This window comes from Allobosea sp. TND4EK4 (genome assembly GCF_900156025.1).
GTDB lineage: Bacteria > Pseudomonadota > Alphaproteobacteria > Rhizobiales > Beijerinckiaceae > Allobosea.
In genome coordinates this window covers 1-57,671 of sequence record NZ_FTMO01000006.1, presented here as the reverse complement: position 1 = coordinate 57,671, position 57,671 = coordinate 1, and the positions used below count along the sequence as shown (strand labels likewise).

47 protein-coding genes and 1 tRNA gene are annotated in these 57,671 nt (G+C 66.7%); 33 read left to right on the top strand and 15 right to left on the bottom strand.

Translation table 11 applies throughout. The features are described from left to right. Window positions 1–73: 73 nt before the first annotated feature. The 7 genes from BW981_RS12575 (at window position 74) to BW981_RS12545 (ending at window position 7,302) form a co-directional block, all read left to right on the top strand. Entirely contained in the window at window positions 74–1,957 is a 1,884-nt protein-coding gene (locus BW981_RS12575; protein WP_076439641.1) for a TRAP transporter large permease, read from the top strand. Window positions 1,958–2,110: 153 nt separating this feature from the next. Next, window positions 2,111–2,854 carry a protocatechuate 3,4-dioxygenase subunit beta gene (gene pcaH / locus BW981_RS12570; protein ID WP_076439639.1) on the top strand — a complete coding sequence of 248 codons (744 nt, stop codon included), beginning with the start codon at window positions 2,111–2,113 and terminating at the stop codon, window positions 2,852–2,854. After that, window positions 2,854–3,480 carry a protocatechuate 3,4-dioxygenase subunit alpha gene (pcaG, locus tag BW981_RS12565; RefSeq protein ID WP_076439637.1) on the top strand — a complete coding sequence of 209 codons (627 nt, stop codon included), beginning with the start codon at window positions 2,854–2,856 and terminating at the stop codon, window positions 3,478–3,480. The genes pcaH and pcaG overlap by 1 nt, the downstream gene beginning before the upstream one ends. Before the next feature lie 49 nt (window positions 3,481–3,529). Continuing rightward, a complete protein-coding gene (pcaF, locus tag BW981_RS12560; protein WP_076439635.1) occupies window positions 3,530–4,738 on the top strand; it encodes a 3-oxoadipyl-CoA thiolase in 1,209 nt (402 codons plus the stop codon). A 52-nt stretch (window positions 4,739–4,790) separates the two neighbouring features. Further along, window positions 4,791–5,501: a CoA transferase subunit A gene (locus BW981_RS12555; protein ID WP_076439633.1), complete on the top strand. Its 711-nt coding sequence runs from the start codon at window positions 4,791–4,793 to the stop codon at window positions 5,499–5,501. Further along, a complete protein-coding gene (locus tag BW981_RS12550; RefSeq protein WP_076439631.1) occupies window positions 5,501–6,163 on the top strand; it encodes a 3-oxoacid CoA-transferase subunit B in 663 nt (220 codons plus the stop codon). Before BW981_RS12555 ends, BW981_RS12550 begins: the two co-directional genes overlap by 1 nt. After that, on the top strand, window positions 6,160–7,302 hold the full coding sequence (locus BW981_RS12545) for a lyase family protein (protein ID WP_076439628.1): 1,143 nt from the start codon (window positions 6,160–6,162) through the stop codon (window positions 7,300–7,302). Before BW981_RS12550 ends, BW981_RS12545 begins: the two co-directional genes overlap by 4 nt. 139 nt (window positions 7,303–7,441) lie before the next feature. Here the strand turns inward: BW981_RS12545 and BW981_RS12540 are convergent, their stop codons facing one another. After that, on the bottom strand, window positions 7,442–8,317 hold the full coding sequence (locus tag BW981_RS12540) for a helix-turn-helix domain-containing protein (protein WP_076439626.1): 876 nt from the start codon (window positions 8,315–8,317) through the stop codon (window positions 7,442–7,444). A gap of 126 nt (window positions 8,318–8,443) precedes the next feature. Here BW981_RS12540 and pobA point away from each other — a divergent pair, with 126 nt between their 5' ends. The 6 genes from pobA to BW981_RS12510 all read left to right on the top strand — a co-directional run bounded on the left by pobA (window position 8,444) and on the right by BW981_RS12510 (window position 14,406). Further along, window positions 8,444–9,616, top strand: coding sequence for a 4-hydroxybenzoate 3-monooxygenase (gene pobA, locus BW981_RS12535; protein WP_076439624.1), 1,173 nt, complete (start codon window positions 8,444–8,446; stop codon window positions 9,614–9,616). A 117-nt stretch (window positions 9,617–9,733) separates the two neighbouring features. Continuing rightward, complete coding sequence (locus BW981_RS12530; RefSeq protein WP_175624116.1) at window positions 9,734–10,930, top strand: ABC transporter substrate-binding protein; 1,197 nt, start codon at window positions 9,734–9,736, stop codon at window positions 10,928–10,930. A gap of 159 nt (window positions 10,931–11,089) precedes the next feature. Next, window positions 11,090–11,956, top strand: a complete 867-nt coding sequence (locus BW981_RS12525; RefSeq protein WP_076439899.1) for a branched-chain amino acid ABC transporter permease — start codon at window positions 11,090–11,092, stop codon at window positions 11,954–11,956. Next, window positions 11,953–12,948: a branched-chain amino acid ABC transporter permease gene (locus tag BW981_RS12520; protein ID WP_076439622.1), complete on the top strand. Its 996-nt coding sequence runs from the start codon at window positions 11,953–11,955 to the stop codon at window positions 12,946–12,948. The genes BW981_RS12525 and BW981_RS12520 overlap by 4 nt, the downstream gene beginning before the upstream one ends. Then, window positions 12,945–13,703 (top strand): ABC transporter ATP-binding protein, encoded by a 759-nt coding sequence (locus BW981_RS12515; protein ID WP_076439620.1) that lies wholly within the window; start codon window positions 12,945–12,947, stop codon window positions 13,701–13,703. The genes BW981_RS12520 and BW981_RS12515 overlap by 4 nt, the downstream gene beginning before the upstream one ends. Next, entirely contained in the window at window positions 13,690–14,406 is a 717-nt protein-coding gene (locus tag BW981_RS12510) for an ABC transporter ATP-binding protein (RefSeq protein WP_076439896.1), read from the top strand. The genes BW981_RS12515 and BW981_RS12510 overlap by 14 nt, the downstream gene beginning before the upstream one ends. Window positions 14,407–14,479: 73 nt before the next feature. Here BW981_RS12510 and ggt read toward each other — a convergent pair whose 3' ends face one another. Next, window positions 14,480–16,156, bottom strand: a complete 1,677-nt coding sequence (ggt, locus tag BW981_RS12505; RefSeq protein WP_244560308.1) for a gamma-glutamyltransferase — start codon at window positions 16,154–16,156, stop codon at window positions 14,480–14,482. A 422-nt stretch (window positions 16,157–16,578) separates the two neighbouring features. Between ggt and BW981_RS12500 the strand changes: the two genes are divergently transcribed. The 8 genes from BW981_RS12500 to BW981_RS12465 all read left to right on the top strand — a co-directional run bounded on the left by BW981_RS12500 (window position 16,579) and on the right by BW981_RS12465 (window position 29,920). Continuing rightward, entirely contained in the window at window positions 16,579–17,910 is a 1,332-nt protein-coding gene (locus BW981_RS12500; RefSeq protein WP_076439618.1) for a FecR domain-containing protein, read from the top strand. Window positions 17,911–17,984: 74 nt separating this feature from the next. Beyond that, on the top strand, window positions 17,985–20,663 hold the full coding sequence (locus BW981_RS12495; RefSeq protein WP_175624115.1) for an EAL domain-containing protein: 2,679 nt from the start codon (window positions 17,985–17,987) through the stop codon (window positions 20,661–20,663). Window positions 20,664–20,824: 161 nt separating this feature from the next. Then, complete coding sequence (locus BW981_RS12490) at window positions 20,825–22,834, top strand: 3-hydroxyacyl-CoA dehydrogenase NAD-binding domain-containing protein (protein WP_076439614.1); 2,010 nt, start codon at window positions 20,825–20,827, stop codon at window positions 22,832–22,834. 354 nt (window positions 22,835–23,188) lie between these two features. Continuing rightward, window positions 23,189–24,697, top strand: a complete 1,509-nt coding sequence (locus BW981_RS12485) for an ABC transporter substrate-binding protein (protein WP_076439893.1) — start codon at window positions 23,189–23,191, stop codon at window positions 24,695–24,697. A 143-nt stretch (window positions 24,698–24,840) separates the two neighbouring features. Then, a complete protein-coding gene (locus BW981_RS12480) occupies window positions 24,841–25,818 on the top strand; it encodes an ABC transporter permease (protein ID WP_076439612.1) in 978 nt (325 codons plus the stop codon). A gap of 223 nt (window positions 25,819–26,041) precedes the next feature. Continuing rightward, a complete protein-coding gene (locus BW981_RS12475) occupies window positions 26,042–26,878 on the top strand; it encodes an ABC transporter permease (RefSeq protein ID WP_076439610.1) in 837 nt (278 codons plus the stop codon). Next, window positions 26,875–28,515: an ABC transporter ATP-binding protein gene (locus BW981_RS12470; protein WP_076439608.1), complete on the top strand. Its 1,641-nt coding sequence runs from the start codon at window positions 26,875–26,877 to the stop codon at window positions 28,513–28,515. Before BW981_RS12475 ends, BW981_RS12470 begins: the two co-directional genes overlap by 4 nt. 115 nt (window positions 28,516–28,630) lie before the next feature. Next, entirely contained in the window at window positions 28,631–29,920 is a 1,290-nt protein-coding gene (locus tag BW981_RS12465) for an ArgE/DapE family deacylase (protein ID WP_076439606.1), read from the top strand. A gap of 1 nt (window position 29,921) precedes the next feature. Here BW981_RS12465 and BW981_RS12460 read toward each other — a convergent pair whose 3' ends face one another. Beyond that, a complete protein-coding gene (locus BW981_RS12460; RefSeq protein WP_076439604.1) occupies window positions 29,922–30,443 on the bottom strand; it encodes a hypothetical protein in 522 nt (173 codons plus the stop codon). A gap of 624 nt (window positions 30,444–31,067) precedes the next feature. On the opposite strand from BW981_RS12460, the gene BW981_RS12455 reads away from it, so the two are divergent. Then, window positions 31,068–31,144 (top strand) — tRNA-Arg (locus BW981_RS12455). On the opposite strand, the gene BW981_RS12450 is transcribed toward BW981_RS12455, so the two are convergent. The 4 genes from BW981_RS12450 to BW981_RS12435 all read right to left on the bottom strand — a co-directional run bounded on the left by BW981_RS12450 (window position 31,115) and on the right by BW981_RS12435 (window position 36,865). Beyond that, window positions 31,115–32,782: a recombinase family protein gene (locus tag BW981_RS12450; RefSeq protein ID WP_076439603.1), complete on the bottom strand. Its 1,668-nt coding sequence runs from the start codon at window positions 32,780–32,782 to the stop codon at window positions 31,115–31,117. The genes BW981_RS12455 and BW981_RS12450 overlap by 30 nt on opposite strands. A gap of 226 nt (window positions 32,783–33,008) precedes the next feature. Then, window positions 33,009–33,326 carry a hypothetical protein gene (locus BW981_RS12445; RefSeq protein ID WP_076439601.1) on the bottom strand — a complete coding sequence of 106 codons (318 nt, stop codon included), beginning with the start codon at window positions 33,324–33,326 and terminating at the stop codon, window positions 33,009–33,011. A gap of 197 nt (window positions 33,327–33,523) precedes the next feature. Beyond that, on the bottom strand, window positions 33,524–36,160 hold the full coding sequence (gene mobF, locus BW981_RS12440; RefSeq protein ID WP_076439599.1) for a MobF family relaxase: 2,637 nt from the start codon (window positions 36,158–36,160) through the stop codon (window positions 33,524–33,526). Between the two features lie 48 nt (window positions 36,161–36,208). After that, on the bottom strand, window positions 36,209–36,865 hold the full coding sequence (locus BW981_RS12435) for a helix-turn-helix domain-containing protein (RefSeq protein ID WP_076439598.1): 657 nt from the start codon (window positions 36,863–36,865) through the stop codon (window positions 36,209–36,211). Window positions 36,866–36,972: 107 nt separating this feature from the next. On the opposite strand from BW981_RS12435, the gene BW981_RS12430 reads away from it, so the two are divergent. Both BW981_RS12430 and BW981_RS12425 read left to right on the top strand, forming a co-directional pair. Beyond that, window positions 36,973–38,112, top strand: coding sequence for an ImmA/IrrE family metallo-endopeptidase (locus BW981_RS12430; RefSeq protein WP_076439596.1), 1,140 nt, complete (start codon window positions 36,973–36,975; stop codon window positions 38,110–38,112). Between the two features lie 8 nt (window positions 38,113–38,120). Continuing rightward, a complete protein-coding gene (locus BW981_RS12425; protein WP_076439594.1) occupies window positions 38,121–38,600 on the top strand; it encodes a hypothetical protein in 480 nt (159 codons plus the stop codon). A gap of 217 nt (window positions 38,601–38,817) precedes the next feature. On the opposite strand, the gene BW981_RS22605 is transcribed toward BW981_RS12425, so the two are convergent. The 6 genes from BW981_RS22605 to BW981_RS12395 all read right to left on the bottom strand — a co-directional run bounded on the left by BW981_RS22605 (window position 38,818) and on the right by BW981_RS12395 (window position 44,347). Further along, window positions 38,818–39,069 (bottom strand): hypothetical protein, encoded by a 252-nt coding sequence (locus BW981_RS22605; protein WP_139333748.1) that lies wholly within the window; start codon window positions 39,067–39,069, stop codon window positions 38,818–38,820. 180 nt (window positions 39,070–39,249) lie between these two features. After that, complete coding sequence (locus tag BW981_RS12415; protein WP_076439590.1) at window positions 39,250–41,016, bottom strand: type IV secretion system DNA-binding domain-containing protein; 1,767 nt, start codon at window positions 41,014–41,016, stop codon at window positions 39,250–39,252. A gap of 27 nt (window positions 41,017–41,043) precedes the next feature. Further along, window positions 41,044–41,427 carry a hypothetical protein gene (locus BW981_RS12410; RefSeq protein ID WP_076439588.1) on the bottom strand — a complete coding sequence of 128 codons (384 nt, stop codon included), beginning with the start codon at window positions 41,425–41,427 and terminating at the stop codon, window positions 41,044–41,046. Further along, window positions 41,420–42,262 carry a P-loop NTPase family protein gene (locus BW981_RS12405; RefSeq protein WP_083712323.1) on the bottom strand — a complete coding sequence of 281 codons (843 nt, stop codon included), beginning with the start codon at window positions 42,260–42,262 and terminating at the stop codon, window positions 41,420–41,422. The genes BW981_RS12410 and BW981_RS12405 overlap by 8 nt, the downstream gene beginning before the upstream one ends. 80 nt (window positions 42,263–42,342) lie before the next feature. After that, complete coding sequence (locus tag BW981_RS12400) at window positions 42,343–43,554, bottom strand: hypothetical protein (RefSeq protein WP_076439587.1); 1,212 nt, start codon at window positions 43,552–43,554, stop codon at window positions 42,343–42,345. Between the two features lie 13 nt (window positions 43,555–43,567). Then, complete coding sequence (locus BW981_RS12395; protein WP_244560307.1) at window positions 43,568–44,347, bottom strand: SprT-like domain-containing protein; 780 nt, start codon at window positions 44,345–44,347, stop codon at window positions 43,568–43,570. 253 nt (window positions 44,348–44,600) lie between these two features. Here BW981_RS12395 and BW981_RS12390 point away from each other — a divergent pair, with 253 nt between their 5' ends. The 6 genes from BW981_RS12390 (at window position 44,601) to BW981_RS12370 (ending at window position 51,817) form a co-directional block, all read left to right on the top strand. After that, a complete protein-coding gene (locus BW981_RS12390) occupies window positions 44,601–45,794 on the top strand; it encodes a DUF932 domain-containing protein (RefSeq protein WP_076439585.1) in 1,194 nt (397 codons plus the stop codon). Window positions 45,795–45,937: 143 nt separating this feature from the next. Beyond that, entirely contained in the window at window positions 45,938–47,980 is a 2,043-nt protein-coding gene (locus BW981_RS12385) for a ParB/RepB/Spo0J family partition protein (RefSeq protein WP_244560316.1), read from the top strand. A gap of 63 nt (window positions 47,981–48,043) precedes the next feature. Further along, window positions 48,044–49,075 (top strand): DUF7146 domain-containing protein, encoded by a 1,032-nt coding sequence (locus tag BW981_RS12380; RefSeq protein WP_076439584.1) that lies wholly within the window; start codon window positions 48,044–48,046, stop codon window positions 49,073–49,075. Between the two features lie 306 nt (window positions 49,076–49,381). Further along, the gene (locus tag BW981_RS12375; RefSeq protein ID WP_076439885.1) at window positions 49,382–50,308 is read left to right on the top strand and encodes a DUF2493 domain-containing protein; all 927 of its coding nucleotides are present in this window, start codon (window positions 49,382–49,384) and stop codon (window positions 50,306–50,308) included. Window positions 50,309–50,628: 320 nt separating this feature from the next. Further along, window positions 50,629–50,784, top strand: a complete 156-nt coding sequence (locus tag BW981_RS23070; RefSeq protein ID WP_175624114.1) for a hypothetical protein — start codon at window positions 50,629–50,631, stop codon at window positions 50,782–50,784. 706 nt (window positions 50,785–51,490) lie between these two features. Continuing rightward, entirely contained in the window at window positions 51,491–51,817 is a 327-nt protein-coding gene (locus BW981_RS12370; RefSeq protein ID WP_076439582.1) for a DUF736 domain-containing protein, read from the top strand. A gap of 94 nt (window positions 51,818–51,911) precedes the next feature. On the opposite strand, the gene BW981_RS12365 is transcribed toward BW981_RS12370, so the two are convergent. After that, window positions 51,912–52,451: a hypothetical protein gene (locus BW981_RS12365; protein ID WP_076439580.1), complete on the bottom strand. Its 540-nt coding sequence runs from the start codon at window positions 52,449–52,451 to the stop codon at window positions 51,912–51,914. A gap of 481 nt (window positions 52,452–52,932) precedes the next feature. On the opposite strand from BW981_RS12365, the gene BW981_RS12360 reads away from it, so the two are divergent. The 3 genes from BW981_RS12360 (at window position 52,933) to BW981_RS12350 (ending at window position 56,860) form a co-directional block, all read left to right on the top strand. Then, window positions 52,933–54,489, top strand: coding sequence for an ISL3 family transposase (locus tag BW981_RS12360; protein ID WP_076439883.1), 1,557 nt, complete (start codon window positions 52,933–52,935; stop codon window positions 54,487–54,489). Between the two features lie 1,128 nt (window positions 54,490–55,617). Continuing rightward, window positions 55,618–56,166 (top strand): biotin transporter BioY, encoded by a 549-nt coding sequence (locus tag BW981_RS12355; protein ID WP_076439578.1) that lies wholly within the window; start codon window positions 55,618–55,620, stop codon window positions 56,164–56,166. A gap of 25 nt (window positions 56,167–56,191) precedes the next feature. Then, complete coding sequence (locus BW981_RS12350; RefSeq protein ID WP_076439576.1) at window positions 56,192–56,860, top strand: energy-coupling factor ABC transporter ATP-binding protein; 669 nt, start codon at window positions 56,192–56,194, stop codon at window positions 56,858–56,860. A gap of 17 nt (window positions 56,861–56,877) precedes the next feature. On the opposite strand, the gene BW981_RS12345 is transcribed toward BW981_RS12350, so the two are convergent. Then, window positions 56,878–57,477 (bottom strand): energy-coupling factor transporter transmembrane component T family protein, encoded by a 600-nt coding sequence (locus BW981_RS12345; protein ID WP_083712322.1) that lies wholly within the window; start codon window positions 57,475–57,477, stop codon window positions 56,878–56,880. Window positions 57,478–57,671: the final 194 nt, after the last annotated feature.

Below are 57,671 nucleotides of genomic sequence, written 5' to 3'. Positions count from 1 at the left end.
CGCTCGTTCCCGGACTGGCTTGTCCCCAGCGCGCAGGCCTATAAGGCCGCAAAACAATCGCGGGAAACGACTCATGGAACTGCACGGAGCGAGCCTGGCCGCGCCGCCCGTCCTGCCTACGACGGCGACGGGCCGGCTCTCGGCGACGATCGAGCGCGTTCTGGCGCGGCTTGTCGAAGTCGTCGCGGCGACGCTGGTGCTGACGGAGATCGTGATCCTCGGCGCAGGCGTGATGGCACGCTATGTCTTCCATGCCCCGCTGATCTGGTCGGACGAACTCGCCTCGATCCTGTTCCTGTGGCTCTCGATGCTCGGCGCGGTGCTGGCGCTGCATCGCGGCGAACACATGCGCATGACAGGGCTGGTGACGCGGGTGCCGGCGCATCTGCGCCCGCTGCTCGAGGCGCTGGCGCTGACGGCCTCGATCGCCTTCCTGCTGATGATCATCCCGCATGCGATCGACTATGCGGAAGAGGAGAACTTCATCGTCACCCCCGCGCTCGGCATCTCCAATGCCTGGCGTGCCGCCGCGCTGCCGGTCGGCATCGCGCTGATGCTGGCGGCGGCGGGGTTCCGGCTGGCGCGCTTCCGCGACTGGAAGCCCGTCCTGGCGGCAGTGGCGATCACGGCTCTGCTGGTGGGTCTGTTCTGGCTGGCGGGGCCGGCGCTGAAGCCGCTGGGCAAGCTCAACCTGATCGTCTTCTTCGTCGGGGTGGTGGCGCTCAACGTCTTCTCCGGCGTGCCGATCGCGTTTTCCTTCGCGCTCGCCACCTTCGGCTATCTTGCCTGCACCACCTCCACGCCGATGCTGGTGATGGTCGGCCGGCTCGACGAGGGCATGAGCCATCTCATCCTGCTCGCCGTGCCGCTGTTCATCTTCCTCGGCGCGCTGATCGAGATGACCGGCATGGCGCGGGCGATGATCCAGTTCCTCGCCTCGCTGCTCGGCCATGTCCGCGGCGGGCTCTCCTATGTGCTGATCGGCGCGATGTACCTGGTCTCCGGGATTTCCGGCTCGAAGATCGCCGACATGGCCGCCATCGCCCCCGTGCTCTTCCCCGAGATGCAGAAGCGCGGCGCCAAGCCCGGCGATCTCGTCGCGCTGCTCTCGGCCACCGGGGCGCAGACCGAGACGATCCCGCCCTCGATCGTATTGATTACCATCGGCTCGGTCACCGGCGTCTCGATCGCGGCGCTGTTTACCGGCGGCATGCTGCCGGCGCTGGTGCTCGGCGTCGCGCTCTGCTTCGTCGTCTGGCGGCGCTACCGCGACGAGGACCTCAGCCATGTGGTGCGCGAAAAGAAGGGGGTCATTGCCCGGCTCGCCCTGATCGCGCTCCCGGCCATCGCCTTGCCCTTCGTCATCCGCGCCGCGGTGGTCGAAGGCGTCGCAACCGCGACCGAGGTCTCGACCATCGGCATCGCCTATGCCGTTCTCGCCGGCCTGCTGCTCTATCGCCAGTTCGACTGGCGCCGGCTGCCGCGCATGCTGATCGAGACCGCCTCGCTCACCGGCGCGATCATCTTCATCATCGGCACGGCGACCGCCATGGCCTGGGGGCTGACCCAGTCCGGCTTCTCGCGCGACCTGGCGCAGGCGATGGCGGCGGTGCCGGGCGGCCATTGGGGCTTCCTCGGCATCTCGATCGCCGCCTTCATCGTGCTGGGCTCGGTGCTGGAAGGCATCCCGGCGATGGTGCTGTTCGGGCCGCTGGTCTTCCCGATCGCGCGCACTGTGGGCATCCATGAGGTGCACTACGCGATGGTGGTGATCTTCGCGATGGGCATCGGCCTCTTCGCCCCACCCTTCGGCGTCGGCTATTACGGCGCCTGCGCCATCTCCAAGGTCAATCCCGACGAGGGCATGAAGCATATCTGGGGCTATATGGCAGCGCTGGTGGTCGGCCTCCTCGTCGTCGCCGCCTTCCCCTGGATCTCGACCGGCTTCCTGCGCTGAGACCTCGCGGACATGGTGCAGGCGAGGCATCGTGCGCTCTGGCGAAACACGTCCGATTGTGATGTCTTCGCCTCCTGACGAACCGGGCAGAGCGCGGGCGGTGAAACGCCTCAAAGCGCCACGGGACCCGCGCGAGACCGAGGAGGCGCCGCGATGCGCAATGATCCCACGAGCCAGCAGGGCGGCTCGTTCTACCAGCGCGACCGCAGCTGGCATCCGCCGGCCTTCACGCCGGACTACAAGACCTCGGTGCTGCGCTCGCCGAAATACGCGCTGCTCTCGCTCGGCAACACCGTCTCGGAAATGACGGGGCCGGTCTTCGGCCACGACATGCTCGGGCCGCTCGACAACGACCTGATCCGCAACCACGCGCAGACGGGCGACCCGATCGGCCCGCGCATCATCGTCCATGGCCGGGTGCTGGACGAGGATGCGCGGCCGGTGCGCGGGGCTCTCCTGGAGTTCTGGCAGGCGAATGCCGGCGGGCGCTACCGCCACAAGAAGGAAAGTTACCTCGCCGCGATCGATCCGAATTTCGGCGGCTGCGGGCGCACCATCACCGATGACGAGGGCCGCTACTGGTTCCGGACGATCAAGCCCGGCCCCTATCCCTGGCCGAACGGCGTCAACGACTGGCGCCCGGCCCATATCCATTTCTCGGTCTTCGGCCACGCCTTCGCGCAAAGGCTGATCACGCAGATGTATTTCGAGGGCGACCCGATGATCTGGCAGTGCCCGATCGTGATGGGCATCCCCAGCCGCGAGGCGGTGGAACAGCTGGTCGCGGCGCTCGACCGCGAGAACACGCTGCCGATGGACACCATGGCCTACAAGTTCGATATCGTGCTGCGTGGCCGGCGCTCGACCCTGTTCGAGAACCGGATGGAGGGCAATTGATGGTCCAGCCCCTGCGCCGCCTCAAGGAAAGCCCGTCCCAGACGGCGGGTCCCTATGTTCATATCGGCGCGACGCCGAATTTCGCCGACATCGCCGGCGTCTTCCCGCATGATCTCGGCTCGCAGCCGCTTGACGCCGCGGTCAAGGGCGAACGCATCGTCGTGACCGGCCGCGTCTTCGACGGCAGCGGCACGCCGGTGAAGGACGCTCTGATCGAGATCTGGCAGGCCGACGCCGAGGGGCTCTATCCCGGGCAGGGCGAAAAGCGCGGCGAGGCCGATCCGCATTTCCCGGGCTGGTTCCGCCAGCCCGTCGACGGTGCCACCGGAGTCTATCGCTTCGAGACGATCAAGCCCGGCAGCGCGCCCTATTTCGACGGGCGGCCGATGGCTCCGCACATCACGTTCTGGATCGTGGCGCGCGGCATCAATATCGGCCTGCACACGCGGCTCTATTTCGGCGACGAGGACGAGGCCAATGCGGCCGACCCCGTGCTCGCGCGCATCGAGCATCGCGTGCGCGTGCCGACGCTGATCGCCGAGCGCAGCGAGGAGAACGGGCAATCCGTCTACACCTTCGACATCCGCCTGCAGGGCGAGAACGAGACGGTGTTCTTCGACATCTGAGGCTGCCACGAGCCGCCTCCTTCCGACACAGCAACCAGCAGAGCACTCCATGAGCGAAGCCTATATCTGCGCCTATCTGCGCACCCCGATCGGCCGTTTCGGCGGATCGCTCTCCTCGGTGCGGACCGACGATCTCGGTGCCGTGCCGCTGAAGGCGCTGATGGAGCGCCATGGAAGCGTCGATTTCGGAGCGGTCGACGACGTGATCTTCGGCTGCGCCAACCAGGCGGGCGAGGACAACCGCAACGTCGCGCGCATGTCGCTGCTGCTGGCCGGCCTGCCCAAGGAGGTGCCCGGCACGACGATGAACCGGCTCTGCGGGTCCGGCATGGACGCGGTGATCGCCGCGGCACGCGCGATCAAGGCGGGTGAAGCCGAGCTGATGATCGCCGGCGGCGTCGAGAGCATGAGCCGGGCGCCCTTCGTGCTGCCCAAGGCCGAGAGCGCCTTTTCGCGCCATGCCGAGATCCACGACACCACCATCGGCTGGCGCTTCGTCAACCCGCTGATGAAGAAGCAGTACGGCGTCGATTCGATGCCGGAGACCGGCGAGAATGTCGCCGCCGACTGCAATATCAGCCGGCAGGACCAGGACGCCTTCGCGGTGCGTTCGCAGCAGAAGGCCGTCGCGGCTCAGGGCAATGGCCGCCTCGCCAGGGAGATCGTGCCGGTCGAGATCCCGCAGCGGAAGGGCGATCCGATTCTCGTCGAGAGCGACGAGCATCCGCGCGGCGACACCACGGTCGAGAAGCTCGCCAAGCTGCCGACGCCCTTCAGGAAGGAAGGCGGCACCGTCACCGCCGGCAATGCGTCCGGCGTCAATGACGGCGCGGCGGCGCTGATCGTCGCCTCCGAGAAGGCCGTCGCGAAATACGGGCTGACACCGCTGGCGCGCGTGCTTGGCGGCGCGACCGGCGGCGTGGCGCCGCGGGTCATGGGGCTCGGCCCCGTGCCGGCGACGCGCAGGCTCTGCGCGCGACTCGGCCTGACGCCGGCCGATTTCGACATCGTCGAGCTGAACGAGGCCTTCGCCAGCCAGGGCATTGCGGTGCTGCGCGAGCTCGGCATCGCCGAGGACGCCGAATTCGTGAACCCGAATGGCGGCGCCATCGCGCTCGGCCACCCGCTCGGCATGTCGGGCGCCCGCATCGCCGGCACGGCGGCGCTGGAGCTCTCCCTCACGGGCAAGAAGCGCGCGCTCGCCACCATGTGCATCGGCGTGGGCCAGGGCATCGCGATCGCACTGGAACGCGTCTGAGACAACGGGCTAGACTGCCATTAAGGCAGTCCACGACACTGACGAGGGATGGATGACCAACAAGATCTATGACGGGCCGAAAGCGGCTCTGGACGGGCTGCTCTTCGACGGCATGACGATCATGTCCGGCGGCTTCGGCCTCTCGGGCAATCCGGAGAGCCTGATTCCGGAAATCCGCGATTCCGGCATCAAGGGCATCACCGTGATCTCGAACAATGCCGGCGCCGACGGCTTCGGCCTGTGGATGCTGCTGCAGACCCGGCAGATCAAGAAGATGATCGCGTCCTATGTCGGCGAGAACAAATTGTTCGAGCAGCAATATCTCGCCGGAGAGCTGGAGCTGGAGCTCAATCCCCAGGGCACGCTGGCCGAGCGCATCCGCGCGGGCGGCGCCGGCATCCCGGCCTTCTACACCAAGACGGGCGTCGGCACCGTCGTCGCCGAGGGCAAGCCGGTCGAGGAGTTCGAAGGCCAGCTCTATGTCCGCGAGACCTGGCTCCGCGCCGATCTCGCCATCGTCAAGGCCTGGAAGGCCGATACCGCCGGCAACCTGATCTACCGGCGCACGGCGCGCAACTTCAACCCGAACATGGCGACGGCCGGCAAGGTCACGGTGGCCGAGGTCGAGGAGATCGTGCCCGTCGGCTCGTTCGATCCGGACACGATCCACACGCCCGGCATCTATGTCGACCGCGTCATCAAGAGCACGATCAACGAGAAGCGCATCGAGAAGCTGACCGAGCGCAAGAGGGAGGCAGCCTGATGGCCTGGACCCGCGAGGAGGTCGCCGCGCGCGCGGCCAAGGAGCTGAAGGACGGCTTCTACGTCAATCTCGGCATCGGCATCCCGACGCTGGTGGCGAACTACATTCCCGAAGGCGTCGACGTGACGCTGCAATCGGAGAACGGCCTGCTCGGCATCGGCCCCTTTCCCTATGAGGGCGAGGCGGACCCGGACCTGATCAATGCCGGCAAGCAGACGATCACGATGCTGCCGAGCTCAAGCGTCTTCTCCTCGGCCGACAGCTTCGCGATGATCCGCGGCGGGCATATCGACCTCACCATCCTCGGCGCCATGGAAGTGGCCGCCAATGGCGACATCGCCAACTGGACCATTCCCGGCAAGATGGTGAAGGGCATGGGCGGCGCGATGGACCTCGTCGCCGGCGTCAAGAAGGTCATCGTCGTGATGGACCACGCCAACAAGGCCGGCGAATCCAAGGTGCTCGAGCGCTGCTCGCTGCCGCTGACCGGCGCGGGCGTGGTCGACATGATCGTCACCGATCTGTGCGTCATGACCTGCGACAAGGCGAATGGCGGCGGCCTGACCCTGATCGAGCTGGCGCCGGGCGTCACCCTCGAGGAGGTCAAGGCCAAGACGCAGGCCGCCTTCACCGTCGCGCCGGCGCTGGCGAAGGCCGCGTGAGCCATTGGCTGAGAAGCCGGCCGGCATCGACCGATGCGATGCTGGCCGTCTTCGACGACGACGCGACGCTGCGCCATGCGCTGGCCTTCGAGGCGGCGCTGGCGCGGGCGGAGGCGGCGGAAGGTCTGATCGGCATCGACGCTGCGGAGATGATCGCGGCCCTGTGCGGGACCATCAGGATCGAGCCCGCCGAACTCGCCGCGGAGGCGGCGCTGGCCGGCACGCTGGCGATCCCGCTGGTGGCGCGGCTGCGCAAGACGCTACCCGAGGCCGCCGCGAAGGCGCTGCACAAGGGCGCGACCAGCCAGGATCTCGCCGATACGGTGCTGGCCCGCCAGATCCGGGCCGCCGTTTCGCTGTTGCAGGCCGATCTTGGCCGCACCGTCGAGGGGCTGGCGCTGCTGGCGCGGCGCCATGCGGCAACGCCCGCCATCGGGCGCACTCTGCTTCAGGACGCGCTGCCGATCGGCTTCGGCCTCCGGATCGCTCAATGGCAGGCCGGCATCGCCGCCGCCGGGCAGCGGCTGGCGCGCGAGGTCGAGAGCGGGGCAGTTCTTCAATTCGGGGGAGCAGCGGGCACGCGCGCAGGCCTTGCCGGCAAGGCCGAGGCCGTTGCCGCCCGGCTGGCCGCCGAGCTCGGCCTTCCGAACGCCGCACCCTGGCATGGCCGGCGGGAGGCTATCGCCGGCATCGCCAGCGCGCTCGCCATCCTGATCGGCGCCCTGGGCAAGATGGCCCGCGATGTCTCGCTGCTGGCGCAGAACGGCATCGGCGAGGCCCGCGAACCGGCGGTGCCCGGGCGCGGCGGCTCATCCGCCATGGCGCACAAGCGCAACCCCACCGCCTGCCAGATCACGCTCTCGGCGGCCTTGCGCGCGCCCGGCCTCGTCGCGGGTATCCTCGCCGGGCTGCCGGCCGAGCAGGAGCGCGGCCTCGGCGGCTGGCAGGCCGAGGGCCCGGCTCTGACCGAGCTCTTCCTGGTCGCGGCCGGGGCGGCCGAGGCGATGGCGGGCGTGGCGGAAGGGTTGGAGATCGACGAGGCCGCGATCGCCCGCAATCTCGAACAGGCCGGCCTCGGCAGCGATATCGGCGAGAGCGAGGCGCTGGTTGCAGCTCTGCTGCGTGGCGCCGATCGGTGACAATCACACCGAATGGATGCCGTCATTGGGAGGAGCAAAGCGACGAGGCAATCCAGGGGACCGGGCTGAACGGTTGGCCCGGTCGCCCTGGATTGCTTCGCTGCGCTCGCAATGACGTCCCGGGTCCGCGCCGCGACCCTCAAGCCTTCGCCCGGTACTCGGACGGCGACAATCCGGCGCGGGCGCTGAAGAAGCGCGAGAAATAGGCCGGGTCGGAGAAGCCGAGCCGGAACGAGATCTGCGCGACCGAGCTTGCGGTGTAGACGAGATCGCGCCGCGCCTCGATCATCAGGCGGTCCTGAATGACGCGGGCTGCGGAGAGGCCGAGCAGTTCCCGGCAACTGCGCGAGAGATGCGGCACCGAGACGCCAAGGGCGCGCGCGTAGCCCGTCAGCGGATCGTGGGCGAGAAAGCGCTGCTCGACGCGCTCGACAAAGCGGCGCACCAGACGGGCGCGCGGATCGAGCGCCGCCTCGCCGGCCCTGCCGGCGCCGCGCAACTCCCGCGAGAACCAGGTGACGATCAGGTCGGCATAGGCTCCGAGGGCGAAGTCGCGGTTCGGCCGGTTGGCCGTGAACTCGGCCATGGCGAGGTCCATCAGCCCCAGCAGAGTCCCGAAGGCGGGCAGGCCCGGTGCGGCCGGCAGCAAGGCGGGCTTGGACAGAAGCGAGCGCCCCTCCGGCTCGGCGTCGAACAGCCGGCGCAAGGCGGGCTCCGCCACGCTCGCGACATAGCCCTCCGTGCCGACGATGAAGCGGAACTCATGGATCGTGGAGGGCGGCAGAAGCAGCGCCGAGCCCGGCTCCAGGGCATGATCCTGCCCATCGATGCGCGTGCTGCCGCCCCCGCCCGTCACCAGGAACATCTGCACGAGCTGATGATGGACATGCGGCTGGATCGTCCAGCCATGCAGGGCGCTGCGTGCCACGATCGGCTCGATATGGAGCGCGTCGGGAAAACGGCCGCCGATGCGCTCACCATAGAGCCAATAGGCGGGAACCGCGCTGCCCGGCATCTGCACTCCATGATCGATTTGTCCAAGAGACAGCGCGAATCCTCCATTCCGTCAAGGTGAGCGCATGGCTTAGCTTGACCTGAAGCAAGCCGGCAAAGACCGGTATTCCCGGAGGAAACCTGAGCCATGCGCACGCAGGTCGCCATCATCGGCGCCGGCCCGGCCGGCCTCCTGCTCGGGCAGCTTCTGTCCCGCGCCGGGATCGATAACGTCATCATCGAGCATCGCAGCCTCGACCACGTCCTCTCGCGCATCCGCGCCGGGGTGCTCGAACAGGGCATGGTGGACCTGCTGCGCGAGGCGGGCGTGGCCGACCGGCTTGGCCGCGAAGGCCTCGTCCATGACGGCGTTGGCCTCGCCTTCGGCGGCGCGCTCCACCGGGTCGACCTCAAGGCCCTGACCGGCGGGAAAACCGTCACCGTCTACGGCCAGACCGAGGTGACGCAGGATCTGGTCGCGGCACGGGAGGCGCTCGGCCGGCCGACGCTCTATGAAGCGGAGGACGTCGCCCTGCACGACATCGACAGCGAGTGTCCCAGGGTCACGTTCCGCATCGGCGGAGAGGCGCGCGAGCTGCGCTGCGACGTCATCGCCGGCTGCGACGGTTTTCACGGCATCTCCCGTCGCGCGATTCCCGAGAGCGCATTGACCAGCTTCGAGCGCGTCTACCCTTTCGGCTGGCTCGGCCTCTTGGTCGACCGGCCGCCGGCCGCGCATGAGCTGGTCTATGCGCATCACGAGCGCGGCTTTGCGCTGTGCTCGATGCGGTCGGCGGAGCGCAGCCGCTACTACGTCCAGGTGCCGCAGGACGAGCGCGTCGAAGCCTGGTCGGACGAGGCCTTCTTCGCGGAGCTGCGCCGCCGACTGCCGGCAGAAGTCGCCGCGGCGGTCGTGGACGGGCCCTCGATCGAGAAAAGCATCGCGCCGCTGCGCTCCTTCGTCGCCGAGCCGATGCGGTTCGGCCGGCTGTTCCTCGCCGGCGACGCCGCCCATATCGTGCCGCCGACGGGCGCCAAGGGCCTGAACCTGGCGGCCAGCGACATCCGCTATCTCCACGACGCGCTGCGCGAGCACTTCCTCGACCATTCGCAGGCGGGCCTCAATGGCTACTCGGCCCGGGCGCTGGCGCGGGTCTGGAAGGCGGAGCGCTTCTCCTGGTGGATGACCGGGCTGCTGCACCGCTTTCCCGAGCGCAACGCCTTCGAGCAGCGCATGCAGCAGGCCGAACTCGACTACCTCTTCAGTTCGCAGGCGGCCATGGCGGCGATGGCCGAGAACTATGTCGGCTTGCCCTATTGAGACGAAGAAGGCATGCCGACGACAGAGACCTGAGGCACCACGCCGATCCAGGACGATGGGATGCCGGAGACAACCGGCACCCATGATGAAACGCCACGATGTCGGGAGGACATGATCATGATCAGCAGACGCCGTTTCGGCACGTTCCTGCGAGCGGGAGCGCTCGCCTTCGCCGGTTCGCTCTCCTTCGCCCATGCGGCCGCGGCCGACACGATCAAGCTCGGGATCGTCGGCCCGTTCTCCGGCCCCTTCGCCCTGCAGGGCAAGAACTTCCAGGCGGGCGTCGAGGCCTGGCTGACGCAGAACGGCAAGTCGGTCGGCGGCCATGAGATCGAGATCGTCTATCGCGACCTGCCGACCGCCAACCCGCAGCAGGCCCGCGCGCTGGCGCAGGAGCTGATCGTCAAGGACAAGGTGCAGTATCTCGGCGGCGTCTATTTCACGCCGGATGCGATGGCGATCACCCCGCTGCTGAAGCAGGGCAACGTGCCGCTCGTCATCTTCAACGCCGCGACCTCTGCGATCATGACCTCCTCGCCGCTCGTGGTGCGCACCTCCTTCACCACGGCGCAGACGACGACCCCGCTCGGCAAGGCGGCGGCCGATCGCGGCATCACCAAATTCGTCTCCGCCGTGACCGATTACGGTCCGGGCGTGGATGCCGAGGGCGCCTTCAAGAAGGCGGTCGAGGCGGCCGGCGGGCAGGTCGTCGAGACGATCCGGATGCCTTTGAACACAACCGAGTTCAGCCCGATCATGCAGCGTATCCGCGACGCCGGCGCACAGGGCGTCTTCGCCTTCCTGCCCTCGGGGCCGCCGACGCTCGGCTTCGTCAAGGCGTTCAGCGACACCGGGCTGAAGCCGGCCGGCGTCAAGCTCTTCGCCACCGGCGACCTGACGCAGGAATCCGACCTGCCGGCGCTGGGCGAGGCTGCCGCCGGCATGATCACCGGTTTCCACTATGCCATCTCCCACGATTCCGAGGTCAACAGGGCCTTCGTGGCGGCCGGCGAAAAGGCCATCGGCGGCCCGGGCCAGCTCACCTTCCCCGCCGTCGGCGCCTATGACGGCATGTACGTCATCGCCAAGATGATCGCCGCCACGGGCGGCAAGCAGGATGCCGAAAAGGCCGTCGAGGCGGTGAAGGGCCTCGCCTGGGAAAGCCCGCGCGGGCCGGTCAAGATCGATCCGGAGACCCGCCACATCACGCAGACGATCTATCTGCGCGAGGTCGCCAAGGACGCCAAGGGCAACTGGATCAACAAGGAGATCCAGAGCTTCCCCGGGCAGAAGGATCCGGGGCTGGCAAAGTAAGCCCGCGCTCGATCGATCGTCATCAGCGTCATTCCCGGGCGCCGCGCAGCGGCGAGCCGGGAGTCTCAGGCAAGAACGGTTCAGGAACCTCCTTGTCACGAGATGCCCGGGCCAGGCCCGGGCATGACGCTCCCCTCCCCGCCTTTCCTCTGGCCCTCCATGCAGACCGCGCTGAGCATCGCCCTGGACGCGCTGGCCTATGGCATGGCGCTGTTCATCATCTGCATCGGCCTGTCGCTGACGATGGGGCTGATGCGGGTGGTGAACCTCGCCCATGGCGCCTTCGCCATGATCGGCGGCTACATCGCCTCCTATGCGGCACGCGATCTCGCCCTCGGCTACGCGTTCGCCATCACGCTCGCGGTCTTGGGCACGGTGCTGATCGCCATCCCGCTGGAGCGGCTGCTGTTCCGGCGTATCTATGATCGCAGCGAGCTTTCGCAGGTGCTGATGACGATCGGCATCACCTTCTGCGTCATCGGCATCACCAACTATGTGTTCGGGCCGACGCTGAAGACGATCCCGCTGCCGGCCGAGCTGGCGCGGCCGGTCGATCTCGGCTTCCGCAGCATCGCCGGCCACCGGCTCTTCGTGATCGCGAGCGGGCTGGTGGTGGCGGGCGGGCTGTGGTTCCTGATCGAGCGCACGGGGTTCGGCATCCGCCTGCGGGCCGCGGTCGAGAACGCTCCCATGGCCCGCGCGCTCGGCGTGCGCACCGAGCTGATCTATGCGGCGAGCTTCGCGCTTGCCATCGGCCTTGCCGCCTTCGGCGGCGTGGCGGGGGCGGAGTTCCTGCCGATCGAGCCCTACTACGCGCTACGCTACATGGTGACCTTTCTGGTCGTGGTCTCGGTCGGCGGGGCGGGCTCGATCGGGGGGGCGCTGGCGGCCTGTCTCCTCCTGGGCTCCATCGACATCACCGCACGCTACCTGATGCCGGAATTCGGCAATTTCTTCTTCTATCTCGCCGTGATCCTGGTGGTCTGCCTGTTCCCGCGCGGCCTGATGGGGCGGGCCAAGGCATGACGGCGCTGGGGCTCAAACCGGACGGCGCCCAGGCGAGGCCGCTCCTGCGGGATCTCGCTTCCATCGCCCTGATCGCGCTCGCCGGCGCCAGCGGCTACTGGCTCTTTCCCGACAATCTCTCCTTCCTGACGCGCGTGATCTCCGTCGCGCTGCTGGTGCTCTCGCTCGATCTCGTGGTCGGCTATTGCGGCATCGCCTCGCTCGGCCAGGCGGCGCTCTATGGTGCGGGCGCCTATGCCGCCGGCATCGCCTGCCTCAACGGCGTGACCGAGCCTTTCCTGCTGATCCTGATCGGGGCCGCGGCCGGCGCCGTCACGGGACTCATGATGGGCGCGGTGATGCTCCGTGCACACGGCCTGCCGCAGCTCGTGCTCTCGATCGCCATCGTCCAGCTGCTGCACGAGGCGGCGAACAAGCTCGCCTGGCTCACCGGCGGCAGCGACGGGCTCTCCGGCATGCTGCCGGCGCCCCTCTTCGGGCTGTTCGAGTTCGATCTGTGGGGCCGGGCGGCCTATCTCTTCGGGCTCGGCCTGCTGATCGTCACCTTCGCGCTCCTGCGCCTGCTGGTGCGCTCGCCCTTCGGCATGGTCTGCCGGGGCCTGAAGGAGGACCCGCTGCGGGTGAGTGCGCTCGGCATCTCCGCCTTTCCCGTGCTGATCCGGATGTTCGCGATCTCGGGCGCCGTCGCCGGCATGGGCGGGGCGCTGGGCGCCATCGCGACGCAGGTCGTGGGGCTGGACAGCGTCAGCTTCGAATTGTCGGCCAATGCGCTCGTCATGCTGGTCCTCGGCGGTCTCGGCCAGCTCACCGGCGCGCTGATCGGCACGGTGGTGTTCATGTCGATCGAGCACGTCATCGCGGCGATCAACCCGTTCCACTGGATGACGTTGGTCGGCGCGATCCTGGTCGCGATCGTGCTCTTCGCCCCGCGCGGGCTGTCCGGCACGCTGGACGAACTCGCACGCCTGCTGCGCCGGGAGGGCCGGCCATGAGCGCCGTGTTCTCGGTCGAGAGGCTGTCGAAATCCTTCGGCGGGCTCAAGGTCAATCACGACATCAGCCTTTCGATGGCGGCGGGCGAGCGGCTGGCGCTGATCGGCCCCAACGGCGCGGGCAAGACGACCTTCGTCAACCTCGTCACCGGCCGCATCCGGCCGAGCCGGGGGGCGGTGAGCCTGGGGGGAGAAGACATGACCGCGGTTTCGGCCGTGGGGCGCGTCAGGCGCGGACTGGTGCGGACCTTCCAGGTGACGCGGCTGTTCTCGGAGATGACGCCGGAAGAGCATATGCTGCTGGCGCTGCTGCAAAGGGCGGGACGGGCGACGCGCATCCTCGCGCGGTTCCGCGGCGACGCGACGCTTCGCGACGAAGCGGCCGACATCCTGGCCACGCTGGGGCTGACGGAGGTAGCCAGGCGCCCCGTCGCCGAGATCGCCTATGGGCAGCAGCGGCTGCTGGAGATCGCCATCGCCATGGCCCAGCGCCCTAAAGTCCTGCTGCTCGACGAGCCGGCCGCGGGCGTGCCCTCCTCCGACACGCCGCTGATCGAGCGGGCGCTGGAGCGGCTGCCGCCCGAACTCGCCGTGCTGATGATCGAGCACGACATGGACCTCGTCTTCCGCTTCGCCAAGCGTGTCATCGTGCTGGCGGCGGGAGAGGTGATCTTCCAGGGTCTGCCCGGCGAGGTCGCCCAGGATGAGAAGGTGCGCGAGGCCTATCTGGGGAGCTATGCCCATGCCGGCCGCTGATCTCGAGGTCCGGGGGCTGAGCGCCGGCTATGGCCGGACCACCGTGCTGGAGGACGTCTCGCTGTCCGTGCCGGCCGGCGGGCGGCTCTCCATCCTCGGCCGCAACGGCATGGGCAAGACCACGCTGCTGGCGACGCTGATGGGGCTGACCCGGCACCATGGCGGGAGTATCCGCATCGGCGGGCGCGATGCAACCTCGCTCGGCACGCAGGCACGGGCGCAGGCGGGGCTCGGGCTCGTGCCGCAGACCCGCGAGATCTTCAAGGGCCTGAGCGTGGAGGAAAACCTCTTCGTCGGCCTGAAGGAGAGGCCGCGCAGCGCCATTGAGGAAGCCTATGCGCTGTTTCCGCGCCTGGCCGAGCGCCGCCGCAATCTCGGCTCGCAATTGTCGGGTGGCGAGCAGCAGATGCTGGCCACCGCACGCACCCTCCTCGGCCGGCCCTCGATCCTGATGCTCGACGAGCCGCTGGAGGGCCTCGCCCCGGTGATCTGCGACATGCTGATGGAGGCCTTCACCCGGCTCGCAGCCAGCGGCGCGATGACGATCCTGTTCGTCGAGCAGCGGCTGGAAAGCGCGCTCGCCTTCGCCGAGAACGTCATCATCCTCGAGCGCGGGCGGATCGCCTGGTCGGGGACGTCCACGAAATTGCGGGCGCAAGGCGAGGTGCTGGAGCGCTATCTCGGCGTGGGCGGGCTGCATTAAGGCTGCGCCGATGCCCCGTCACTCCGGGCTCGCCCCGGGATGACGGGGTGTTTCCGAGCCTGAAACTCCAGCCTCAGATACTGAACCGCGCGCCGGCCCGCGCCAGGCCGCCCGAGATCGCGACCGGCGTGCCGTCGGCGCGCCAGCAGGCGGCGCCGGTCAGCGTCCCGTCCTCCTCGAAGGCGATGGCGTTCATGCCGCCGGCGATGCGCGGGGACCGCACGGTCCGGTGGCCGCGCGCGGCGAGCGCCTGAGCCACCGCCTCGGGAAACGCCTCCTCCAGCTCCAGCACACCGCCTTCCGTCCAGACCCGCGGCGCCTCGACCGCCTCCTGCAGGCTCATGCGGTGATCGATCAGGTTGACGATCGCCTGCAGGGCCGAAGGGAAGATGCGCAACGCGCCGGGCAGGCCGAGCGCGTAGCGCAACCGGCCCTCGCGCAGCACCATCATCGGCGCCATCGAGGTGAAGACGCGCTTGCCCGGCGCGATCGAGAGGGCGCGGCCGGGATGGGGATCGAAGTTGAACATGTAGTTGTTGGCGATCATGCCCGTGCCGGGGACCTGCACGCAGGCGCCGAACAGGCCATTGATCGTCTGCGTCGCGCTGACGACGTTGCCCTCGGCATCCGCGACGGTGACATGGGTCGTGTCGGCGGATTCGCCGCCCGAGAGCCCGGCCGTCCAGCTCCTGGCGCGGCCCATCTCGATCAGGGCGCGGCGCTCGGCGGCATAGGCCTTGTCGATCAGCCTCTCGACCGGCACCTTGACGAAGGCGGGATCGGCGGTCGCGACCGCCCGGTCGGCAAAGGCGATCTTCAGCGCCTCCGCCAGCAGGTGCACCGCGTCGGCCGAGCCGAAGCCGAGCGCGCCGATGTCGTAGCCTTCCAGGATGTTGAGCATCTGGGCGATGTGGACGCCCGAGGAGGATGGCGGCGGCGGGCCGACGATCTCGAAACCGCGATACTGACCCCGGATCGGCTCGCGGGTCTCGGTCCGGTAGCGCGCCAGATCGGCGCGGTCGATCAGGCCGCCATGCGCAGCCATATAGCCGGCTAATTCGCCGCCGAGCGGGCCATCATAGAGCGCCTGCGGGCCCTGCTGGGCGACCAGCCGCAGGCTCTCGGCGTAATCACCCTGGACCAGCCGCGCGCCGGGCTTCAGGGGCGAGCCGCCCGGCAGCAGCATCGCGGCAAGGCCGGCATCGCGGGCAAGATCGCCGGCATTGTCGGTGATGCAGTTGGAGAGATAGGGCGTGACGGTGAAGCCGCGCGACGCGAGGCCGATGGCCGGCTGGAGCACATCGGCCAGGGGCAGCGTGCCGAAGCGCTCCAGCGCCTCGCACCAGCCCTTCAGCGCGCCGGGCACCGCGACCGCCCTGGCTCCGACGACGTTCTCCCGGTCCCGCGTGTCGCGCTGCCTGCCGATCTCGTCGGAGAGGCAGTCATACATCTCCGGCGTCGCGGCGCCGGGGGCCGTCGAGAGGTTGTCGATGACGCGGTGGCTGCCATCGGCGAGGCGGATATGGCTCAATCCCCCGCCGAGGATGCCGACCATCATCGGCTCGACCACCGTTAGCGCGAACAGCGCCGCGACGGCGGCATCGATCGCATTGCCGCCGGCGAGCAGCATCTGGCTGCCGGCGGCGGACGCCAGGGGGTGATTGGTCACCGCCATGCCGCGCGAGCCGCTGGCGGGCTTCTTCTCGCAGCGGAAAGTGGCGGTGCGGGCGGCAGGGGGCAGCATGGTCATGCCTGGCACTTGACCCGGCTCGGGTGTCGCCGTCCAGCCGGCATGGCGGCGCGAGCGCGATGCGCCTGTCGCATGGCGGCGCTCCCGGTGTCGCAGCCGCCGCGAGCGGCGATCGGGACCGCATCCTGTCCGGCGGCGAACGCCAGCGCACCGGCTTCGCGCGCCTGCTCATCCAGAAGCCCCGCCCCATCGTGGTGGACGAGGCGACCTTGGTTCTCGACGACGCCCGCCAGAACGCGCGGCTCAAGCTATTGCCGACGACGAGGGCGGAAAAACGCCGCCCCGAGCGGCCGATACCCCCCGTTTTCCGGCACAGGTTTACCGGTTCGTTGAGGATAGGCCCTAAGCATCTCTTCACGGATTTGCGCCTTAGTCTTGCGCTTCGCTCCAGCAGGAGCGTTCGGGTCTCAAGGATTGAGCGCATGACAGGCCGCTTCTCGCGCTGGTTTGCGGCTTCGGTCGCGGTCATCTGGTTCGGCCTCGCCTTGCCAGCCATGGCTCAGGCCGATGGCTGGACGGTGGCGAAGACTTCGGGAGAGGCCTGGACCGGCTCCGGCGCGCAGCCGGCCTCGCTCTCCCAGCAGGTGCAGCTCAAGCCCGGCGACTCGGTGAGAACAGGGCGCAATGGCCGCGTCCTGCTGGTCAGGGGGCAGGAGACGATCCTTCTCTCGCCGAACTCGGCGATCAGCCTGCCTGAGGCCGGCCGACCCGGCCTGTCGACGGTGATCCAGCAGGCGGGCTCGATCCTGCTCGATGTCGAGAAGCGCAACGTCCAGCATTTCGAGGTCGAGACGCCGTTCCTCGCCGCAGTCGTCAAGGGCACGCGCTTCCGTGTCTCGATCACGGGCGGGACGGCGAAGGTCGACGTCGTGCGCGGCCAGGTCCAGGTCACCGATTTCCGCTCCGGCGAGCGCGCGCTGGTCAATCCGCAGCAATTCGCGCGCTCCTCGACCGCTTCCGCGATCGGCCTGCGCCTGGGCGGCGCGGGCCGGCTCGATTCCGTGATGCCCGGCGCCCCACAGGCGCCCCGTGTCGCGCCGCTCAGCGTGCCGGCCGGCGGGCTCCGCCCCGGCGCCGATGCGGTCCCGCTGCAGCAAACCCAGCCGGCCATCCGAGCCAGCGGGCCTGCAACCCGGCCGACAACCCAGGCCAGCGCAGCCGCAACCCAGCCGGCCGTCCAGCGGACCGCCGGCGGCGGCGCCCGCATCGTGGCACCGATCGGCGAGGTGAAGCTCGACATCCGCAAGCTGACCAATGGAATGGCGCGCAGCGGCGCTCAGGAGGCCGGCAGAGGCCGGGGTCAGGATTGGGCGGCGCGTCTTCAGCCGGGCAATGGCGACAACAGCCGCGGCACCGGCAACAGCGGCACGGCGCCGGCGACGGCAGCGAGCGCCGCGGCGCAGGGCAGTGGGGAAGAGGGCTTCCCGGGTCAGCCGGCGGCTGTCGGCCGCAGCCTCTCGGCGGTCGCTGCCGACGCGGCGGCAAAGGCGGGGTCGGCCAAGACTTCGAACGCGCCACAATCGGCCGGACGCGATGGCCTAACGGGTGCGCCTGGCCAGCAGTCGAACCAAGGCCGGCAGGCGCAGGCAGGCCAGTCGGCCGGGCAGCTCCTCCAGACCGTCTACGGGGGCGTGTCCGCAAGTTCCGGCGGGGAAGGTTCGGATCCTCGCGGCTCGGGCAATGCTCAAGGCAATGCCTTCGGCCTCTACGGCGGCAATGGCGTCGGCAAGGCGCTGGGGCTCAGCAAACGGTAATGCCCCGGCAAGATGCAGATCGGCAGGCCCCACGCCGGACGCCTGCCATCGCGGCGGCTCTCAAGGCGGGCCGCGTGCATCTCCTGTGCCTCTGCATCGTGGCCCTGGTCGCCGCCACCGGGCTTCATGTCCGGCTGCGCGACATGGTGCTGGATGCGCGGTTTCATGCGAACACGCGCGCCCCCGCCGCCGATATCGCGATGGTCGAGATCGACCCCCGCTCGATCGCCGCGATCGGGCGCTGGCCTTGGCCCCGTTCGCTCCATGCCGATCTCGTCCGCAAGCTCGGCGAAGCCGGCGTGACGGAGATCGCCTTCGACGTCGATTTCAGCGCCCGTTCCACCGACGCCGACGATCGCGCCTTCACCGACGCGCTTCGCAAGGCCGGCGGCGGCGTCATCCTGGCGACGTTCCGCCAGGCGGGCGAAACGGCCGAGGGCAAGCCGGCCTCCTATGTCAACCGCCCGCTCCCGGCCTTCGAGAGCAACGCCTGGCAGGGGCTCGTCAACGTGATGCCCGACCGCGACGGCGCGGTCCGTCGCTTCACGTTCGGGGCGACGATCGACGGCGTCTTCGTTCCCTCGATCGCCGCCTTGCTGACGGGCAGGCACGAACCGGCGGCGCCGGAATTCAGGATCGATTTCGGCATCGACCGCCAGGCGGTGCCCGGCGTGTCCTTCATCGACGTGCTGCGGGACGAGCCGGCGGCCCTGGCGGCCCTGAGAGGCAAGAAGGTCCTGGTCTCCGGCACGGCAGCCGAGCTGGGCGACCGCTTCGTCATCCCGAACGGCCACATCATTCCCGGCGCGCTGCTCCAGATCCTCGCGGCCGAGTCCATCTTCCAGAATCGCACCCTGCAGACCACGGCGCCGGCCCTCGCCTTCGCGCTCGCGCTGCTGCCCCTCGGCGCAGCCCTGCTGATGCGCCGCCGCAGGGGCTCCGCCCGGATCGCCGCGGTGATCTGCACGGCGGTGGCAGCGGAGGCCGCCGCCGCCGCCGTGCAGATCGCCTATCCGGTCGCAGTCGACACATCCTTGCTGCTCGTCGCGGCGGCTGCCTGCGCCCTCATCATCCTCGTCGACGAGGTCGATATTCGCGGCCTGTTGCGGCAGGCGGCGGAACGTCGCTTCCACAATGTCGCGATGTCGCTGTCGGACGGCCTCGTCTGCCTCGATGGCGAGGGCCGCATCACCATGGCCAACGAGGCGGCCACGCGGATCTTCGGCGTCGCGGCGGCCGACATCAAAGGCCGTCCCTTCGCGGATCTGCTGGCGCCGGAGGCCGACGCGCCTTCCCTGCCCGGCGCCTCCGGCTTGTTCGAGCCCGGCAACCGGATCGTCGAACAGCTCGGGCGCCGGGCCGGCGGCGAGCTGTTCCCGCTGGAGTCGAGCTGGTCGATCTGGGAGACGCCGTCGGGGCGCCACTATGGCGTCGTGCTGCGCGACATCTCCGAGCGCCGCCGCCAGCAGGAACGCATCCGCTACCTCGCCGAAAACGACGTCGTCTCCGGCCTGCCGAACCACAACCGCCTGATCGCGGCCCTCGACGAGGCGCTGCGCGACGGCCGCCGGCATCGCCTCATGCTGGCGGGGCTGCCGAATTTCGACCGCATGCGCGATCTGGAGGGACAGGATTTCGCCGATGCGCTGGTGCGGGCCGCGGCCGCACGCTTGCGCGCCCTGGCGCCCGACGCCACCCTGCTCTCCCGCCCGGAAAGCGACGAGTTCGCGGTTCTCCTGCAAGGAGACGAGGCGGCCGCCAATCGCCTGGCCGTCCGGATCATCGCCGATTTCAGGTCGAGCCCGCTGGAGTTCAGCGGCCGCACCCTGCGCATGCCGCTCTTCCTCGGCCATGCCGGCTGCGAGGACGCGGCCGCCTCGCAGATCTGGCTCGGCAATGCCCGGTTCGCGCTCGCACAGGCCAGGACGCATGAGCAGGAGGCTCCCGTCGCCTTCGCCATGCCGATGCGCGAGGAGGTCGAGAAGCGCGTCGCGCTCGAAGCCAGGCTGCGCCTTGCCCTGGCGGCCGGCGAGTTCGAGCTGTTCTACCAGCCTCAGGTCGATCTGCGGACACGCGCGATCATCGGCGCCGAGGCGCTGATCCGCTGGCGCCACCCCGAGCGGGGTTATGTCTCGCCGGGAGAGTTCATGCCGGTCGTGAACGGGACCTCCCTGTCCGAGGGCGTGGCGGCCTGGGTCCTGGAGACGGCCATCCGCCAGGCCGCCATCTGGCAGAAGCAGGGCACGCCGATCCGGGTCGGGGTCAACCTCGCGCAGTCGCAATTCGCCGCCGGTTCGCTCGTCGTGGACGTGGCGCGGCTGCTCGATGCCACCGGGCTCGCGCCCGGCCTGGTCGAACTGGAGGTGACGGAGGACATCATCCTGGACGATATCAGCCGCGTCCGGACGATTCTCGCCGCGCTCCGCGATCTCGGCCTGCTCATCGCCTTCGACGATTTCGGCACCGGCTATGGCAGCCTGACCTCGCTCAGGGATTTCCCGCTGGATGTCATCAAGATCGACCAGACCTTCGTGCGCACGCTTGCCCCCGGCACCGAGAACGCCGCGATCGTGGCGGCGACGATCGAGCTGGGGCACGCGCTCGGCCACGGCCTGATCGCCGAGGGCATCGAGGACGAGGCCATCGCCGCCCTGCTGTCGCGCATGGGCTGCGAGGAGGGCCAGGGCTACCTCTTCGGACGGCCGATGCCCGCCCGCGAGCTGGAAGCGAACTGGCTGCGCCGCGCCGCCTAGAGCGCCGGCCTTTCGCTCCGGCTCGGCTCCAGCCGCTTCTCGAACCTGGTCGCCATTCAGGCAGTGCGGCGATTGCCGGGTTTTGTCTGTTCCGATAAGCGGGATGGCAACGGCCATCAGGGCTCGCCTCGCCGAGCCCTGCCAACCCGCATGGATACGCCATGAATGCCACGCCCCAACCCCCCACCTCCGCAGCGCCGGTTCGGCTCGAACGCGACGGGAGCGTCGGCTTCATCGTCATCGACAACCCGCCGATCAATGCGGGGTCGCTGGGGGTGCGGCAGGGGCTCATCGCCGCGCTGGGTGAGCTGGCCGGAGACGCTTCGCTGGCGGCGGGCGTGCTGATCGGGGCCGGCACGACCTTCATCGCCGGCTCGGACCTGCGCGAGTTTTCGGCGCCGCTGGCCGATCCGCAGATGCCGGCGGTGATCGCCGCCATCGAAGCCTGCCCCAAGCCGGTGGTCGCGGCCATTCATGGCGCGGCGCTGGGCGGGGGCTACGAGATCGCCCTGGCCTGCGATGCGCGTGTCGCGCTCGCCGATGCCGTGGTCGGGCTGCCGGAGGGCACCTTCGGGATCATCCCCGGTGCCGGCGGCACCGTGCGCCTGCCACGCCTGACCGACGCGGCAACCGCGCTCGATATCGTCTCGACCTGCCGGCGGGTGAAGGCGCCGGAGGCCAAGGCGCTCGGCCTGATCGACGCGGCCGTGGACGAGCTGCGCCCGGGCGCCGCGGCGTTCGCGCTGTCGCTGAAGGGCGCGAAGCGGCGCCTGCGCGATCTGCCGGCCAAGCCTGTCGAGGCGGAGGCCTTCGAGAAGGCCGCCACCGCCGCCCTCAAGCGCGGGCGCAGCCGCCCCTATGCGCAGGAGCAGGTCGCGGCACTACGCCGGGCCTTCGAGGCGCCTTTCGATGCGGCGCTGGCCGAGGAGCGCGCCGTGTTCCAGCGGCTGCGGCAATCGGATGAATCGGCGGCGCTGCGCCATCTCTTCTTCGCCGAGCGCGAGGCCGCCCGCATCGACGGGCTGGAGGGCGCCAAGCCGCTGCCGGTGAAGAGCGTCGGCATCGTCGGCGCCGGCACGATGGGCTCGGGCATCGCGGCTGCCTTCCTCGCAGCCGGCCTGCCGGTCACCCTGGTCGACCTCAAGCCCGAGCTGCTGGACGCGGCGCGCCAGCGCGTTGCCGGCTTCCTCGCGAAGGCGGCGAAGCCGGCCGCGCTGACGACCTCTTCGGAGCTTGGGGCCCTCGCGCCCTGCGACCTCGTGATCGAGGCGGTGTTCGAGGACATGGCGGTGAAGCAGGACCTGCTGCGCCGGCTGGACGGCATCGTGCGGCCCGATGCCATCCTGGCCTCGAACACCTCCTATCTCGACCTCGACGCCATCGCCGCGGCGACGGCGGAGCCGGCCCGCGTCGTCGGCCTGCATTTCTTCGCCCCCGCCCATGTCATGAAGCTGCTGGAGATCGTGCGCGGTGCGAAAACGGCGCCGGCCGTGCTGGCGAGCGCGCTCAAGCTCGGCCGCGCCCTCGGAAAGGTCGCCGTCGTCTCAGGCGTCGGCGACGGCTTCATCGGCAATCGCATCTACAATGCCTATCGCACGCAATGCGAGGCGATGCTGCTCGCAGGGGCCCTGCCGGAGGAGATCGACGGGGCGATCGAGGCGCTGGGCTTCGCGATGGGGCCCTTCGCCGTCTCGGATCTGTCGGGCCTCGACATCGCCTGGGCAAACCGCAAGCGCAAGCAGGCCGAGACCGGCGACCACAGCGACGTTCCCGTGCTGGAATGGCTCGTCGCGGGAGGGCGCCTCGGCCGGAAGACCGGCGCCGGCTGGTACGCTTACGAGGACGGGCGCAGGTCGCCCGATCCTGCGGTGGCCGGCCTCGTCGTGAAGGCGCGCGCCGAGCGGGGCGTCACCGCGGCCTCGCTCGGCCGCGAGACCATCCAGAACCGCGCCATGGCCGCCATCGTCAACGAGGCGCTGCTGGTGCTGGAGGACGGCATCGCCGCCCGCCCCTCCGACATCGATCTCGTCCTGATCAACGGCTACGGCTTCCCCAGACATCTTGGCGGGCCGCTCTGGTGGGCCAAGACGCAGGACCGGCAGAGGCTGGAACAGGCGCTCCAGGCGTTGCAAGGTCTCAAGCGGCGCGGCGACCTCGCCCGCCTCGATTGAACGAGAGCCGGGCGCATCGTTCTCCGGCGGCGCCCTTCCAGCGGCGCTTCACGCAGGCATTGATTGCCGACGCGACCGTTCCCGCGCGTCGTCGCACGACACGTTCCGGCGGCGTGGCCCGAAACTTGCCGGGACGGATAGAAGATGGCGCCTTCCCGTCTGTGCGGCGGAGCCGGGGTGTGATCTAGTCGCGCGGGGCGACGCGTGAGGGCGCGCGCCGCGAGACGATGGTTCGGAAACGGGAGAACGACGATGACTTCAGCGATGCGCCGCCCCCTTGTGCTCAAGGCCACCGCGGCCTTCAAGGCGACCTTGTTCGCGACGACGGCCGCCGCCGCGCTGACCCTGGCCCCGATGGCCGGATGGGCGCAGACGCCGAAGGCCGGCGGCACGGTGCATGTCGTCGTTCAGCCGGAACCGCCCATGCTGATGCAGGGCCTCAACCAGAACGGCCCGACCAACATGGTCGCCGGCAACATCTACGAATCTCTGCTGCGTTATGACGAGAAGCTCCAGCCGCAGCCTTCGCTCGCCAAGAGCTGGGAAATCTCGCCGGATGCGAAGGTCTACACGTTCAAGCTGCAGGAAGGCGTCAAATGGCATGACGGCAAGCCCTTCAGCGCCGACGACGTCGTCTTCTCGCTCGACAAGTTCCTGCGCGAGGTGCATCCGCGCTGGCGTCCGATCGCGACCAGCCAGGTCGAGAAAATCGAGAAGGTCGACGACCTCACCGTCAGGATCACGCTGCAGCAGCCCTTCGGCCCGCTCGTGCTGTCGCAGGAGGTGGCGAGCGCGCCGATGATCCCCAAGCACATCTATGACGGGACGGATTATCGCGCCAACCCGGCCAACAACACGCCGATCGGCACCGGCCCGTTCAAATTCAAGGAATGGAGGAAGGGCTCCTACATCCACCTCGTGAAGAACCCGGACTACTGGCAGAAGGGCAAGCCGCATCTCGACGAGATCTACTGGCAGATCATCCCGGATGCCGCCGCACGCGCCGTCGCCTTTGAGACGGGCAAGATCGACGTGCTGACCGGCGGCTCGGTCGATGTCTACGACGTGGCGCGCCTCTCCAAGCTCCCCAACACCTGCGTCACCACCAAGGGCTGGGAAATGTTCGCCCCGCACGCCTGGATCACCCCGAACATCGCCAAGGGCGGGCCGCTCGCCAGCAAGCAGTTCCGCCAGGGCATGATGTTCGCGATCGACCGGGAGTTCGGCAAGGACGTGGTCTGGGGCGGGCTGGGCAAGCTGCCGACCGGGCCGATCTCGTCCAAGACGAAATTCTATTCGGCCGATGTCCCGAAATACACCTATGACGTCGCCAAGGCGAAGGAGCTGATCAAGGCCTCCGGCTACAAGGGCGAGCCGCTCAAGATCCTGGCGCTGCCCTATGGCGAGGTCTGGAGCCGCTGGGCCGAGGCCGTGAAGCAGAACCTCACCGATGCCGGAATCAACGTCTCGATCGAGACGACCGACGTGCCGGGCTGGACGCAGAAGGCCAGCAACGGTGATTTCGACCTGACGTTCAACTTCCTCTACCAGCTCGGCGACCCGGCAATCGGCGTGGCCCGGAACTACATCTCGAGCAACATCGTCAAGGGCAATCCCTTCGGCAACCAGGGCGCCTACCGCAATCCCGAGGTGGACAAGCTCTTCGCCGATGCGGCGGTGGCCCCCACGGATGCCGCGCGGCAGGAACTCTACACCAAGGTCCAGAAGCTGCTGGCCGACGAGGTGCCGGTGCTGTGGCAGCTCGAGATGGATTTCCCGACGATCTATCGCTGCAACGTCAAGAACCTGGTGACGACCGCCATCGGCGTCGACGACGGGTTCCGGGACGCCTGGAAGGAGTGAGACGGTCCGCAAGGATCGTGAAGCACGCCCCGTGAACGACTGAACCGGAGCGCACGATCACCTCAACCGTCCCCGGGAGCCGCGCCGCTTCGCTGCGCCCGCGACGACGGCGCTGTCTTGATCGATGCCTGAGGCTTGACTGCATGAACCTCCTCCAATTCCTCTCGGCCCGGCTGGTGAAGGGCGTGCTCGTCCTCTTCGCCATCGCCGTGCTGAACTTCTTCCTGATCCGGGCGGCGCCGGGCGACCCGGCCCAGGTGCTCGCCGGAGAGGCGGGGGCAGCGGACGCGCAATTGCTGGAGCAGCTGCGCCAGCGCTTCGGGCTGAACGAGCCGCTGCTGACCCAGCTCTGGATCTACATCAAGGGCTACATGACCTTCGATCTCGGCTTCAGCTACCGGCAGCAGCAGCCGGTGCTGACGCTGGTGCTCGACCGGCTGCCGGCGACGCTGCTGCTCACCGGCGCAGCCTTCGTGATCTCGCTCGGCCTCGGCGTGGTGATGGGCGCGCTCGCGGCCAGGCGCGCCGGACGCTGGTCGGACAGCCTCATCACCACCCTCTCCCTCGTCTTCTATGCGACGCCGCTGTTCTGGATCGCGCTGATGAGCCAGATCGTGTTTTCGCTGAAGCTCGGGCTCGTGCCGAATGTCGGCTACGAGACCATCGGCGCGAACGATACCGGCCTCGCCCGCGCGCTCGACATCGGCCACCACCTGATCCTGCCCGCGCTGACGCTGGGGCTGTTCTTCACCGCGCTCTATGCCCGGATGATGCGCGCCTCGATGCTGGAGGTGGCTGGCGCGGATTTCGTCAAGACGGCGCGCGCCAAGGGCCTCTCCCCCGGCATCGTCTCGCGCCGGCATGTCGCGCGCAACGCGATCCTGCCGGTGGTCACGCTGGCCGGGCTGCAGGCGGGCCAGCTCGTCGGCGGCGCCGTGCTGACCGAAACGGTGTTCGCCTGGCCGGGCATCGGACGGCTGATGTTCGACGCCCTGCTGCAGCGCGACTACTCGGTGCTGCTCGGCGTGTTCTTCATCTCCTCGGCCATGGTGGTCGGCTTCAACATCATCACGGATCTGGTCTACCGCATCGCCGATCCGCGCATCGAGGCTGCGTCGTGATGGGATATCTCGACACCATGGCGGAGAGAAGCGCGGGGAACCCTCTCCCAAAGGGAGAGGGGACGGCGAGGCGTCGGCCATCACACACCGATGCCGCGAACTCCCCGCAGCCTCGGTTCGCGGTTAGCCTCACTGGTCCAGGGGCCGACACCTCACCCCTGCCCCTCTCCTTACAGGAGAGGGGTTCCCCGCGTGTGCGCCGGGCAGCCGCGGAGTGCCTTCCATGAACTTCATCAAGCGCTTCTGCCGCAATCGCGGCGCCGTGCTCGGCCTCGTCATCCTGCTGGCGGTGGTCGCCTTCGCCCTGCTCGCGCCGACGCTCTATCCGCAATCGCCCTGGCGGCCCGTCTTCCGCCCCTTCCTGGCGCCCTTCGCCATGGAGCGCTTTCCGCTCGGCACCGACACGCTCGGCCGTAATCTCGCGGCAGGGCTGGTCCATGGCGCACGCGTTTCGCTGACCATCGGCGTGGTCTCGACGCTGGTCGCGCTGCTGATCGGCGTGCCGCTCGGCGCTGTGGCCGGCTATGCGGGCGGCATCGTCGACGACGCGCTGATGCGCTTCACCGAGTTCTTCCAGACGATCCCCTCCTTCGCGCTGGCGATCGTGCTCGTCGCGATCCTGCAGCCGGCGCTGGGCTCGATCGTGCTGGCGATCGGGGTCGTCTCCTGGCCGCCGGTGGCGCGGCTGGTGCGGGGCGAGGTGCTCTCGCTGAAGACGCGGGAATATGTCCAGGCCGCCGTCACCATCGGCCAGTCGACGCCGCGCATCATCTTCAGCCAGGTGCTGCCCAACACCATCGCGCCGATCATCGTGATGGGCTCGCTGATGATCGGCTCGGCGATCCTGCTGGAATCCTCGCTCTCCTTCCTGGGGCTCGGCGACCCGAACCTGATGAGCTGGGGCTATATGGTCGGGGCCGGCCGCACCCGCCTGCTCGACGCCTGGTGGATCAGCTTCTTCCCGGGCTTCGCGATCTTCCTGACGGTGCTCGCGCTCAACCTCGCGGGCGAAGGGCTGAACGACGCGCTGAATCCGCGCCTCGCCAGGGGGCACGAATGAGCGAGCTCACGGCCAAGGCCGCTCCCGTCCTCACGATCGAGAACCTGACGCTTGCCCTGCCGGCGCTGGCCGACCGGGCGCATGCGGTGGAGAACGTCACGCTCTCCATCGGGCCCGGCGAGACGCTCTGCGTCGTCGGCGAATCCGGCTCCGGCAAGTCGATGATCGCCCATGCAGTGATGGGTCTCCTGCCCAAGGCCGTGAAGCCGGCCGGCGGCGCCATCCGGCTCGCCGGGCGCGACCTGCTGGCGCTGGACGAACAGGCGATGCAGGACATGCGCGGCCGCGAGGTCGGGATGATCTTCCAGGAGCCGATGACCTCGCTCAACCCGGTGATGCGCGTCGCCGAGCAGATCGTCGAGACCTTCGAGGCGCATGGGCTGCACAGCCGCTCGGAACGCCAGCGTCGCGCGGTCGAACTGCTCGCCGAGGTGGGCCTGCCCGATCCGCCGCGGCTGGCGCGGGCCTATCCGCATGAATTGTCGGGTGGTCAGCGGCAGCGCGTGATGATCGCCATGGCGCTGGCCCTCGAGCCGAAGCTCCTGATCGCCGACGAGCCGACGACCGCGCTCGACGTGACGACCCAGGCGCAGATCCTCAAGCTGATCGACAATCTGCGCCACAAGCACGGCACGGCCGTGCTGTTCATCACCCATGACATGGGCGTCGTCGCCGAGATCGCCGACCGGATCGCCGTGCTCGAAAGGGGCGCCCTGGTCGAGGAGGGCACGGCCGATCAGGTTCTCGGCTCCCCGCGCCATTCCTACACGCAGAAGCTCCTTGCCGCTGTGCCCTCATTGACTCCGCCGGCCCGCGCGCCGCTGCCGCCTTCGGCCCCGGTGCTGACGGTGGAAGGGCTCGGCAAGATCTACCGCAAGCGCAGCTTCTTCGGCACCGCGCGCGAGGTCCGGGCGGCCGAGGACATCTCCTTCTCGCTCCAGCGCGGCGAGACGCTGGGGCTGGTCGGGGAATCCGGTTCGGGCAAATCCACGGTCGGGCGCTGCTGCCTGCGGCTGATCGAGCCCGATGCGGGCCGCATCAGCCTGAGCAGTCAAGCCGCCGGCGATCTCGTTCTGAGCGACCTCAAGCCGGTGGAGCTGCGCGCCCAGCGCCGGCGCATCCAGATGGTCTTCCAGGACCCCTTCGCCTCGCTGAACCCGCGCCAGACGGTGGGGCGGATCATCTCCGACGGGCCGGTTGCGCATGGCATGCCGCGCAAGGAGGCGCTGGCCAGGGCGAGCGCGCTGCTGGAACTGGTCGGCCTCTCCGCCAATGCGATCGACCGCTATCCGCATGAGTTCTCGGGCGGACAGCGCCAGCGCGTCGGCATCGCCCGGGCGCTCGCGCTGGAGCCCGATGTCCTGGTCGCCGACGAAGCGGTCTCTGCGCTGGACGTTTCCGTCCAGGCGCAGATCCTCGCACTGATCAAGGACATCCAGCAGCGCCTCGGCCTCGCCATCCTGTTCGTGACGCACGACCTGCGCGTCGCCGCCCAGATCTGCGACCGGATCGCGGTGATGCAGCGGGGACGCATCGTCGAGACGGGACCGACCGCCGCCCTCTTCGCCGCCCCACACCACGACTATACGCGGGCGCTGCTGGCGGCGGTGCCGGGCTCCGGGCGGTTCGGGCATTGATCCTGTTACGGTTCGGCCAGCTGCACCGTCATCCCGGACGCAGCGAAGCGGAGATCCGGGATGACCGCGCAAATCTGATGATGTGACGTCGCTGCCTGCTGTTTGGAGATCCACAATGCCCCTCGACACCGCCCTTCGCGACAAGATCCTGGCCTCGGTCGAGGCCGGCTTCGCCGAGCAGATCGCCTTCACCCAGGAGCTGATCCGCTTTCCCTCGCTCCGCGGCGAGGAGCATGCCTGCCAGGACTTCATCTTCCGCGCCATGAAGGAGCGCGGCTTCACCATGGACCGCTTCAAGATGGACGAGGCGGCAATCAAGGCCCATCCCGGCGGCGGGCCGTTCTCGGAATTCCATTCGGATGCGCCGATCGTCGTCGGCATCCACCATCCGCGCGAGGAGAAGGGCCGCTCGCTTATCCTGCAGGCGCATGTCGACGTCGTGCCGACCGGCCCGGCCGACCAATGGACGCACGCCCCCTTCGACCCGGTGATCGAGGGCGACTGGATGTATGGCCGCGGCGGCGCCGACATGAAGGCGGGCGCGGCCGCCAATTTCTTCTGCATCGACGCGCTGCGCCGCATCGGGCTGCAGCCGGCCGCGACGCTCTACCACCAATCCGTGGTGGAGGAGGAATCGACCGGAAACGGCGCGCTGATGACGCATCTGCGCGGCTATCGCGCGCAGGCAGCGCTGATCCCCGAGCCCGAGGAGGAGATGCTGGTGCGCGCCAATACCGGCGTGCTCTGGTTCCAGGTCGAGGTGCGCGGCAAGCCGATGCATGTGCGCGAGATGGGCGCGGGCGCCAATGCGATCGACGGCGCCTACCGCGTCATCGCGGCGCTGCGCGGCCTGGAAGAGGAGATCAACCGCGAGAAGGCGGGCCGCCCGCATTTCGAGGATATCGACCACCCGATCAACCTGAACATCGGCAGGATCGAGGGCGGCGACTGGGCATCCTCCGTGCCGTGCTGGTGCCGGATCGACTGCCGCATCGGCCTCTATCCCGGCGTCGACGCGGCCGAGATCGCCAGGCGCATCGAGGACTGCATCCTCGGCTTCAGCCGCACCGACAGCTTCCTCGCCAACAACCCGCCGCGCGTGACCTTCAACGGCTTCTATGCCGAAGGCTATGTGCTGGAGCCCGGCAGCGAGGCGGAAGCCGTGCTGGGCCGCGCCCACGAGGCCGCGACGGGCAAGCCCCTGAAGAGCTTCATGACCGCCGGCTATCTCGATACCCGCGTCCACGCGCTCTACGACAAGATTCCGGCGCTCTGCTACGGCCCGGTCTCGGAGAGCATTCACGCCTTCGACGAGCGTGTCAGCCTCGCCTCGGTCAAGCGCATCACCGGCGCGATGGCCCTCTTCGTCGCCGAATGGTGCGGGGTGGAGAGCCTCGAGGGCTGAGCTAGCGGACCGCCCGACCGGCCATGATCAGCTCGACCTCGTCGCGGTGGATGCGGCGCTGGTCCAGCAGCGTGCGGGCGATCGCGGCATGGGCGCGCCGGATCGCCGGGCGGTAGAGGATCGCCGTGGCGGCGGCTTGGCAGCGCGCGCGGACAGCGGCCTCGTCCACCGGCCGCAGCCAGGCGAGAAACCCGTCGATCTGCCTGAGATCGTCCTCATGCGAGGCGATGGCGCCGGGGTAGAAGCGCAGCCCCTCCTCGTTCCAGTAGAGCATCTCGCCGCCATGGCCGGCATAGAGGATCGCGATCTCGGCCTCGGCACGGGCGCGATCCTCCGGCCGGCCGCTGTGGAAGCCCCGCCCATAGGGCTCGAAGCACACCTCTCCGCTGAAGCCGTAGGGCGGCCGCAGCCAGGCATGGCTGATGAAGCGGCCCTGCACCCAGCCGACGACGATATGGCCGGCCTCGTGGAAGGCGCAGGCGGCACGACGGATTTCGGCGGGGATATCATCCCGATTCGGCATGGCACCACTGTGCCGGCGCGGCGCCCGGAGGCAACGCCCGCGAGGCTGGCCTTTTGTCGCGTTCCAGGCCGGATGGCACGGAGCTCGCCGGCTCATTCCCTATCGACATCGGGAGGATCGACGCGCCTGTTCTTGTTGAAGACCGCGTTTGCGCTCGCCGTTCTGCAAGCCGCCGGCGCCGGCGCCCTGACGCAGGGGCCGCTGCGCATCGGCATGACCGCTTCCGACATTTCGCTCACCTCCGGCCAGGCCGACAATGGCGGCGAGGGCCAGCGCCTCATGGGCGATACGGTCGATGACGCGCTGATCAACTGGGACCTGTCGAGCGCAACGAAACCGGCCGATCCGATGCCGGGCCTGCCCTTGACCTGTGACTCGACCCGGCCGATGCCAGCAGGACGAAATGACTCTCAAAAGGCACTCCGGCGCGAAGTTCCCGACGGCTCGGATGTCCCGGCCGTGTCCGCGGTCAGGAATCTCGACAAGCTGCTCGCCCCGCCGTCCACAGCCGCGGCGCGCCCGACACGATTCGAACGTGTGACCTTTGCCGTCTCGGGCGTTGCTCGCTTGCAAAATCCCGCATTGCCGAAGCGGCGGGGATCGGCTATCCAGCTTCCACGGTTAGCGCCCGTAGCTCAGCTGGATAGAGCGTTGCCCTCCGAAGGCAAAGGTCACACGTTCGAATCGTGTCGGGCGCGCCACTTCCGTTCAAAACTGCGAACACCCAGATTGCGCGCGGCATTGCCCGCGATGGCCTGCTCCAGGGTGGTCTTATCCCCGATGATGCGGACGAGATCGTCGTCGACTTCGACGCGATCGACGACGGACCGGATGTAGGCCTTGCGGAACGGAATGTCTCCGGAGGTGACGCTTTCGCGCATGAGGCGCCCGAAGCGCTCGATAGCCTCAGGCTCCAGGGTGGTCGGCGGGGCGGCTTGCGCCTTGATTCGCTCCAGCGCAGCGGTGGCGCGATCACGCTCCAGCTTGAGGGCGGCGACCCGCTCCGTCAGCAGGTCGTCGAGATCGGTCACGCCATCCTCGACCATCTTGTAGAGGCGCCTCAACCTGTCCTCAGCCTGGCTGGCTTCGGTCTGCAGCGTGGTGATCCGGGTGTCGACCTCCAGCGCGCGCTCGGCCCGCCCCGCCGCCAGGCCGGCGAGCATGACCGTGAGCCGGTCGGGCTGGAATAGGTGGTCGACGAGGTGGTCGGTGACGAGCGTGTCGAGCCTGTCCATCCGGATGGATCGCCCCTTGCAGGCCGTCTTACCCATCCGGCCGTGAACGGAGCATGAGTAGTAGCGGTGGACCTGTCCTGATTTCGAGGTGCCAGTCCGCAGGGTCATCGCGCCCGAGCAGGTCGCGCAGGTCGCAAGCCCGGTCAGCAGGATCGGGCCGGTGACCACGCGCGGCGGCGTGGTCATCGGGGCGTTGACCTTCATGCGCGCCTGCACCGCGTCGAATTCATCACGCGGGATAATGGCTGGCACCTCGACGACGATCTGCTCGCTCGCCGGCTTCTCGGCGAGGGTCTTGGAATCGCGCTTGTTGAAGATCCACTGGCCGATATAGACGGTGTTGGTCAGGATGCCATGCACGGTCGCGACGCCGAAGCGGGCCCCTTTTCGTGTCCGGTAGCCACGTTGGTTCAGCCAGCAAGTGAGTTGCTTGATCCCAAGCGGCCCGCCGGTCCCGTCGCCGGACCGATAGAGCTTGAAGATCTGCCGTACGGTCTCCGCTTCGACAGGATCTTCGACGAGCTTCTTCTTTGCCCGGTTGCCGCGCTTCTCGACTTCAGCGGTGGTGTAACCGAGCGGAACCGGCGAGCCATTGTAGAAACCTTGACGTGCATTTTCCTTCATTGCACGTAATACGTGCTTTGCGTTCTCCCGGCTCTGATATTCGTCGAACAGCGCGATCACCTGGCGCATCATCACCTGAGCCGGGTCATCTCCCAGTTCCTGGGTGATGGAGACGAGCCGCACGCCCGCCTTCGCCAGCTTGCGGATATACATTTCCAGGCCGAAGGCATCGCGGAAGAAGCGGCTGAAGGAATGCACCAGGACGATATCAAACGGCCGATCGTCGTCGGTTGCGCGCTCGATCATCTTCTGGAATTCCGGCCTGGCATCGTCGGTCGCCGAGGCGCCGGGCTCGACATATTCGGCGACGAGGTTCCAGCCCTTGCCGGCGCAGAAGGCGAGGATCTGTTTGCGCTGATCGGGGATCGAAAGGTCAGATTCGGCTTGCCGTCCGGTCGACACACGAAAGTATCCACAGGCTCGAACGGAGCCGTCCGATATCGTCGACTCAAAATTCGACTTGTGGAGATACTTGTTCATCTTTGCTTTCCTGCGCAGATCGATTTCTGCATTAGAGCATAATTCTTCTTATAGATCAAATATTTACAGTGAGGCGACGAACGGCATCCTCACTCGGATTGATCTCGCGCCAGTGACAACTGGGGCAAACCGGCGCTCGCTATCTCTCAGCCCCCGCATCATGCTGGCGGCCGAGGTTATCGAGCCTGTGGACGATGGCTAGCGCAGGTGCCGCCACAGGAGCGGCCTATCCAGGTACGGCACGTCCGTCGCCGAAGATCTGACGCATGGCCTCGGCCTCGGCCAGTTCCCTGCAGGGCACGGCCGTCATCTTGACGGTCACGGCACGCGGGGCCTGCTGGATCAGCATCAGCCGACCCCGGCCCTTGATGATCATGCTGTCGACGCCGTGCGGGCAGCTCTCATCCTGCCAGATTCCCCAGACGATATCGCTCGCGCAAATGATCTCGGCCAAGGCGCTCGTTTGGTTCTCGCTCCGGAGGATAAGGCCCTGGTTCGCGTTGGCCATTTCAATGAGCTCCTGCAGATGCTGCTGTTCATTCATGTCGAGTTCCTTCTGATCGAGTTGGTGGCACGGGCCGGGCTGGTTTCGGGGGAGGCTCTCCACGGCCCTGCCTGCCCGGTGGGGTCAGGATTTCGTCGAGAAAGCGACCGAGATAGGTCTCGATCACGTGGAGCTCGGCCGGCGTTACCGGGACCGGTTCGGGCCAGTCGTCGACGACGATCGGCCCCGCCTCGCGCTCAGAGCTCATGGTCGAGCTCGCGGCGTCGTGAGGCGGTCGGGGTCCGGCTTTTCGTCCGGTCGCGATCGGCTTCGACCACCGCGACGGTCGAGAGCTTGACGTTGGACCGCGACAGGCGCCCGGCGAGCCAGGCACGGCGTTCTAGCGCCGACGGCACGGCATCCGGCGTCTGTCGGTCGAGAGGGCGGTCGGCGAGCAGATGACGATCGATCGCTTCCGTATCGACGACGAGCGTCGTCTCGCCTCGCGCCCGGCTCGCGGCGACATAGATGTCATGGCGATCAAGCGCGGGATCGGCGAGGACGAGCGTCCGGTCGACGGTCAGGCCCTGACTGCCGTAGATTGAGCTCGCATAGCCCCAGCCGAGACGGACGCGGCCCTTCTCGTCGGCGAGCGCGGCGGGGTCGAACGTGACGAGACGGCCACCCGTGACAGCTTCGATCCGAATCCTGCGCCCATCCGGCGCATCCCGTTCGGGTTGCTCCATCACCTTGGTGACGGTCCCGGTCGAGCCGTTTACGACGCCGAGTTCGTCGTTGCGAACAAGGAAGCGGATGTGATCACCCGCCGCCAGCATGATCTGGCTCGCATGGCCGGACGGGGTGACCGCCGCGATTTCGATCTCAGGGCCGTGGATCAGTCCCCTGTCTTTGAGTCGGCTGCGAACCTCGCGCGAGATCGCCCCGACCTGCGCATTGGTCCTGGCCAGAAGCAGGGTGGAGGCGGTCGGATCTGCATCCTGGGCCGCCTCCCAGCGATCGACGATCGCCGTGATCGCTGACCGGGCGCCCTGCACCTCGACGAGTAGTCCACGCTCGGCGAAGGCGTCGAGCGCGCGACCGGTCTCGCCGGCGCCGAAATCGCGCACGGCATCTCGTGCCCAGGCGTCGCGCTGACGCACGATCGTCTCGACGCGGGCGGCCTCGACGGCGCGGCTGACGAGGTCTAGGCCCGGTCCGGCTCCGATCGCCTGAAGCTGGCCGCGATCGCCGACGAGGATGAGCTTCGCACTTGCTCGCTGCACCTCGGACAGGATCGCATGCATGTCGCGCGACGAGAGCAGGCCGGCTTCATCGACGATGAGGACGGTGTCCTGATCGAGGACCTTGTGTCCTCGCTTCGCCTTTTCGATCCAGCTTGCGGTTGCGCGAGCTTCGATGCGGAGATCGGTCTGCAGCATCCGGGCGATGCGCCAGGCGGAAGCCGCGCCGAGGACCCGATAGCCTGCCTCCTGATACTCGCTGACGACCGGAGCAAGCGTCGTGGTCTTGCCGCTGCCCGGCGCGCCCTCGATGATCGCGATGGCCTGGGCGTTCGTCGCCGCGATCGCGGCATCTCTCTGTTCGGGGCTGAGGCCGGCGGCATTGCATCGTACGATCAACGCGTCCCGATCGATGCCCTTGCCGAGATCGGTTGCGAGGTCGCGCGCGATGTCGATGACCTGGCGCTCGATCGAGACCATTTCGGAAGTCGAGTAGCGCGGAAGCCCGATCGGATCGCGGCCGATCTCGACGATCGCACCGTCGCGAAGCAGGCGATCCACCTCAGGCCCCGTACGCTCGGCCGGCAATCCGGTGCCGACGAGCGCGGCCGCCACGGCGCGGAAGAGATCGCGCCGCTCAAAGACGCTGCGGGTCTCGGTGAGTTCGCTCGGGAGCGCCGCAAGCCGATCGGCCAGCAATCGCTCGCCGCGCTCCAATTCGGGCTGGCGGTTCGGTCGGTAAAGGTCGTCGGCAAACGTTTCGACGGCGACGCCCCGCGCCGCAGCGGCCTCGGCCCAGATCTCCTCGCGCGAGCGGGTGCCGGCTTCGCTCTTCGCGTCGCGTGTCGCCCGGGTGATCGCGGAGGCGAGCGCCGCGGCCGAGCGGCTGGTCACCTGGTGCTCGGCGAGCTCGTCTTCGATCTCCCTTCGCCGTGCGCTGAAATACCGGATCAGCGCGTCGTCGACGCCGGTGAGCTCGAAAGTGCCGTTGTAATCGAGACGATCGAGCGCGAAGCCAAGGGCTTCGAGCTGATGCGCGAGCGCGGCGTGATACTGCGCACCCGCCGCCATCTTCCAGTCGCGCAGGATCTTAGAATGGATGGCTCCGACGGACCCGTCCGCGCGCGTGGCGAGATTGAGGACGACGGCATGGGTGTGTAGATTCGGATCGCCGAAGACCCGTCCATCGGCATGTTCGGCCGGGCGGCTTTCGCCATGCTGGAACAGGGCAGCCGAGAGCGGGACCGGCTCGAGCGTCAGGCCGCCTTTGCCACGGCGCGCCCACATCGCTTCGCGCTCGACGACACCGAGAGCTGAACGGACCGCACGCTCCTGCGCGGCTTCGATGGCGGCCTTGAGTTCCGGCTCGGCGAATGCCCAGGCCAGGCCGACTGAACGCGGCGCGCTGAAGGTGACGTCGAAGGCCGGAACGCGGTCCGTCCTGCCGCCCTGCGTGAGCAGGGTTTTGCCATCGGCGCCGACGCCTGCGTAGAGGCGCTCGAATGCGACTGGCTCGACCTCGGCGCCATCCGCGAGCCCGAAATCGCCGGCGGGAGCATACCAACGGCCAGCCGGCTCGACGGTGCCGAGATAGTACTCAGCGCCGCGGAGGTAATAGGCGCTGGCTGCGGCAGGATTCCAGGTAGCGACCAAGACGGCCTCCGATGACAGGAGGCCTTCGAATTAGCCGGCAGGGCGCCTTCAAAGTTTGGGATTAACTCGCGTAGGTGATGGGTCAGTTTGAAATTTGAGCCGGCGCTTTTTGTAAGGACCGCGCTTCGCGGCGGTCTTGGCTTCTTCAGCTTCGACCAGCGCGACAATATCGCTGATCTCCCAAAGCCGATCCGAAACGCCCGCCGCCATGGCCGGCGGCATCCGCAGCGTCGAGTGGATGCGGACGAAGTTGTAATACATCATGTGGAGTGCGACGGCGAAGGCGTAGCTCTCAACCTTCTTAGATAAGCCGTTGGTGAGGCGTGACGCGAGATCACCCATGAACCACATGGCGCACTCGCCATCGCGACCGCCGACGAAATAGCTGACAATCAACTTGGTATCAGCGTCGATCGCCGTCCAAGTCCAAGTGTCGCCAGCCGCCGCTGGCGCGGCTTTCGCGGTGGCGGCGTTCTTTTGCTTGGCGTAAGTGAAACTCCAAATTTCATCGACCTGAACGAGCTTCGCCTTCACGTCCCGCACGGCGGCGTCATGGAAAGCCATACACGCCTTGCCCGTGTCCACCAGCAGCTTCGCGACGGTGTTCTTGCTCGCCCCCGTTAGCCGCGTGATCGCGCGGATGGATTGGCCTTCGCAGAGAAGGTGAAGGATGCGCGCACGATCAGCAGAAGGGAGCTTGTTCATGCTGTTGAATCTGACTTTCAGCGGACCAAGTCAAGCATAAAGGTCAGTTTGCAAATTTTTAAAAACTCGATATTTTAATGGCGCCGCCATAGCGGCTGGGGATTTTCATGGTTTTCGATACGACGCGCTTCAAGACACCGGGCCAACTGCTGGAATGGCTTCTTTCGGAACGTGGGTGGACCAAGCGCACCCTGGCCGTCGTGCTCGACATGGACGAGCAGAAGATCAACCGCTTCTCGTCTGACAAGCAGCCGATGACTGCGGAGTTTGCCATTCTGCTCGAAGAGGTTTTCGGCGTCGAGGCGAGCATCTTTCTCGCACTGCAATGCACCTACGATCTGGCAAAGGCCCGAATTGTTGCGCAGCCAGACCCGAAGAGAGCGACACGCGCGCAGCTTCATCATGGCCTGCCGCTATCGGATATGATCAAGCGGGGATGGATCAACGCCAAAGATGTTCGAGACCCTCGTGTGGAGGAGGAACTGGTTCGATTCTTCGGAACCAATCGCGTCGAAGACATCGAAGTGCTGCCCCACTCAGCAAAGAAGACGGAGGTCAGCGCGCCAGCGTCACCAACGCAAATTGCTTGGCTGTATCGCGTACGAAAGATCGCAGAGGAAATGCTGGTCGCCCGCTACAGTTCCGACGTTCTGCTGTCCGCGCTCCCGAAATTAAAGGCACTCCTCATTTCGCCTGAAGGCGCAAGGAAGGTTCCGCGGATATTAAGTGAGGCTGGAGTTCGCTATTTGATCGTCGAGACTCTGCCTGGAGCCAAGATTGACGGCGTGTGCTTCTGGCTGAACGAGCGATCGCCGGTCATCGCAATGACGATGCGCTTCGATCGCTTGGACAATTTTTGGTTCGTTCTTCGGCATGAAATTGAACATGTGCTGCAAGGGCATGGCAAAGACAAAGTCATGCTCGATTCTGATCTGGCAGCCGATGCCGCCGCCGAAACTGACATTGCGGAGGAAGAGCGAATTGCAAATGAGGCTGCAGCTGATTTCTGCGTCCCTAAGAAAATGATGGATGCCTTCGTAGCGCGGAAGGCCCCGTTCTTCCATGATCGCGACATCTTAGCCTTTGCAAAGATGATCAATGTCCATCCGGGGCTTATAGCTGGGCAAATACGACATCGGACGGGAAATTACGCCAGATTTCAAAACTATCTATCGAAGGTTCGCACATCAGTTCTGCCCAATGCCGTAGTTGATGGCTGGGGCAGCGTGTATCCGGTTGAACAATAGGAGCAGGCATGTCGAAGAAAAGCGAAATGCAGCGCGTGATCCGGGCTTACAAGGATGAGACCGAAAATCGCGAAATTGAGATGAAAGAAGTTGCCCGATGGGCGGCCGAAAAGGGCTGGCCGCTCCCAATTCCTAAAGACCCTCTAGAAGTTCTCGCGCAACAGTTCGCCGATGCAGCGCGCGAAGAGACCCGTCGAGACCGAAAAACCGGTCGGCATTACCGCGCAAACCATCACTACAAGGATTGGCGAGGTGGTAAGCAGTACGATTTCTGGATCGACATTGACGAAGCTGAGCGCGGTCCTTTCCTAAAGTCTGCAGTCACGCGACGCGAGCAAATGGTCGGCGATGGTTTGCAGCTCACCCTGGACATCATGCACTGGAATTCGATCAACCCTGAGAAAGAGCCCATCGATCTTCCGATGGACCTGACGTTCGACATCGAACTCAGGTTGAATGCCCCCGATGACGACGATGAGGCGGCTTAGCCGCCCTTCTTCCATCGAGCTTCTGCGGCTATCCGCGCAATCTCCGTACGCTCGGCTGGCGAGAGAGACCGAGCCCGCGCCGGGCCGCCTACGGCGCCAGCCTTCTGCGCCCGTGAGACCCTCGGCGTCTCAGTGCTGGTCTGAGTCTCGCCCGTTGCGGCATCGATCACGGACTTCGCCAATTGGTTTGGGTCGCGGGGGCGCTTAGGCGTCTTGCTCATTTGGCAGAACTTAACTCACTGACATCGCCTGCCTTCAAATCGAGAAGTTCGGTTAACTCAAAGCTAACAATATCGTCTGTCAGCTCCGCTTTGTAACGGTTCGGAACCCATTTGAGCACCGCCGCGACGGCTTCGTCGCGAGGCACCGCTGCCACCCACAACTGAACAGCGGGCTGTCGCTCCGGACCAACGAGATTATCGGTCATAAAGACGCGAACAATGGTGAGGCCCGGTGCAGGATCGGTCATGGATCATACGATGATACTTTCTCATCGTGCTTTCCACCTTGAGTGCGCGCTTAAATTTCAAACTGACCCGCTACCCTCGCATAGCGCCGCTTGACTGGTATAGAGTGATCGGATCGCTCTCCGACAGGAGGCGATCCGACTTCGTCCATCTCGCAAACGCGTACTGCGCGGATACGGGATTTACGGGTCGAGCCAGGGCGCCGGCTCATGGCCGGGGCGGCGATCGGGCCATCCGGTCGCCGGAATATCTAGGATCGCGGGGTTGCCAAAGCCTAGGATCATCGCGCGGACGATGGGCTGTCCTTTCTCCATCCGGACGCCGAGTTCGGTCTCGATACGATCTTCAGCCAGGACGGGAGCCGTTTCGCGAACGGTGTCACGAATGTTTCGCTTGGCCGCAGGATCGTATCGCTCGGGTCCGTCATATTCGATCGTCCGCTGCTTGAGCCATCCGGCGACGCGCTCCGCGGTATCGCCAGGATCGAGCTGATGGACGAGCTTGATGCGAAACCTGGCGAGGAGAATGCGGCTGAGGCTTTCGCCGTAGAGCTCGATCAGGTGGGCGATGTCCTGGACCGCCGCGACCGTCACGACGCCGAATTCGCGACCGATATTCAGCAAGTTTGGAAGGCGACGGAGACGGCCACATTCGGGAAGCTCGTCGAGGCACAACGCCAGCTTCGTCGCAGGGTTGCGTTCCCGTCCCGGACGCAAGGCCAGTCCGACCAGGCGATCGACCAAGAACGCAGAAAGCTGCGTCGTCAGCTCTGGATATTCACTGGATTTCTGCAGGATGAGAACACGTGGCAGCGAATTATCGTCGTCGAGCCAGCGACGCAGGCTGAACCGTCGATCCGCAGGAGTTTCGGACCAGGCTTCCGCGAGGGGGTGGACGACGGTCAGCGCCGCGATCCACATGGTGATGAGAACCGACATCGTCGTTCGGTTCTCTTCGGGATCTTCGCTGCCGAAGATCAAACGGCTCGCGCTCGCCGCACCGTGACGGTCGAGCACCGCCTTGATATCAGCTCCAGGCGAGAGCAGCGCATCCCTGAGCTCGACCCAGCCCCAGTGGCCTTGCGTGTCGGTCCGCAGTGCCATCACCAGATCGGACCAGACGGCGCGCGAGCCGTCGCCCCACATGGTTTCGCCGGCCGATGTCGGGACCGCGTGGGCTGCGAACTCGCGCGCGTGTTGAGGGTTCCGGATGTCTGCGGCGATGTCGTAGGCCCAGGAGCGGGCATCGTGCGGGGCCACCAGAATGAAATCGTCGGATGGGAGCCCGGCGGTCATGTCGCCCTTGAAGTCGTGAATGAGCGTCTTGTCGCCGCGGAGGACGAGCTGTTCGATCAGCGCGCGCAGCGTCGACGATTTGCCCGAGCCCTGCGTGCCCAACGCCAGGATGTTGTAACCTTCAACGGTCGGCGTCAGCTGCACATGCGGCACCAGCCAGAGGCCGCGCTTCAGCACGCGGCCTGTTTTGGCGATGGCGCTGCGCAACGATGCGCGGGCGTCGCCATCGAAAACCGGTCGCTTACCCTTCAGGGTCTTTGTTTGCTCCCGCTTCGGCGTGGCCGAAACGATGCTCACGAAGGCGATCGCAGCGGCCGAGAGAACAGCTGCTGCGAGCATGCTCAGCTGAAACTTCGCCGAGTGCGACTGCGCGATCACGCCGATCAGGCGGGAACTCACGCCAGGCTGGCACTCCAGCCCGATCCAATACGGCACGACAGGCAGGCAGCCGTCGCTGGTGAGCATCACAGCGCCGATCCAGGCGAGGCTGGCCAGATCGAGATCGACGGTCCCGCGTGCTCCGACAACCTGCGGCGGGCGGATTTCGAACAGCAGAAGCGATCCAATAACGAGGACGATCGCGGCCGCCGTGATCGCACCGAGAACCGCAGGTGCGACCCGCTTCATCTCGATGAACGGGTTATGGGTGGTCATGGGAAGCCTCGCGGGTTTGAGAGTCGCTCAACCGAGCGTCGCGCCGAGCAGAAGGGCAAAAAGGAGGACGACAATTCCGAACCCGGCGCCGGACGCGACGCCGGCGAGCCAGGCCGAGCGCTCCGGCCGGCGCAGGTTTGCCCATCCGGGAGCCGGCCACTGATCCGGCTGCGGGGCATCAACCAACCCGCCCAGGAAGGGCCTCTCGCCCCCGGCCGGAGAAATCTCCAGCGTCTTCAGGAGGTCGACCCAGCCCAGCGTGCTGAGATAGGACAGCCGGCGCGGATCGAACGCGCCCGGGTCCTGCCGGAAATCGTCGGCGAGACGCTGCACCAGGCCCCGCTCCCCCTCGCGCCTCTCGGTTGAGGCGAGTTTCGCTGCCCGCTCGAAGGCTCCGCGCCGCTCAGTCATGACCACCTCCGCGCTTGCTCCACGGGAGCACGCGATCGAGCTCGTCGAAGACCGTCGCGGTCCATGCGGCGACGTCGCCACGCACGATCTTCGCTTCCGGTCGGGGCAAACCCGTGAGGGTCATGACTTTTTCGACCGGCATCTGGGCGACCTGAACAAGGCGGCAGCGCGCGGCCTCAAAGGGCCGCCAGGAGCCGGCTTCGATCGTCGGCATCCGCAGAACCGTCGCCTGCGCCTTCAGCGGCGCGATCATCGTACGATGCACCCCGGCAGCGTCCGACGCCGGGTGGAGCAGGGTGAACATCCCATCCCGCTCGTTTTCAACCAGCACGAGCCGGGCCTGCGGGATCCGGTCCAGCAGAAGGGTGGCCGTATGAGCCGCCTGTCGCATGGCTTCAGCTTCGGCCACATACGGAACGATCACGGTGGTCGCGATCTTCCAGAGCGCCAGATCTTCGGCGAGATCGACCAGGCCGCTCCAATGCGCCAACCGCGTCGCTTGGTTGGCTCCAGTGTCGATCAGCACGCTGGCGCCGCGTCCGGCGGCTTTTTCGATCATCGTATAGAGCGGGGTGAACGATCGCGCTTCGGCTGCGGGATCGCGCCGCGCGTCCTTCGCAACCGGCGCGATCGTCAAGACGTTGCGCCCGAGCGCATGGGCAAGCCGGTGCTGCGCATCCACCTGCGCGACCCCGAGCGGGGCTTCGTGCAGATGGGCATGATCCGCAACCGCGAGCGCGGCCAGGCTCTTGCCCTGGCCGCCCTTCTCGTTCGCAACGATGATGAGATGCGGCATCGCCGTGCCGCTGATGAGATTGCGTTTCAACTGGGCCATATCGATCCTTTCTGTCGGGTCGAGGTGACGTCGACAGGGAGGATCATGGCAGCCGGAGAATTCCCGGCTTTGGGATTAACTCACGGGGCCCCGGGCTCGATCGTCTCGGCAGCGCCGGTCTCGAGAATGCGCGTGATCGTCTTGTTCCAGAAGCCCAGATCGTGGCAGCTCAGCGCCGCATGCGCGAGATACCACGCACAGCCGTCAGCCTCCGTCTCTGGCTCGCCGGAGCCATGAAGCTGGCTGGCGAAAACATGCAGCGACTGCACCAGGATTTTGGCCTGTTCCGGCTTCAGTTCGATGGAGCGCCCGCGGCTCAAACGCCCGATCAGCCGGCCGATCTCGAAGGGTTCGCTCATCGTAGCGAGATTCCGGTGCACCTCGCCCGGGTTGAGATCGCCGTCGATCGCGACGCGCATCAGGGCCGGAGCTGACTGTCGCGTCGCGATGCCGTTCGTCACGTCGAGGCCGTCCGCGAATTCGATCGGCGCACCTTCGCGCACTGAGCCCGACCAGCGCCCCATCGCTCCTTCATGCGCCCTTGCACGGAGTTCGTGATCGGCCAGTCCGCCAGCCCGCTCGCGATGATCGCGTTCGAGCGTCGCAACAATCTCCCTGCGCTCTGCGGAGCCCGGCAGGCTCTCCCCCAACCTGTCGGCAACACGAAAGGTCTCGGCCTTGCCGACATCGCGAGCATTTGCGACGCCGAAGAACTCTGCCGCCAGACGCCGCCCGCGATCGATCAATCCCTCCACGCGACCGATCCTGCGGCTACCGTCCGGGTCGGAACCTTCACGCCAGACAGCTTCGCCGATCGCCTCTTTCGCCCGCTCATTTGCTTCTGCGGCGGTTAGCAGGCGGGCCTGGTTGTTTCGGGCGAGTTCGGCGGCCTTCTGAGCCGTAACAAGCCGGAAGGCTTGTGTCTCGAGTGCGGCCTTGGCGGCCTTGACGGGCTGGGTATCGGGAGGACGGTGCGCGGCATTCGCCTCGCGGTCCTCCACCGCGATCGGCGCGATCACCAGCGGGCGCCCGGCCTGAAACATCTCACGGTGATCGGGAGCGAGAAACGGGAGCAAAGCAGGCAGCATCGCCACCGGTACCGCCAGCACGGCGAATTCTTCCGGCGACAGCAAGCGCGCCAGCTCGCATACGTCCCTTTCACCGGCCTCATCGATCAACTCGGGATCGAAAATTGCGAACGGCTTCCCGCGGGACCCCAGGCTTTCGAGCTGAGCCCGGACCACCTCCTCGATCTGGTCTGGAACATCGTTGGACTTGTCGCGATTGACCATGATGACCTCGAACTCAGCAGGATGAACGAAGCAGCGGCCGGCGGCAGCTTTCGCAGATTACGCGGATGCCGGGCTTGCCCCAGACATTCAATCCACAGCCGGCGCAGGTGTAGCGGCTCTTGCTGGCGGCTTTCTTGGCACGGACCGTCTCGCCCCTCTCGTCGTCGCCCCGCTGAACATAGGCGACGAGGATGCCGGACCACAGCAACTCCTCGCAGGCGCGATCAAAAGGCCCATCGGCCTGGATGTAATGGGTCATGCGGCGCCCCGTCTGCCGCCCACCGGGCATCCCGGTGTCGGAGGGCACGAGCCCGATGTTCTGCATCTTCGCCGCCCATTCGCGATTGTGATAGTCGGCGCCCGACGGCTTTCCGAAGTGATGCTGCCAGAGATGCGCCATCTCATGAACCAGCGTCGACAGGATCGCCCTGTCGTCGCGAACAGCGAAGGAGGTCGGATTGAGCGCGATCTCGTCGGTGATCTCGGCCTGATCGCGCGACCCGAAGCGCTCCCCGTGGAAAAATCCGCGGGCCCCTTTCTTGCGCTGCATCGTGATCAGGCAACCCGGAAGCGAACCGGCAAAGAGGCGCGCGTTGAAGAACGCGTACGCGGCGACGAAATGCCCATAGGTCAGGACAGTGGGGTTTTGCGGAAATTCCCGCCCCGAATTTGCATCGTACGACGCATTGTCGACGATCGTCATCTCGGCACAGACGCGATTGCTCGCGCCAGACCGCGCCGGTTGATCGGTGGACACGATGTTCGTGCCGATATCGTCGGGATGGATCGCCATACCGACACGATGGCGCGGGTGGCCCGACAGAGTTTGGGATTAACTCGATTCGGCGGGCCGGGGCGTCTGGTTCGGCCATCGAACCCACGCCGCATCGCGGCTGGCGTCGCGGCCGGGTGCCGTCACGGTGAGTGCGCCGAGCCCGGCACACCGGATGAGCGGGACCTGGGAGAGGTAGAGGATCGAACCCGTCATCACGACGGGTTTCAGACAGGGAGAGAGGCTCCCGGCGCCCGTTATGGAGGTTTGCCCCATGACCATGCAGGTGCTCGAAGCCCGCCGCGATGCGAGCGGCGGTTACAAGGTGGATGCGAGCCGCGGCGAGCGGGTCGGCCGGGTGTCATCGGAATGGTTCTCGCGGCCCGACGATGAGCGCTATCTATCGCTCTCGGAGCTCTATACGTCCGTGCGGGGTCGGGCCGAGCGCAGCCGGACCCGCACCGTGGAGAGTGCCGCGATCCGGGTCGAAGCCAGTCGCGGTGATCCGGAGCGGCTGGCGCTGGTGCTGCCGGGTGCCGATGCGCCGGTTGCGCCGACAAATTGGAGCTTTGGCCAGCTTGCCAGCCTGGTCGGCGCACCGGCATCCTATCTGCGGCAGCTCCCGGCGCCGCTCGCCGCGATCAACCTGCAATACGGCCTGACCTCGCATCGGGCCGAGCAGGTCAAGACGCTGGAGGTCGCGGACGGTCGTGTCGAATTGCGCGCCGCGACCGGGCCGGATTATGGCCGGATCTTCGACCATGATCTGGTCGCGGCCGTGCAGCGCATCGCCGGCAACGGCACCGGCGACACCCGTTGGAAGGTTCCGGGCGTGCTCGATTGGTCGACCGGCACCTACCACCCGAGCGTTGACATCACCAAAGACACGACGACGCTCTACGCTTCGGACCGGGACGTCTTCGTCTTCCTGGTCGACGACATGAACCCGATTGAGGCCGGCCGGCTGCCCGACGGTTCTCCGGACCTCTATTTCCGCGGATTCTATTGCTGGAATTCCGAGGTCGGCGCCAAGACGCTCGGCATGGCGAGCTTCTATCTGCGAGCCGTCTGCCAGAACCGTAATCTCTGGGGCGTCGAGGATTTTCAGGAGATCACCATCCGCCACTCCAAATACGCCGCCTCGCGCTTCGCGCATGAGGCGGCTCCGGCGCTGACCCGCTTCGCCAATTCCTCGCCTATGCCTTTCATCAACGGCATCAAGGCGTCGCGGGAGAAGATCGTCGCCCGAAGCGACGAGGATCGCAGCGACTTCCTGCGCAAGCGCGGCTTCTCCAAAGCCGAGACGGCAAAGATCATCGAGACGGTGCTGGCCGACGAAGGCCGGCCGCCTGAAACCGTTTTCGATTTCGTGCAGGGCATCACGGCGGTCGCGCGGGACAAGACCCATCAGGATGCGAGACTCGATCTGGAGGGGCGGGCCAAGAAACTCCTCGACCGGGCCGCCTGACGCTTCGGCCATAGCATCGGCGCTGTCCAGCTTCACGCGGTCATCGTTTTCGCGGCGCTGCCCTCCAGAGCGAGAGGGTGGCGCTGCCCTTCGTGACGGGTTTCGAGGTCGAGAGAAGTTCCCGGCCGTCCGTCACGGAGATCATCCAGATGGCTGCGAAGAAGATCACCCTCTCGCCCTCGCGCGACATCCCGTTCGACAGGCTGGTGCTGAGCCAGGCAAATGTCCGGCGGATCAAATCCGGCGTTTCGGTCGAGGAACTTGCCGAGGACATTGCCCGGCGTGGCCTGCTGCAAGGGTTGAGTGTCCGGGCTGTCACCGACGCAGCCGGCGTCGAGACCGGATTGTTCGAGATTCCGGCCGGCGGCCGGCGCTACCGGGCGCTCGAACTGCTGGTGAAGCAGAAGCGGCTGGCGAAGACCGCGCCGGTCCCCTGCGTCGTGCGCGAGGGAGGTCTGGCCGAAGAGGATTCGCTGGCCGAGAACGTCCAGCGCGCGCCACTCCATCCGCTCGATCAGTTCCGGGCCTTCCTGACGCTGCGCGAGAAAGGCCAGTCCGAGGAGGAGATCGCCGCCGCCTTCTTCGTCTCGGTCAATGTCGTTAAGCAGCGGCTGAAGCTCGCCTCGGTCGCGCCGACGCTGCTCGATATCTATGCCGAGGACGGCATGACGCTCGACCAGCTCATGGCTTTTACCGTCTCCGGCGACCATGAGCGGCAGGAACAGGTGTTCGAGCGGCTGAAAGCCTCATACGACAAACAGCCCTATGTCATCCGCCGCATGCTGACGGAAGGCGCGGTCCGCGCTTCGGACAAGCGGGCGCAGTTTATCGGCGTGGAGGCCTACGAGGCGACCGGCGGCACCGCGCTGCGCGACCTGTTCCAGGGCGATGATGGCGGCTGGCTGCAGGATGTCGCGCTGGTCGACCGCATGGTCGCCGAAAAGTTGAAGGCTGATTCCGAAGCGGTCGCCGCCGAGGGCTGGAAGTGGATCGAGGTCGCGCCGGACTTTGCCTATGGCCACAATTTCGGTCTGCGCCGGCTGCGCGGCGAAACCGTCGCGCTCACGCCCGAGGAGGAAGCGACCCGCGACGCCCTCCAGACCGAATATGACAGCCTCTCGGACGCCTATTCGAGCGCAGACGAACTGCCCGGCGAGGTCGACGAGCGTCTGAGCGAGCTGGAAACGGCGCTTGAAGCGTTCGAGAACCGGCCGCTCGTCTTCGATCCGGCCGAGATCGCCCGCGCCGGCGCCTTCGTCAGCATCGCCCATGACGGGCGGTTGCAGGTCGAGCGCGGCTATGTCCGCCCGGAGGATGAGGCACCGATCGAGCCGGACGTCGACGACACCGAGGTGAACGCCGTTCGGGCTGCCGCCGCTCAGCGCGCCGGCGACGCCACCGTCGTGACCGATGCCGAGGAGGCGGACTCGGAAGCGGAGGAGGATGAAGGTCTTTCGCCAATCTCCGACCGGCTCATGACGGAGTTGACCTCGCATCGCACGCTCGCCTTGCGCCAGGCGCTCGGCGATCGTCCGGATGTCGCCTTCCTCGCGGCGTTGCACGCGCTGACCCAGAAGATCTTTTACCGTTACGCCTCGGAGAGCTGCCTGGAGCTCGACCTGAAGAGCGTCGCCTTCAGCTCCCAGGCGCCGGGGCTGAACGACAGCGCCTCGGCTGAAGCGATCCGTGTGCGGCACGACAACTGGGCCAACGCGCTTCCGAAGGACGCAAGCGACCTTTGGGACGCCTTGCAGTCGTGGGACGGGGACAGTCAGGCAGGATTGTTCGCCCATATCGTCAGCCTCTCGGTCAACGCCGTGCATGAGCCCTGGAACCGCCGGCCGCGGGCGCTCGCCCATGCCGACCATCTGGCCGGCGCCATCGCTCTCGACATGGCGGCGGCAGGGTGGAAGCCCACCGTGGACAACTTCCTCGGCCGGGTAACGAAGGCCCGCATCCTGCAGGCGGTTGCCGAGGCGAAGGACCAGCGTGCCGCTGAGCGCATCGCACATCTGAAAAAGGGCGACATGGCCGCCGAGGCCGAGAGCCTGCTGGCCGAGACCGGCTGGCTGCCGGAGCCGCTGCGCACGCCGGGTTCTGCTGACGGCGCGGACGAAACCGGAGTTCGCGACACGCGCCCTTCCGATGACGACGGGGATTCGACGGCCCTCATCGCCGCCGAATGATCGTCCCCGAACCTCCGATCGGCCCGCCGGCGACGGCGGGCCTCTTCCCTGTCGAGGTGCCGCATGGCGCAATCCCCGCATGATCTGGCGCGCCGCCTTGGCCGGCGCGCCGAGGCGGTCTGCCGCCACTATCTCTCCAATGGCTGGCGCTCTGGCCGCTACTGGCTGGTCGGTGATATTCGCAACGCACCCGGTCGATCGACCTTCGTCCGGCTCGCCGGACCAGAGACCGGTCGCGGTGCCGCCGGCCGCTGGAGCGATGCCGCCACCGGCGAGCATGGTGATCTGCTCGACCTGATCCGCGAGGCGCACGGACTCGTCGACTTCCGCGATGTCGCCGAGGAGGCAAGGCGTTTCCTCTCCCTGCCGCATCCGGAACCGGAGCGGCATGCCGATCGCGCCACGCAGCCTGGCTCGCCCGCGGCGGCCCGGCGGCTCTTCGCCATGTCGCAACCGATCGCCGGCACGTTGGCACAAACCTATCTGCATCGGCGCGGGATCGCCGATCAGACCGATCTGTCGAGCCTGCGCTTCCATCCGCGCTGCTACTATCGCCCCGATGCGAGCGCGCCGACCGAGACCTGGCCAGCGTTGATCGCCGCCGTCACCGATCGCGACGGGCGGATCACCGGCCTGCATCGCACCTGGCTCGCGCGCGACGGTTTTGGCAAAGCGCCAGTCGACACGCCGAGGCGGGCCATGGGTGATCTGCTCGGCCATGCCGTCCGCTTCGGCGTTGCCAGCGACGTGCTCGCAGCCGGTGAAGGTATCGAGACGGTGCTCTCGGCGCGCTCCGTTCTGCCGCGCATGCCGATGCTGGCCGCCGGCTCGGCCGCACATCTCGCCGCCATCTTGTTTCCGCAGGGGCTGCGCTGTCTCTATATCTTGCGCGACCGTGATCCGGCCGGCAGCGAAGCCTGTGACCGGCTGAGCGGGCGGGCGACGAGCGCCGGCATCGAGACCGTGATGCTCTCGCCGCGGCAGCGGGATTTCAACGAGGATTTGCTGCATCTCGGCCCGTCCGCGCTCAGGGCATGGCTGCGCCGTCAGCTCGCGCAGGAGGATGTCAGCCGCTTCCTGAACCCGGCAGGTTAATCCGGAAAGGGAAGAAGACGGGCGGCGGTGTGGCCGTCACGCCTCGCGCCGTCACCAGGTCGAAGAGGCCGCGCCCGGCCTTCGGGAGGGCGATCGGCCCACAAGCCGGCCGGCCAGGCAATGGCCGCGGCCGACGATTTTCCGGCGCGCGGGGCAGGCCCGCGCGTTCCATCGCGACCCAAAATCGCCGGCCTTGGCCATCAGGGCCCTCGCAAGGCGAGGGCTGCCGGTCCGGCCGACCCGTGGGCTGTCCGTCGCCATGAAGGCCGCAAGGGCGCGGCCAGCCCGACGAAGGAGACCACGCCGATGCCCCGCGATCCGGACCATCACCACGAACCGCACGCCTCATCCCCGACCGTACAGGTCCTGGCCGGCCTGCAACTCTACGGCTACCATCCACAGCCCGACGAGCCCGATCCGCGCCCACTGCCGGACGAGGCCGATCTCGCCGGCGCCGTTACCGAAATCTTCGATGCGCTTGCCGGCACGCTCGGTGACACCCGCCTCGAACCGGAGCTCGACGACCTGCTCTGGTCGGCGGTCCAGCTCTTCCACCGGGCCACCGGCCGGATCGAGCGCGAACTCGACCGCAACGAGCAGGCGCAGCGCCGAACCCAGGCGGAACAAGACGGCAGCGAAGTGCAATCCGTCATCCTCGAACGCCTGCTCGTCGACGCACAGAACCTGATCGAACGCCGCGACGCCTTCGAGAGCATGCGCGACGAGGCCGCCGGGCACTACGAGCGCCATATCGGCACGCCCTGGCGCCCGCGCGCAGGTTCGATGGTCAACCACAAGTCTCTGACCGCGACGCTGATCGACAGCCACGACTTCCTGATGGCGCGAAAGCGTGCCGAACAGGAGGTGCTGCTGCCGTCCGGCCCCAAGATCGCCTTCACCGGCGGGCTCGATTGCAACGACCACCGGCTGATCTGGGATGCACTCGATCGCGTCCATGCGAAATACCGGGACATGGTGCTGCTGCACGGTAAGTCACCGAAGGGGGCCGAGCGGATCGCCGCCTGCTGGGCCGACCATCGCAAGGTGCCGCAAATCGGCTTCGCGCCCGACTGGACGCGGCATGGCCGGGCAGCACCGTTCCGGCGCAACGACACCATGCTGGAGATATTGCCCATGGGCGTCATGATCTTCCCCGGCACCGGCATCCAGGACAATCTTGCCGACAAGGCGAAAAAGCTCGGTATCCCCGTCTGGAGATTCAGCGGTGCATGAACGCCGGCGGTGACGCTTGCCGGTGGGCTTACCGGCAGCTTGCCGCCCGGAGCGCATGCCGGTGAGTGCCGCCCCCCCGCATGCGCGATAGGAGCCCGGCCCCGGCGTCGAGCCAGGCCGTCCTTCTCTCTGTTACCGCGATCCTACCGGCAGGCGGCTCGCGTCAAGGACGGGCGGTTCCCCCAATTTTGCGATCCGGCGAAGCCGAACCACAAAATCGGCTCCCCCGCCCGCCGGCAGGCCGGTCGCTGCGCGATCCCTGACCCGATCCCCCAACACCTGGTCGGCGACCTCCGTCATCGAGACAACGGAGGTTCACCATGACCAACTTCTTCGATATCCACGCCGACATCGCCGAGCTGCGCGCCGAGCTTTCGGAGTGCATCCTCACCCGCCGGGAGCGCGCCGCGACCCTGCAACGCCTCGAAGCCTTGCTTGCGGAGGTCGCGCGACTCCAGAAGGAGGAGGAAGCGTAAGCTCCCTCCTGTCTTGCGGCCGGCCGCACCGCCGCGGCCGGCGTCGTCCTGTTCAGCCGACAATGGCGATTCCCCGCCGGAGATGTTCGGTTGAGCAGGCGTGCTGCCCGCCTTGGTTCCGTCAGGCGAACGCGGAACAGCCGATCCCGTCACCTCATCGTCGAAGACGGGCAGGTCGGCCGGAAAACCGGATCGACGACTGCCGCTCATCCAGGCCGCGCAGAGCGTTTGGCGCCGGGCGTCATCATCACCCCGGTCGGACTGGGGCAGGCGAAGCGGGAGCATCCCCGTCGACACATCTCACGATGATCATGTTTCACAGCCCCGACGCGATAAGAGCCAACCGGCAGTCGGCGTGCCTCGGTGCCGGTCATCCTGAACCCGCCGAGCCCGACCAGATTCTCCTTGACCCGCCAGTCGCGCGCTCCGAAACGGCCTCTCCAATGGGCTGATCTGGCCGAAGGACGGCTGGCGCCTCGACCGCCTCAGGCGCAACAGCTCCGTCGAAACTTTCTTCCCCTGAGGGGCCACCCCACGCGACAGGTCGCGCGGGGACCCCGAACCCCTCATTCCTCACGAGCCAAGAAACTTCCTCCTCTGCTGTCAAGCCCCCTGCCGGGGGTGCGCCGGCGCTCGCCTTCGGCCTGCCGATCGCCATCGAGGCCGCAACGGTGCGGGCTCGAAGCAGACATCAAGGAGAACCACCATGGCCACCATCGGCACCTTCAAGCAGACCGCCACCAACGAGTTCGCCGGCGACATTGTCACCCTCAGCGTCCAGGCCAAGGGCGTCCGCATCGTCCCGGAGACCCGCGTCACCGGGGAGAACGCTCCCAGCCACCGCGTCTTCGTCGGCCGCGCCGAGATCGGTGCCGCCTGGTCCAAGCGCTCCAGCGAAGGCCGCGATTATCTCGGGCTCAAGCTCGACGATCCCAGCTTCACCGCCCCGATCTTCGCCAACCTCTTCGACGACGAGGAAGGCGAGAGCTACAGCCTGATCTGGTCCCGCCCCAGCCGCCGCAACGGCGAATGAGACCACTGACGATGCCCCGCCGGACGCTTCCGGCGGGGCATCGCCCATGCTGTTTCGGAGACGGACCAGGCCGCGGAGACGCGCCCGGCTGATGTCATTCCTCCCGCCTGAGGCGGGCGGCCCGTTTCATATAGGCGAGCAGCGCGTCCCCCTCTGGCTGCGCGGCGGGAATTCCATCGGGGCCTGCGCCGGCGGCAGGCGGTTTCGGCAGAGCCCCCGAGAAAGCCAGCGTTCCCTCCGCAGGCTGCGGCTTTCGTCCGCGCGCGGGCTTGATGCTCTGGCCCGTCGCAGGCGATCGAGCGGTCGGTTTCGTGATCATCGGTGTAGCATCGTTGCGCGTCGGCTTCGCCTCCGTGGGCTGCCGCTCCGCAGGTTGCTTGCGCCAGACCAGCGATTGCAGATGTCCCCGCGACAGCGGACGGCCATCGCTTCGGGTCGCTCCCGCTCGGAACAGCAACGCGACGATGTCGTTCCATTCCAGGCCGCGACGACGAGCCTGATCGAACCAGTCGAGATGGACATCGATGACCCTCGCAAGCTTCAGGCGCTGCCCTTCCGGCCCCTGCATATCGGCCGCGATCGCTTCTGCTCCTTTCAGCAGAACCTCGTCGCTGATCACTGACCGCTTCGCCATCCCCTGCCTTCATCCCCGCCGATTGCAACAAACCACGCCCATAGACATGCTCTCACATATAAAATCTTACCGCATAAAATTAAATTATGTCAGATCAAAATAAATTAAATCGAATTGTTCACACCTGTGCATCTCCAATGCTAAACGGGTTTGGGCGCGCTGACACAGCCCATCACCTATGAGCTGGCCAAGATCGGCTACGACGTCATCCACTTGGAGGCACATCAGGGCGGCGCCGCACTTTCGGCATATGCAACAACGCCGGCAAGCACGACGCTCCCGCCATCGCCGAGATTCTCAGATCGGGATGGTATGTCTGCGACGGTAGGCGCGGCATCGAGCATAACCTTTGCGGCCAATCGATGGAGTGAATCCGAACTCGGCCAATAACCGCCCCTCACGGGGCCAACATTGGGGTCTGACTCAGTTTCGCTGCAGGTTGGGGCTGTTCTGACGCTGGTTTCCAGAAGGAATCAGCATGATGAAGCAGCGATTTCGACCGGCCAGCTTGGTTCCCGCAGGTCTTATCGTCGACGGCATCGCGATCGAAGGCGATCGGGTTGTTGTCCGAGCACGGTCCGCCGTCAGGGCCTGTCCATGTCCTGACTGCGGGGCGTTCTCGCCGCGGATCCAAAGCCGGTATTTCCGGCGAGCAAAGGATCTGCCGCTGAGCAGCCGACGCGTCGAACTCCACGTTCTGGTCCGGCGCTTTCGGTGCGATGCGGTCCTATGCGGCCGCCAGATCTTCGCAGAGCGCTTTGGTGACCGCATCCTCGCGCCACGAGCACGCCGAACTGATCGTCTCGATCATATCGTCCAGCATCTCGGCCTCGCCCTGGGCGGCCGACCTGGAGCGAGTTTTGCCGCGAGGATGATGCTGCCGGTCAGCAACGATACCCTGCTGCGTGTGGTACGGCAGCGCGCTCGGGTGCCGAGCGAGCCGTTGCGCGTGATCGGCATCGATGATTTCGCCTGGCGGCGCAATCACCGCTACGGCACGATCGTCTGCGATCTTGAGCGTCGCCGACCGGTCGTTTTGCTTCCGGATCGGGAGCCAGCAACGTCCGAGGCTTGGCTCAGGCACCAGCCCATTGTCCATACGGTCGCCCGTGACCGCGGCGGTGGGTACGGAGAGGCGGTGGCGCGAGCCCTGCCGCATGCCGTTCAGGTCGCCGATCGCTGGCACCTGATGGAGAATGCCAGCCGTGCGTTCCTCGACGCCGTGCGCAAGTCGATGCGCCAGATCCGCAGCGCCATCGGCACCACGGTCGTCAACCCCTCGCTTCTGACGGCGGCGGAGAGGCTGCAATACGAAGGGTATCTGCGGCGCGAGGAGACAAACGCAGCGGTTCTTGCCCTCTGGAAGGAAGGCGTGCCGATCAAACAGATCGTCAGGCGCACGGGCCATCACCGCCAGACCGTCAGGCGCATCGTCCGAGGCGAGCGCGGCGACGTCTTCCGACCGCGCCAGAGTTCGCTGGAGGCGCACCTACCCTGGCTCGATGCGCAATGGGATGCTGGCGTCCACAATGCATCCGCCCTCTGGCGATCGATGCGGAGAAGCGGCTTCCGGGGAAGCCTCAGGGTCCTCTCCGAATGGGCAACACGCCGGCGGCGCGCAGAGAAAACGGATGCTAGCAGCCTCGCGCGCGTCCCATCGGCTCGGACCATCGCACGGTTGATGACCACGGGTCGCGACAATCTCACGAAGGCCAAGACTGTTACGATCGCGGCGATCGAGAACGGCGTCCCGGCCTTGGTCGAGGCCCGTGAAATCGTCGCCGGCTTCCACGCCATGATCAGGTCGAGGCGGGCCGAGCCCTTGGCTTCCTGGATCGAGCGCGCGTCGCAAAGCCTGGTCGCCTCATTGGCGAATGGCGTCCGGCGCGACGAAGCCGCCGTGCGAGCGGCAATCCTCTCGACTTGGTCAAACGGCCAGACCGAAGGACAGATCACCCGTCTCAAGCTCGTCAAACGCCAGATGTACGGCCGTGGAAAGATCGACCTTCTCCAGGCGCGCCTCATCGGAGCGCAATGATCCCGAACGTCAGCGAGATTGCGTCAGACCCAACATTGCAGGCGATCTCACACGCGATCCGATCGTCCGCTTGCTGCCGCCGCACCGTCAAGCGCTGCTCGCAATTGAACCGCTACGGGTCGCCGTAGGCCGTTTGGCGTGTGTCATGCCGCCATGGCTAGTTTTCCAACATGGCGTAGCATCGGCGGCCCACCTTAGGAGCTCGTCTTCCTCTCTTCCTATCCGATGATGAAACTGAACTACGGGCGCCACGACGGGAAGATGAAATCCGGCCCTGGTAATTTCGACCTCATCGTCATGAGCGAAGCACTCTTTTGGATCCGATTGTCGAGCATCGGGTCAGCGACAGCGAGGCGCTGCCGGGCGATCTCGGCCTTGAGCTCCCCTTCATCCGCTTCACCTGATCCGTCTTCGGCCTGCCAAATTCTCGACGCCAGCATTACCAATTTAACTCCGTCACGCCGATCGAGCGGATTGCGGCAGCGGCGAGCTGGCGCGGCAAGCCCAGAGCACCCACCTGACACCGCTCCGCGACGATCCCTTCGGGCTTGTAGCGTCTCTTCGACACCACCGTCCCCGTCCGCTAAAGAGCACTCTTCAGGATGAACCATTCAGTCGGGGTGGATTAGCCCAACTTGCGAGCAGGATGGCAAACACGACGGCCTTGTTCTAGAAAGCAATGGCGTCAAGTCGCGATGGCACGGTGAGCTCGACATGGAACTACGGTGTGGGCAGGAGGCCCTTCGCACGCGCGGCGAGTCAAGCCTCGCTGGTCGGCTCCTGGCACTTCGGGCAGCGCCGGTTGCGTCAGCCATTGTAGGCGGTGGGCCGCCAGCCCCAGTTCGATGGCGAGCATGACGAATGTATCGACGCAACCGAAATGGCGGCCGAACTTGGTTCCCACTTGCAGATATGATGGTTGTGTCTTCGGTAGTAGGTTGCGGGGCGTCATGCCGTCGATCACGCAGCGACCAAGGACATTTCTCGGCTCGACTCCGGCCATCGGGAGTTTCGGCTAGACAAGAGGCGCAACGCCCAAACCCTCCCACCACGACCATCCCATAAAAAAACCCGCAGCTCTCCTACGTCAGCGGGTTCGTTCAATCGGCATTCTGGAAGAGACACGAGATGCGCGACATCGTCCTCATTGCGCTTTTTGCGGCGATCACGGCTGGTCTGGCAATGTCTCCTCCCATCGTCCTGCCAGCAATTGGCGTGCCAGTCACGGCACAATCCCTCGGCGCGATGCTAGCGGGCGGCGTTCTGGGCGCTCGTCGCGGCGCGCTCTCAATGGTGCTGTTTCTCGCTCTGGTCGCCATGGGCCTGCCACTCCTGTCCGGCGGGCGTGGCGGCATCGGGGTCTTCCTCGGACCGACTGCAGGCTATTTGTTCGGCTGGATCTTCGCTGCTTTCGTCGTCGGATTTCTCGTCGAACTCTTCTGGAACGGCCTGACCACACTCAAGGCGACGCTGATCTGCGCAATCGGCGGCGTCGTGGTGCTTTATGCGATCGGCATCCCCTGGAGCGCCGCGGTCGCCGGCATATCAGTTCCGAACGCCTTTTTTGGGTCGCTGCCTTTCCTCATCGGCGACATCCTCAAATGCTACGTCGCGGGCCTGGTCGTCGTGATCGTCAAGCGCTCCTATCCGATCATTATCCCGACTGCCCGCGCCTGAAGTTGCCGGAACCTCGACGAACCGAATGATCACATTCACCAACGTATCCGTCCGGAAATCCGGCACTTGCGTGCTCGGAAACATCAACCTGCGCATCGGCGAGCGGCGGGTGGGAATCATCGGGCGCAACGGCTCCGGCAAGAGCACATTCGCTCGACTCTTCAACGGGCTGGAAAAGCCCACCACCGGCACGGTAACCTGGGACGGCGCTCCCAATGACGGCCAGTTGCGCCGGCATGTCGGCTTCCTGTTCCAAAACCCGGAGAACCAGATCGTCTATCCGATCGTGCAAGAGGATCTGGAATTCGGCCTCAAGAACCTAAAGCTCCCCGACGCCGTTATCCGCGAGCGTATCGATGAAGTTCTAACACGCTTCGACATCGCACATTTGCGGGATCGCTTTACGCATCAGCTTAGCGGCGGTGAGCGGCAACTCGTCGCGCTGGCGGGCGTTCTGGTGATGAAGCCAAAGATGATCGTTTTCGATGAACCGACGACGTTGCTCGATCTGCGCAATAAGAGCCTGTTCATGAAGGCCATCGCAGAACTGACCGAACATGTGGTCATGGTGTCCCATGACCTCGACCTAATCGCGAATTTTGACCGGGTGCTCCATTGCGAAGACGGCGCCCTCGTCGGCGATGGCGCTCCAGTCGCAGTGATCCCGGACTATATCGCCCGCTCTCAAATATAGAGAAGGCTCTTGGCCGCTCAGAGCTTGCCGGCTGAGCGCGCTTCGAGCGCCTCGGACACCTGATCGGCCATCCTCAACGTCCTCACGACGAGCGGCACCAGCGTAGCTGTGAGATTTCGATCGAGACCGCGTGTCTTCTGCGCCATCCGAACCTCGGTGAAGATCACGCGCACAGAGGGAATGAAGCGGATCGTGAGCGTGATCGCCAGCGCGATGCGCTTGGTCGGGACACAGGCCGGAGCATAGTTCAGCATGGCCTCGATGCCGCCGACGAACTCGCTCGTTCGGGTGGTGAGCGTCACGACCGACGCTGCTAGGATCATCAGGACGAAGCGCACGACCACGATGGCCGCCTGCGAGATATCAGTCGTCAGCACATGCGCAGCGAAGATGAAGGCCAGAACCCAAAATGCCGGGCGCACCGACGTCACCGCATGGTGCAGCCGAAGCCCCGCGACCCGATAGACGACCAGAACCAGCAGGCCGGCAGCCGCCAGAACGCCCCAATCGCTGAACAAGAAAAGCAGCGTGCAGAACGCCGCCAGCGCTAACAGCATGTATTGCGGCGGCATTCTATGAAGGAAGCTGTCACCCGGCACATAGAGTTCACTCAGCATGCCATCGCGATCCTGCTAGAGCATTTTCGAGCGAAGCGGACACCGGCTCGCGTGAAGAAAATGCGAGAACAAAGAACCAGAACATTGCCGCGATCCGAAGTAAGCGGTGTTCTTAGGCCACGGCCTTAAGCGGCTGTGAGGCGTAGGCCCAAGGCAGCAGGTCGTCGAGTTGGCTTTGCGGGTGGCCGGCGACA

Coding starts and splice junctions, on each gene's coding strand:
- BW981_RS12575 (WP_076439641.1), top strand. CDS start 74: ATGGAACTGCACGGAGCGAGCCTGGCCGCGCCGCCCGTCCTGCCTACG.
- pcaH (WP_076439639.1), top strand. CDS start 2,111: ATGCGCAATGATCCCACGAGCCAGCAGGGCGGCTCGTTCTACCAGCGC.
- pcaG (WP_076439637.1), top strand. CDS start 2,854: ATGGTCCAGCCCCTGCGCCGCCTCAAGGAAAGCCCGTCCCAGACGGCG.
- pcaF (WP_076439635.1), top strand. CDS start 3,530: ATGAGCGAAGCCTATATCTGCGCCTATCTGCGCACCCCGATCGGCCGT.
- BW981_RS12555 (WP_076439633.1), top strand. CDS start 4,791: ATGACCAACAAGATCTATGACGGGCCGAAAGCGGCTCTGGACGGGCTG.
- BW981_RS12550 (WP_076439631.1), top strand. CDS start 5,501: ATGGCCTGGACCCGCGAGGAGGTCGCCGCGCGCGCGGCCAAGGAGCTG.
- BW981_RS12540 (WP_076439626.1), bottom strand. CDS start 8,317: ATGCCGGGCAGCGCGGTTCCCGCCTATTGGCTCTATGGTGAGCGCATC.
- pobA (WP_076439624.1), top strand. CDS start 8,444: ATGCGCACGCAGGTCGCCATCATCGGCGCCGGCCCGGCCGGCCTCCTG.
- BW981_RS12530 (WP_175624116.1), top strand. CDS start 9,734: ATGATCAGCAGACGCCGTTTCGGCACGTTCCTGCGAGCGGGAGCGCTC.
- BW981_RS12525 (WP_076439899.1), top strand. CDS start 11,090: ATGCAGACCGCGCTGAGCATCGCCCTGGACGCGCTGGCCTATGGCATG.
- BW981_RS12520 (WP_076439622.1), top strand. CDS start 11,953: ATGACGGCGCTGGGGCTCAAACCGGACGGCGCCCAGGCGAGGCCGCTC.
- BW981_RS12515 (WP_076439620.1), top strand. CDS start 12,945: ATGAGCGCCGTGTTCTCGGTCGAGAGGCTGTCGAAATCCTTCGGCGGG.
- BW981_RS12510 (WP_076439896.1), top strand. CDS start 13,690: ATGCCGGCCGCTGATCTCGAGGTCCGGGGGCTGAGCGCCGGCTATGGC.
- ggt (WP_244560308.1), bottom strand. CDS start 16,156: ATGACCATGCTGCCCCCTGCCGCCCGCACCGCCACTTTCCGCTGCGAG.
- BW981_RS12500 (WP_076439618.1), top strand. CDS start 16,579: ATGACAGGCCGCTTCTCGCGCTGGTTTGCGGCTTCGGTCGCGGTCATC.
- BW981_RS12490 (WP_076439614.1), top strand. CDS start 20,825: ATGAATGCCACGCCCCAACCCCCCACCTCCGCAGCGCCGGTTCGGCTC.
- BW981_RS12485 (WP_076439893.1), top strand. CDS start 23,189: ATGGCCGGATGGGCGCAGACGCCGAAGGCCGGCGGCACGGTGCATGTC.
- BW981_RS12480 (WP_076439612.1), top strand. CDS start 24,841: ATGAACCTCCTCCAATTCCTCTCGGCCCGGCTGGTGAAGGGCGTGCTC.
- BW981_RS12475 (WP_076439610.1), top strand. CDS start 26,042: ATGAACTTCATCAAGCGCTTCTGCCGCAATCGCGGCGCCGTGCTCGGC.
- BW981_RS12470 (WP_076439608.1), top strand. CDS start 26,875: ATGAGCGAGCTCACGGCCAAGGCCGCTCCCGTCCTCACGATCGAGAAC.
- BW981_RS12465 (WP_076439606.1), top strand. CDS start 28,631: ATGCCCCTCGACACCGCCCTTCGCGACAAGATCCTGGCCTCGGTCGAG.
- BW981_RS12460 (WP_076439604.1), bottom strand. CDS start 30,443: ATGCCGAATCGGGATGATATCCCCGCCGAAATCCGTCGTGCCGCCTGC.
- BW981_RS12450 (WP_076439603.1), bottom strand. CDS start 32,782: ATGAACAAGTATCTCCACAAGTCGAATTTTGAGTCGACGATATCGGAC.
- BW981_RS12445 (WP_076439601.1), bottom strand. CDS start 33,326: ATGAATGAACAGCAGCATCTGCAGGAGCTCATTGAAATGGCCAACGCG.
- BW981_RS12435 (WP_076439598.1), bottom strand. CDS start 36,865: ATGAACAAGCTCCCTTCTGCTGATCGTGCGCGCATCCTTCACCTTCTC.
- BW981_RS12430 (WP_076439596.1), top strand. CDS start 36,973: ATGGTTTTCGATACGACGCGCTTCAAGACACCGGGCCAACTGCTGGAA.
- BW981_RS12425 (WP_076439594.1), top strand. CDS start 38,121: ATGTCGAAGAAAAGCGAAATGCAGCGCGTGATCCGGGCTTACAAGGAT.
- BW981_RS22605 (WP_139333748.1), bottom strand. CDS start 39,069: ATGACCGATCCTGCACCGGGCCTCACCATTGTTCGCGTCTTTATGACC.
- BW981_RS12415 (WP_076439590.1), bottom strand. CDS start 41,016: ATGACCACCCATAACCCGTTCATCGAGATGAAGCGGGTCGCACCTGCG.
- BW981_RS12410 (WP_076439588.1), bottom strand. CDS start 41,427: ATGACTGAGCGGCGCGGAGCCTTCGAGCGGGCAGCGAAACTCGCCTCA.
- BW981_RS12405 (WP_083712323.1), bottom strand. CDS start 42,262: ATGGCCCAGTTGAAACGCAATCTCATCAGCGGCACGGCGATGCCGCAT.
- BW981_RS12400 (WP_076439587.1), bottom strand. CDS start 43,554: ATGGTCAATCGCGACAAGTCCAACGATGTTCCAGACCAGATCGAGGAG.
- BW981_RS12395 (WP_244560307.1), bottom strand. CDS start 44,347: ATGGCGATCCATCCCGACGATATCGGCACGAACATCGTGTCCACCGAT.
- BW981_RS12390 (WP_076439585.1), top strand. CDS start 44,601: ATGACCATGCAGGTGCTCGAAGCCCGCCGCGATGCGAGCGGCGGTTAC.
- BW981_RS12380 (WP_076439584.1), top strand. CDS start 48,044: ATGGCGCAATCCCCGCATGATCTGGCGCGCCGCCTTGGCCGGCGCGCC.
- BW981_RS12375 (WP_076439885.1), top strand. CDS start 49,382: ATGCCCCGCGATCCGGACCATCACCACGAACCGCACGCCTCATCCCCG.
- BW981_RS23070 (WP_175624114.1), top strand. CDS start 50,629: ATGACCAACTTCTTCGATATCCACGCCGACATCGCCGAGCTGCGCGCC.
- BW981_RS12370 (WP_076439582.1), top strand. CDS start 51,491: ATGGCCACCATCGGCACCTTCAAGCAGACCGCCACCAACGAGTTCGCC.
- BW981_RS12365 (WP_076439580.1), bottom strand. CDS start 52,451: ATGGCGAAGCGGTCAGTGATCAGCGACGAGGTTCTGCTGAAAGGAGCA.
- BW981_RS12360 (WP_076439883.1), top strand. CDS start 52,933: ATGAAGCAGCGATTTCGACCGGCCAGCTTGGTTCCCGCAGGTCTTATC.
- BW981_RS12355 (WP_076439578.1), top strand. CDS start 55,618: ATGCGCGACATCGTCCTCATTGCGCTTTTTGCGGCGATCACGGCTGGT.
- BW981_RS12350 (WP_076439576.1), top strand. CDS start 56,192: ATGATCACATTCACCAACGTATCCGTCCGGAAATCCGGCACTTGCGTG.
- BW981_RS12345 (WP_083712322.1), bottom strand. CDS start 57,477: ATGCTGAGTGAACTCTATGTGCCGGGTGACAGCTTCCTTCATAGAATG.